Annotated in this window: 57 protein-coding genes (2 of these 57 only partly in view); 28 read left to right on the forward strand and 29 right to left on the reverse strand. The window is 64.4% G+C overall.

The genetic code is table 11. From position 1 onward, the window contains the following. The 10 genes from P0D96_RS22145 to P0D96_RS22190 all read left to right on the forward strand — a co-directional run. Window positions 1–60: the 3' portion of an RNA polymerase sigma factor gene (locus tag P0D96_RS22145; RefSeq protein WP_012432361.1), read on the forward strand. Its footprint begins 504 nt before the window's first position; only the last 60 of its 564 coding nucleotides appear in the window; its start codon lies off the left edge, out of view; it ends in the stop codon at window positions 58–60. After that, window positions 57–485 carry a DUF3619 family protein gene (locus P0D96_RS22150; RefSeq protein WP_132375269.1) on the forward strand — a complete coding sequence of 143 codons (429 nt, stop codon included), beginning with the start codon at window positions 57–59 and terminating at the stop codon, window positions 483–485. The genes P0D96_RS22145 and P0D96_RS22150 overlap by 4 nt, the downstream gene beginning before the upstream one ends. A gap of 16 nt (window positions 486–501) precedes the next feature. Then, complete coding sequence (locus P0D96_RS22155; RefSeq protein WP_408315295.1) at window positions 502–1,260, forward strand: DUF3106 domain-containing protein; 759 nt, start codon at window positions 502–504, stop codon at window positions 1,258–1,260. A 13-nt stretch (window positions 1,261–1,273) separates the two neighbouring features. Then, window positions 1,274–1,795: an RDD family protein gene (locus tag P0D96_RS22160; RefSeq protein ID WP_408315297.1), complete on the forward strand. Its 522-nt coding sequence runs from the start codon at window positions 1,274–1,276 to the stop codon at window positions 1,793–1,795. Between the two features lie 365 nt (window positions 1,796–2,160). Further along, entirely contained in the window at window positions 2,161–3,102 is a 942-nt protein-coding gene (locus tag P0D96_RS22165; protein ID WP_408178037.1) for a UDP-2,3-diacylglucosamine diphosphatase, read from the forward strand. A gap of 30 nt (window positions 3,103–3,132) precedes the next feature. Continuing rightward, entirely contained in the window at window positions 3,133–4,164 is a 1,032-nt protein-coding gene (locus P0D96_RS22170) for a glycosyltransferase family 4 protein (RefSeq protein WP_106306728.1), read from the forward strand. A 20-nt stretch (window positions 4,165–4,184) separates the two neighbouring features. After that, window positions 4,185–4,847 (forward strand): diacylglycerol kinase, encoded by a 663-nt coding sequence (locus P0D96_RS22175; protein ID WP_132375275.1) that lies wholly within the window; start codon window positions 4,185–4,187, stop codon window positions 4,845–4,847. Between the two features lie 344 nt (window positions 4,848–5,191). After that, the gene (locus P0D96_RS22180) at window positions 5,192–5,917 is read left to right on the forward strand and encodes a TetR/AcrR family transcriptional regulator (protein ID WP_132375276.1); all 726 of its coding nucleotides are present in this window, start codon (window positions 5,192–5,194) and stop codon (window positions 5,915–5,917) included. 2 nt (window positions 5,918–5,919) lie between these two features. Next, complete coding sequence (locus P0D96_RS22185) at window positions 5,920–6,504, forward strand: LOG family protein (RefSeq protein ID WP_132375278.1); 585 nt, start codon at window positions 5,920–5,922, stop codon at window positions 6,502–6,504. 24 nt (window positions 6,505–6,528) lie between these two features. Then, entirely contained in the window at window positions 6,529–7,275 is a 747-nt protein-coding gene (locus tag P0D96_RS22190) for an SDR family oxidoreductase (RefSeq protein WP_408315299.1), read from the forward strand. 63 nt (window positions 7,276–7,338) lie between these two features. On the opposite strand, the gene P0D96_RS22195 is transcribed toward P0D96_RS22190, so the two are convergent. The 15 genes from P0D96_RS22195 to P0D96_RS22265 all read right to left on the reverse strand — a co-directional run bounded on the left by P0D96_RS22195 (window position 7,339) and on the right by P0D96_RS22265 (window position 23,307). Further along, window positions 7,339–7,920: a DUF924 family protein gene (locus P0D96_RS22195; RefSeq protein WP_408315301.1), complete on the reverse strand. Its 582-nt coding sequence runs from the start codon at window positions 7,918–7,920 to the stop codon at window positions 7,339–7,341. Between the two features lie 52 nt (window positions 7,921–7,972). Continuing rightward, complete coding sequence (locus P0D96_RS22200; RefSeq protein ID WP_310812467.1) at window positions 7,973–8,386, reverse strand: group II truncated hemoglobin; 414 nt, start codon at window positions 8,384–8,386, stop codon at window positions 7,973–7,975. Between the two features lie 26 nt (window positions 8,387–8,412). After that, entirely contained in the window at window positions 8,413–10,998 is a 2,586-nt protein-coding gene (locus P0D96_RS22205) for an ABC transporter permease (protein WP_408315303.1), read from the reverse strand. Further along, window positions 10,995–11,606, reverse strand: a complete 612-nt coding sequence (locus P0D96_RS22210; RefSeq protein ID WP_007175644.1) for a DUF4126 domain-containing protein — start codon at window positions 11,604–11,606, stop codon at window positions 10,995–10,997. The genes P0D96_RS22205 and P0D96_RS22210 overlap by 4 nt, the downstream gene beginning before the upstream one ends. Window positions 11,607–11,862: 256 nt before the next feature. Next, window positions 11,863–12,183, reverse strand: a complete 321-nt coding sequence (gene sugE, locus P0D96_RS22215) for a quaternary ammonium compound efflux SMR transporter SugE (RefSeq protein WP_132375282.1) — start codon at window positions 12,181–12,183, stop codon at window positions 11,863–11,865. A gap of 153 nt (window positions 12,184–12,336) precedes the next feature. Beyond that, entirely contained in the window at window positions 12,337–13,035 is a 699-nt protein-coding gene (gene kdpE, locus P0D96_RS22220; protein ID WP_132375283.1) for a two-component system response regulator KdpE, read from the reverse strand. Further along, window positions 13,028–15,862, reverse strand: a complete 2,835-nt coding sequence (locus P0D96_RS22225) for a DUF4118 domain-containing protein (RefSeq protein ID WP_408315305.1) — start codon at window positions 15,860–15,862, stop codon at window positions 13,028–13,030. The genes kdpE and P0D96_RS22225 overlap by 8 nt, the downstream gene beginning before the upstream one ends. Before the next feature lie 183 nt (window positions 15,863–16,045). After that, entirely contained in the window at window positions 16,046–16,624 is a 579-nt protein-coding gene (gene kdpC, locus P0D96_RS22230; RefSeq protein WP_132375285.1) for a potassium-transporting ATPase subunit KdpC, read from the reverse strand. A gap of 27 nt (window positions 16,625–16,651) precedes the next feature. Next, on the reverse strand, window positions 16,652–18,736 hold the full coding sequence (gene kdpB / locus P0D96_RS22235; protein ID WP_132375286.1) for a potassium-transporting ATPase subunit KdpB: 2,085 nt from the start codon (window positions 18,734–18,736) through the stop codon (window positions 16,652–16,654). A gap of 56 nt (window positions 18,737–18,792) precedes the next feature. Beyond that, window positions 18,793–20,598 carry a potassium-transporting ATPase subunit KdpA gene (gene kdpA, locus P0D96_RS22240; RefSeq protein ID WP_408315308.1) on the reverse strand — a complete coding sequence of 602 codons (1,806 nt, stop codon included), beginning with the start codon at window positions 20,596–20,598 and terminating at the stop codon, window positions 18,793–18,795. Further along, on the reverse strand, window positions 20,595–20,687 hold the full coding sequence (gene kdpF / locus P0D96_RS22245; protein WP_011487462.1) for a K(+)-transporting ATPase subunit F: 93 nt from the start codon (window positions 20,685–20,687) through the stop codon (window positions 20,595–20,597). The genes kdpA and kdpF overlap by 4 nt, the downstream gene beginning before the upstream one ends. After that, a complete protein-coding gene (locus P0D96_RS22250) occupies window positions 20,684–20,797 on the reverse strand; it encodes a potassium ABC transporter ATPase (RefSeq protein WP_132375289.1) in 114 nt (37 codons plus the stop codon). Before P0D96_RS22250 ends, kdpF begins: the two co-directional genes overlap by 4 nt. A gap of 253 nt (window positions 20,798–21,050) precedes the next feature. After that, window positions 21,051–22,025 (reverse strand): quinone oxidoreductase family protein, encoded by a 975-nt coding sequence (locus P0D96_RS22255; RefSeq protein WP_132375291.1) that lies wholly within the window; start codon window positions 22,023–22,025, stop codon window positions 21,051–21,053. Window positions 22,026–22,074: 49 nt separating this feature from the next. Then, window positions 22,075–22,464 (reverse strand): methylglyoxal synthase, encoded by a 390-nt coding sequence (locus P0D96_RS22260; RefSeq protein ID WP_132375292.1) that lies wholly within the window; start codon window positions 22,462–22,464, stop codon window positions 22,075–22,077. Between the two features lie 63 nt (window positions 22,465–22,527). Beyond that, window positions 22,528–23,307 carry an SDR family oxidoreductase gene (locus P0D96_RS22265; protein WP_132376945.1) on the reverse strand — a complete coding sequence of 260 codons (780 nt, stop codon included), beginning with the start codon at window positions 23,305–23,307 and terminating at the stop codon, window positions 22,528–22,530. Window positions 23,308–23,595: 288 nt separating this feature from the next. Between P0D96_RS22265 and upp the strand changes: the two genes are divergently transcribed. The 11 genes from upp (at window position 23,596) to P0D96_RS22320 (ending at window position 34,873) form a co-directional block, all read left to right on the forward strand. After that, window positions 23,596–24,246 carry a uracil phosphoribosyltransferase gene (upp, locus tag P0D96_RS22270; RefSeq protein ID WP_011487457.1) on the forward strand — a complete coding sequence of 217 codons (651 nt, stop codon included), beginning with the start codon at window positions 23,596–23,598 and terminating at the stop codon, window positions 24,244–24,246. Between the two features lie 464 nt (window positions 24,247–24,710). Then, a complete protein-coding gene (locus P0D96_RS22275) occupies window positions 24,711–25,439 on the forward strand; it encodes a YebC/PmpR family DNA-binding transcriptional regulator (RefSeq protein ID WP_408178029.1) in 729 nt (242 codons plus the stop codon). A 235-nt stretch (window positions 25,440–25,674) separates the two neighbouring features. Next, on the forward strand, window positions 25,675–26,973 hold the full coding sequence (gene purD / locus P0D96_RS22280; RefSeq protein WP_132375294.1) for a phosphoribosylamine--glycine ligase: 1,299 nt from the start codon (window positions 25,675–25,677) through the stop codon (window positions 26,971–26,973). A gap of 274 nt (window positions 26,974–27,247) precedes the next feature. Then, a complete protein-coding gene (gene hemF / locus P0D96_RS22285; protein ID WP_408178027.1) occupies window positions 27,248–28,171 on the forward strand; it encodes an oxygen-dependent coproporphyrinogen oxidase in 924 nt (307 codons plus the stop codon). A gap of 16 nt (window positions 28,172–28,187) precedes the next feature. After that, window positions 28,188–28,937 (forward strand): nicotinate-nucleotide adenylyltransferase, encoded by a 750-nt coding sequence (locus tag P0D96_RS22290; protein ID WP_408315380.1) that lies wholly within the window; start codon window positions 28,188–28,190, stop codon window positions 28,935–28,937. Window positions 28,938–28,941: 4 nt separating this feature from the next. Beyond that, window positions 28,942–29,400, forward strand: a complete 459-nt coding sequence (gene rsfS, locus P0D96_RS22295; RefSeq protein WP_132375298.1) for a ribosome silencing factor — start codon at window positions 28,942–28,944, stop codon at window positions 29,398–29,400. 46 nt (window positions 29,401–29,446) lie between these two features. Beyond that, a complete protein-coding gene (gene rlmH / locus P0D96_RS22300) occupies window positions 29,447–29,917 on the forward strand; it encodes a 23S rRNA (pseudouridine(1915)-N(3))-methyltransferase RlmH (RefSeq protein WP_091795971.1) in 471 nt (156 codons plus the stop codon). A 212-nt stretch (window positions 29,918–30,129) separates the two neighbouring features. Next, on the forward strand, window positions 30,130–30,759 hold the full coding sequence (locus tag P0D96_RS22305; protein WP_408315311.1) for a Maf family protein: 630 nt from the start codon (window positions 30,130–30,132) through the stop codon (window positions 30,757–30,759). A 9-nt stretch (window positions 30,760–30,768) separates the two neighbouring features. After that, window positions 30,769–32,238 carry a ribonuclease G gene (gene rng / locus P0D96_RS22310; RefSeq protein ID WP_012432329.1) on the forward strand — a complete coding sequence of 490 codons (1,470 nt, stop codon included), beginning with the start codon at window positions 30,769–30,771 and terminating at the stop codon, window positions 32,236–32,238. Window positions 32,239–33,259: 1,021 nt separating this feature from the next. Next, a complete protein-coding gene (locus P0D96_RS22315; RefSeq protein WP_408178002.1) occupies window positions 33,260–33,685 on the forward strand; it encodes a ribbon-helix-helix domain-containing protein in 426 nt (141 codons plus the stop codon). Window positions 33,686–33,772: 87 nt separating this feature from the next. Next, window positions 33,773–34,873: an extracellular catalytic domain type 1 short-chain-length polyhydroxyalkanoate depolymerase gene (locus P0D96_RS22320; RefSeq protein WP_408315313.1), complete on the forward strand. Its 1,101-nt coding sequence runs from the start codon at window positions 33,773–33,775 to the stop codon at window positions 34,871–34,873. Window positions 34,874–35,035: 162 nt separating this feature from the next. On the opposite strand, the gene P0D96_RS22325 is transcribed toward P0D96_RS22320, so the two are convergent. After that, on the reverse strand, window positions 35,036–35,845 hold the full coding sequence (locus P0D96_RS22325; protein ID WP_408315315.1) for a mechanosensitive ion channel family protein: 810 nt from the start codon (window positions 35,843–35,845) through the stop codon (window positions 35,036–35,038). Between the two features lie 187 nt (window positions 35,846–36,032). Here P0D96_RS22325 and P0D96_RS22330 point away from each other — a divergent pair, with 187 nt between their 5' ends. Next, window positions 36,033–36,248 carry a hypervirulence associated TUDOR domain-containing protein gene (locus tag P0D96_RS22330; protein WP_408287244.1) on the forward strand — a complete coding sequence of 72 codons (216 nt, stop codon included), beginning with the start codon at window positions 36,033–36,035 and terminating at the stop codon, window positions 36,246–36,248. Window positions 36,249–36,305: 57 nt separating this feature from the next. Here the strand turns inward: P0D96_RS22330 and P0D96_RS22335 are convergent, their stop codons facing one another. The 4 genes from P0D96_RS22335 to P0D96_RS22350 form a co-directional block, all read right to left on the reverse strand. Beyond that, entirely contained in the window at window positions 36,306–38,015 is a 1,710-nt protein-coding gene (locus P0D96_RS22335; protein WP_408315317.1) for a putative bifunctional diguanylate cyclase/phosphodiesterase, read from the reverse strand. 378 nt (window positions 38,016–38,393) lie between these two features. Continuing rightward, on the reverse strand, window positions 38,394–39,134 hold the full coding sequence (locus tag P0D96_RS22340; protein ID WP_408315319.1) for a Rieske 2Fe-2S domain-containing protein: 741 nt from the start codon (window positions 39,132–39,134) through the stop codon (window positions 38,394–38,396). Between the two features lie 161 nt (window positions 39,135–39,295). Continuing rightward, complete coding sequence (gene msrC, locus P0D96_RS22345; protein ID WP_132375312.1) at window positions 39,296–39,796, reverse strand: free L-methionine (R)-S-oxide reductase MsrC; 501 nt, start codon at window positions 39,794–39,796, stop codon at window positions 39,296–39,298. Between the two features lie 192 nt (window positions 39,797–39,988). Further along, the gene (locus P0D96_RS22350; protein WP_408177998.1) at window positions 39,989–40,414 is read right to left on the reverse strand and encodes a TOBE domain-containing protein; all 426 of its coding nucleotides are present in this window, start codon (window positions 40,412–40,414) and stop codon (window positions 39,989–39,991) included. Between the two features lie 264 nt (window positions 40,415–40,678). Between P0D96_RS22350 and P0D96_RS22355 the strand changes: the two genes are divergently transcribed. From P0D96_RS22355 to P0D96_RS22370, 4 genes are all read left to right on the forward strand, one after another. Next, a complete protein-coding gene (locus P0D96_RS22355) occupies window positions 40,679–42,295 on the forward strand; it encodes an SH3 domain-containing protein (protein WP_408315321.1) in 1,617 nt (538 codons plus the stop codon). 153 nt (window positions 42,296–42,448) lie between these two features. Then, on the forward strand, window positions 42,449–42,913 hold the full coding sequence (locus P0D96_RS22360) for a VOC family protein (protein ID WP_132375317.1): 465 nt from the start codon (window positions 42,449–42,451) through the stop codon (window positions 42,911–42,913). 36 nt (window positions 42,914–42,949) lie between these two features. After that, on the forward strand, window positions 42,950–43,423 hold the full coding sequence (locus tag P0D96_RS22365; protein ID WP_408177996.1) for a VOC family protein: 474 nt from the start codon (window positions 42,950–42,952) through the stop codon (window positions 43,421–43,423). Window positions 43,424–43,569: 146 nt separating this feature from the next. After that, a complete protein-coding gene (locus tag P0D96_RS22370) occupies window positions 43,570–44,778 on the forward strand; it encodes an MFS transporter (RefSeq protein ID WP_408315323.1) in 1,209 nt (402 codons plus the stop codon). Between the two features lie 90 nt (window positions 44,779–44,868). Here P0D96_RS22370 and P0D96_RS22375 read toward each other — a convergent pair whose 3' ends face one another. The 4 genes from P0D96_RS22375 to P0D96_RS22390 form a co-directional block, all read right to left on the reverse strand. After that, the gene (locus P0D96_RS22375) at window positions 44,869–45,672 is read right to left on the reverse strand and encodes a transglutaminase-like domain-containing protein (protein ID WP_132375320.1); all 804 of its coding nucleotides are present in this window, start codon (window positions 45,670–45,672) and stop codon (window positions 44,869–44,871) included. A 143-nt stretch (window positions 45,673–45,815) separates the two neighbouring features. Beyond that, window positions 45,816–46,739 carry a transglutaminase family protein gene (locus tag P0D96_RS22380; RefSeq protein ID WP_132375322.1) on the reverse strand — a complete coding sequence of 308 codons (924 nt, stop codon included), beginning with the start codon at window positions 46,737–46,739 and terminating at the stop codon, window positions 45,816–45,818. A 348-nt stretch (window positions 46,740–47,087) separates the two neighbouring features. Then, the gene (locus tag P0D96_RS22385; RefSeq protein WP_408315325.1) at window positions 47,088–48,497 is read right to left on the reverse strand and encodes an HdeD family acid-resistance protein; all 1,410 of its coding nucleotides are present in this window, start codon (window positions 48,495–48,497) and stop codon (window positions 47,088–47,090) included. A 242-nt stretch (window positions 48,498–48,739) separates the two neighbouring features. Continuing rightward, entirely contained in the window at window positions 48,740–49,666 is a 927-nt protein-coding gene (locus P0D96_RS22390) for a recombination-associated protein RdgC (protein WP_132375331.1), read from the reverse strand. Between the two features lie 217 nt (window positions 49,667–49,883). Here P0D96_RS22390 and P0D96_RS22395 point away from each other — a divergent pair, with 217 nt between their 5' ends. Next, a complete protein-coding gene (locus P0D96_RS22395; RefSeq protein ID WP_408315327.1) occupies window positions 49,884–50,432 on the forward strand; it encodes an ester cyclase in 549 nt (182 codons plus the stop codon). 85 nt (window positions 50,433–50,517) lie between these two features. Further along, window positions 50,518–50,838, forward strand: a complete 321-nt coding sequence (locus P0D96_RS22400) for a hypothetical protein (RefSeq protein ID WP_132375335.1) — start codon at window positions 50,518–50,520, stop codon at window positions 50,836–50,838. 26 nt (window positions 50,839–50,864) lie between these two features. On the opposite strand, the gene P0D96_RS22405 is transcribed toward P0D96_RS22400, so the two are convergent. The 5 genes from P0D96_RS22405 to msbA form a co-directional block, all read right to left on the reverse strand. Beyond that, window positions 50,865–52,124, reverse strand: coding sequence for a glycosyltransferase (locus tag P0D96_RS22405; protein ID WP_408287280.1), 1,260 nt, complete (start codon window positions 52,122–52,124; stop codon window positions 50,865–50,867). Between the two features lie 5 nt (window positions 52,125–52,129). After that, window positions 52,130–53,473 carry an O-antigen ligase family protein gene (locus P0D96_RS22410; RefSeq protein ID WP_408315329.1) on the reverse strand — a complete coding sequence of 448 codons (1,344 nt, stop codon included), beginning with the start codon at window positions 53,471–53,473 and terminating at the stop codon, window positions 52,130–52,132. Next, window positions 53,473–54,600, reverse strand: coding sequence for a glycosyltransferase family 9 protein (locus tag P0D96_RS22415; RefSeq protein WP_408178070.1), 1,128 nt, complete (start codon window positions 54,598–54,600; stop codon window positions 53,473–53,475). The genes P0D96_RS22410 and P0D96_RS22415 overlap by 1 nt, the downstream gene beginning before the upstream one ends. A 346-nt stretch (window positions 54,601–54,946) precedes the next feature. Next, complete coding sequence (locus tag P0D96_RS22420) at window positions 54,947–56,023, reverse strand: glycosyltransferase family 4 protein (RefSeq protein WP_408315331.1); 1,077 nt, start codon at window positions 56,021–56,023, stop codon at window positions 54,947–54,949. A 111-nt stretch (window positions 56,024–56,134) separates the two neighbouring features. Then, window positions 56,135–56,293 carry the end of a lipid A export permease/ATP-binding protein MsbA gene (gene msbA, locus P0D96_RS22425; RefSeq protein WP_408315333.1) on the reverse strand. Its footprint extends 1,635 nt past the window's final position, so only the last 159 of its 1,794 coding nucleotides appear in the window; the start codon falls outside the window, past its right edge — the gene reads right to left on this strand; it ends in the stop codon at window positions 56,135–56,137.

Genomic DNA, 56,293 nt, shown 5'->3' on the forward strand with positions numbered 1-56,293 from the left:
TGCTCGCGGGCCACCCACACGCTGGCGCAAGCGCTCAAGGCCAAAGGAATCACGCTATGAGCTCCCTCGAAACTAAAGAACTCGAGTTCGCCCGCCAGGTGCGCCGCGCGCTCGACGAAAACGCCGCCAGCATTGCGCCCGCCACCGTCGACCGACTCGCCGCGGCGCGCCGTGCCGCGCTCGCCCGCAAGAAGCCCGAAACCGTGAGCGCGCCGGTGTTCGTGCCGGCCCTCGCCGGTGCGGGCATGGCCTCCGGCATGCCGCCGGTCGAACTGCCGCAGCGCCGCCGTTCGCCGCTGCGCCGCTTTGCGCTCGCGTGGCCGCTCGCCGCGCTGGTCGTCAGCCTCGTGGGCATTGCCTACTGGGAAGACCAGCAACGCACCGCCGAACTCGCCGATATCGATGCCGCCATGCTAAGCGACGACCTGCCGCTCAATGCCTATCTCGACCACGGTTTCAACGCGTACCTTTCACGCGCCCACTGAGCGGGAGATTCTTCGGGTGAGTTACAAGCGCGGCCTGGCCGTTGTTTTCGGATGCACGATCGCGGCCCTGGTGTCGTTTGCCGCGACTTATCCGCGCTTTTATCCTAGCCCGTCGCCCGTCAGCGCGCCTGTCGCGGGCGCCAACGCGACCGCCAAGGCGCCCGCGCCGACGCTCGCCGTCGAATTGCCCAGCCTGCCCGGCAGCAACAGTCCGATGGCATGGTCGCGCCTGACGTCGGCCGAGCATATCGCGCTCGCGCCGTTTGAAGCCCAATGGGATTCCTTCAGCGACGAACGTAAGCGCAAATGGCTGAAGATCGCGTCGCGTTACCCGAAGATGTCGGCTGATGCGCAAAAACGCCTGCATGAGCGCATGACTGAATGGACCCGTATGACGCCCGATCAGCGGCGCGTCGCGCGTGAAAATTACCAGGTGTCGAAGGAATTGCCGCGCGAAACTCGTCAGAACGCGTGGAAGGCGTATCAGCAGTTGCCCGAAGAACAGAAGGAACGGCTCGCCGCCAGCGAGCGCAAGCGGCGCCCCAGCGTGGTCAGCGCGCCGCCCTCGGGCCGCAGCGAAATCAAGGGGCTCGATCGCCTAGTCAATGCGCGTGAGCATGGCGCAAGCGGCGCTGCAGCGGTGAGCGCGGCAGCCGCGGCGTCGTTGCCGAGCCCGGTCGCAGCGCCGCCGATTCCCGCCGCCGGGAGTTTCGTGCCTGCTACGCCGCTGCCGGTTTCGCCGGCTGAAGCGCCGTCGATCTTCAACGGCTCCTGAGCCCGGCCGCGCCGTGTCCCAACCGCTCGCGTCGTCAGCATTGACCGCCGATACCAACGGCAACGCACCCACCGTCCGGCGGCGCCTCGCGGCGCTGCTCTATGAAGCGGTGATCCTGTTCGGCGTGGTGTTCGTCGCCGGCTACCTGTTCAGCACGCTGACGCAGCAACGCAATGGTCTGACTCATCACAACCTGCTGGCAACATGGATCGGCCTCGTGGTCGGCGTGTATTTCGTCTGGTTCTGGACCCACAGCGGCCAGACCCTGCCGATGAAAACCTGGCGTCTGCGCGTGGTCGCCGCAGACGGCACGCCGCTCTCCACCGGCCGCGCGGTTGCCCGCTACGTGCTCGCGTGGCTATGGTTTCTGCCGCCGCTCGCGCTGCATCCGCTGCTCGGACTCAAGCTGCCGCAGACGCTGCTGATCGCCGGCATCTGGTTCGTGCTGTGGGCGGCCACCGGCCGCTTCGATCCGCAGCGTCAATTCCTGCACGACCGCCTCGCGGGCACGCGGGTCGTCAGCGTCTCGCGCTGATCCGTCTCAAGCTACGCTGTCGATATTTCGCTTATCTGTTGGGCCGCTATCTCCCGGCGCGCGTCATGCCGAGCGCGACCGTGCCGGCCGGACAATTATTTCGCTCTCCTGTCGGGTCGTTACCACACTACGCGAGCCACGCCAGTCGCGGCCGAGCTGACCAGTCCATGACTTCGCGCGCCCGTCGAGCCACCGCGACGCCGCGCGAGCCGCGCCCATCACGGCCGTCTATATTCTGATCCCCCGCCCGTCGCCCCCACCGCCCCACCTCCCGCGCCGCGCAGTAATAAGAACTTCTCATGACTGTCACGGCACAGTCACGCACACTTGGCCCAATACGGGCACCGCAACTCGACGCGTGAGCCATGGACCCCAAAACGTCCGCGACTTCCCTGTTCCGCCAGACCGGCCCGAGCGTCGACCCTGTCGCGTTCCGCCCGGAACCCAACCATAGTCACGGCTTGCCGCTGCCCGTGCCGCCACTGCCGCTCGACGCCAACGCCAGTCATCACGACGACGATCACGCCGAGCCGCACCGTTACCGCACCATCTGGCTGTCCGACATCCATCTCGGTTCGAGCGGCTGCCAGGCGCCCTATCTGCTCGATTTTCTGCGCCACAACGAGTCGGAGTATCTGTACCTCGTGGGCGACATCATCGACGGCTGGCAGTTGAAGAAAGGCTGGTACTGGCCGCAGGCCCACAACGACGTCGTGCAGAAGGTGCTGCGCAAGGCGCGCAAAGGCACGCAAGTGATCTACGTGCCCGGCAATCACGACGAAGCCGCACGCCAGTTCTGCGACCTCGCGTTCGGCGACATCCACGTGCGCGGCGAGGCGTTTCACACCACGCTCGCCGGCAAGCGTCTGTGGATCGTGCACGGCGATCTGTTCGACGGTGTGATCCAGCACGCCAAGTGGCTCGCCTATCTCGGCGACACGCTCTACACCATGATCCTGATCCTGAACCGCTGGTTCAACCGGATCCGCAGCCGGCTCGGTTTTCCGTACTGGTCGCTGTCGCAGTACCTGAAGCATCAGGTGAAGAACGCGGTGAATTTCATCTCCTCGTTCGAACGCGTGATGACCGACGAAGCACGCCGCCGCGGCTGCGACGGCGTGGTCTGCGGGCACATCCACAAAGCCGAGATACGCGATATCGACGGCGTCCTGTATTGCAACGACGGCGACTGGGTGGAAAGCCTGTCGGCACTCGTCGAAACCTATGAAGGCGAACTGAAGGTGATCTACTGGACCGTGATGCGCTCCCCGGAAGTGGGCGTGCAAAAGGCCCGGGCGACCGCGTAGTCCCTCTTAACTTCTATTGGGCCAAAACCGATGAAGATCATGATCGTCACCGACGCATGGGAACCGCAGGTCAACGGCGTCGTGCGCACGCTGAAAAACACCACGCGCGAACTCAGCGCGCTCGGCCATCACGTCGATCTGCTGACGCCGCTCGAATTCAAAACGATCCCTTGCCCGACTTATCCTGAGATCCGCCTCTCGCTGCTGCCGCGCCGCAAGCTGCGCGAGCGTATCGATGCCTTCTCGCCCGACGCGTTGCACATCGCCACCGAAGGTCCGCTCGGCATGGCCGCGCGCGCCTACGCGATCCAGCACAAGCTGCCGTTCACCACCGCTTATCACACGCGTTTTCCGGAGTACGTGCAGGCGCGCTTCGGCATTCCGCTCGCCGCGACCTACAAGTTTCTGCACTGGTTTCACAAGCCGTCGCTGGCTGTGATGGCGCCCACGCCGGTCGTCAAGAGCGACCTCGAAAAATTCGGCTTCACCAACGTCGTGCTGTGGACGCGCGGCGTCGACCTGGACATCTTTCACCAGATGGACTCGAAGGTGCTCAACAGCGCACGGCCGATCTTTCTGTACGTGGGACGTGTGGCAGTCGAGAAGAACGTCGAGGCGTTTCTGAAGCTCGATCTGCCGGGTTCGAAGTGGGTTGCCGGTGAAGGTCCGGCGCTCGCCGAACTGAAGTCGCGCTATCCGCAAGCGAATTACCTGGGCGTGCTGACGCAGGCCGAGCTGGCGAAGGTCTATGCGGCGGCGGACGTCTTCGTGTTCCCGAGCCGCACCGATACGTTCGGGCTCGTGCTGCTCGAAGCGCTCGCCTGCGGCACGCCGGTCGCGGCGTATCCCGTCACCGGTCCGATCGACGTGCTCGGCGACGGCGGCGCGGGTGCGATGCACGAAGACCTGCGCGAAGCCTGCCTTGAAGCGCTGAAGATCGATCGCAACCACGCGCGCGCGTGGGCCGAACGCTTCTCGTGGGCGGCGGCCTCCGAGCAATTCGCCGCGCATCTGAAGCCGCTGCCGCGCGCTTCATATCGCGAGGAAAGCGCCGCCGCGTGACGCGGCGTGCCGAGTTGTCCATGCGAACCAGACCATCCACCGTGGGGCGCGCGCCGAACGGCGCGCTGCGTGCCGTCGATGCCGAGAACGACAACGACAACGACAACGCGAGCATCGAACCCTTCGACGACGTGAGCGAGCCAGGCACGCCGAATCATGCAGATCATGCACATGGTTTGAACGGCATGAACGGAGCGAGTGCCGCGAACGGCACGCGACAGAACGGCACGCAATCCGACACGCAGAACGAACCGCTCAGTCCCGACGATCCACTCGCGCCGCTGCCTTTCAATCCCTACAAAGGCAATCGCGGCCTCACGCGCGCCTGGCACGCGATGAAAAATTCGCTCGCCGGATTTCGCGTGGCGATTCGCGAGGAAAGCGCCTTTCGCCAGGAGCTCACGCTCGCCGCGATCCTGATTCCCTGCGGCGTGCTGGTGCCGGTCGAGCCGGTGTCGCGCGTATTGCTGCTCGGTTCCGTGCTGCTGGTGCTGATCGTCGAGTTGCTGAATTCGAGCGTGGAAGCGGCCATCGACCGGATTTCGCTCGAACGCCATGAACTCTCGCGCCGCGCGAAGGATCTCGGCAGCGCGGCCGTGATGGTCGCGCTCGGCATGTGCCTGATGACGTGGCTGCTGATCGTCGGGCCACTGGTCGTGCATTGGGTCAAGGCATGGCTGTGAAGGCGCGCGTCAGCGCGTTTTAATGCGCTCACGCCGCCGTCGAACGGCGCGCGAAACCGCCTTGAGCAATGAAAACCCTGACTATCCGCTTGGTATAAGAACGCTCGGTTTATAATCGTCCGACAGTCTCACAGGAAAACGCTGGACCGCCCCAAGTTTTCCGCTCCGCAGGAAGTCCCCGTTCCGAAGGAAGTCCCCTTTGGGGCTTGGGGAATTGCCCTCGCGGAGGCCTGTCGAACTGCGACAGGTTGGGGGCGCTCATATACCAACCGCGTCCGGGTGGATCACGCAAAGAGCGGCACGCCGCCGTGTGCCCCAGCCCGGCGTAACCAGGGCCGGACGACATGGAAGCCAAACCTCCCCGCCGCACGCGCGAACGGATTCTCGAACTGTCGTTGAAGCTGTTCAACGAAATCGGCGAGCCGAACGTCACGACGACGACGATCGCCGAGGAAATGGAAATCAGTCCAGGCAACCTGTACTACCACTTCCGCAACAAAGACGACATCATCAACAGCATCTTCAGCCAGTTCGAGCAGGAGATCGAAAAGCGTCTGCGTTTTCCCGACGACCATCGCGCGACCATCGACGAAATGTGGTCGTATCTGCAGTACATGGTCGATTTCACGTGGCGCTATCGTTTCCTGTATCGTGACCTGAACGATCTGCTGGCGCGCAATCGCACGCTCGAAACGCATTTCAAGCAGATCATCAGCCACAAGGTGCGGTTTGCGAGCCAGTTCTGCGAACAGCTCGTCGCCGACGGCGAAATGGTCGTCACGCCGGAAGAGCTGCACGTGATCGCCACCAACGTCGGCGTGATCGGCACGTACTGGCTCTCGTACCAGTTCGTGATGAACCCGCGCAAATACAACGAGCAGGAAGCGATGCGCGCGGAGCTGCATCAGGTGAGCGTACAGATCGTGTCGCTGATGGCGCCTTATCTGCGCGGCCGCTCGCGGCAGATTTTCGACGACCTCGTGTCGGGCAAGCTGCCCAAGCGCGAGTTTTACGACTACCTGCCGCCCAAGGAAGGCGCCGCGCCCCGCAACGAACCGAAGGACGTTTGAGCATGAAGTCGGTGTGTGTGTATTGCGGCTCCTCCAACGGAGCCAAACCGTTGTATGCGGAAGCGGCGCGCGCCTTTGGCCGCGCGCTGGTGCAAGCCGATCTCGCACTGGTGTACGGCGGCGGCAAGGTCGGTCTGATGGGCGTGATCGCCGACACGGTGATGGCCGAAGGCGGCCGCGCGATCGGCGTGATTCCCGAGCTGCTGGTCAACAAGGAAGTCGGCCATAACGGCCTGACTGAACTGCATGTCGTGCCCGATATGCATCATCGCAAGAAGATGATGGCCGACCTGTCCGACGCGTTCGTCGCGATGCCTGGCGGCGCGGGGACGCTCGAAGAGCTGTTCGAGGTCTACACGTGGGCGCAACTCGGCTACCACCAGAAAGCGGTGGCGCTGCTGAATATCGACGGCTTCTACGATCCGTTGATCAATATGCTTCAGCACACGGTCGACGAAGGCTTCATGCGCCAGACCTATTTCGACATCCTGCAGATCGACGCCGATCCCGCCGGGTTGATCGGCAAGCTGCAACGCTACCAGCCGCCCGTCAGCGACAAGTGGGCGATCAAGCGCGACGCGGTCTGAGTTTCCCCTAACGTTGAGGTTGCGATGACGAAAGCCGTTCTGATCACCGGTGGCAGCCGCGGCATTGGCCGCGCGACCGCGCGTTTGCTGGGTGCGCGCGGCTGGTCGGTCGGCGTGAACTACGCGCAAAATCTCGCCGCGGCACAGGACACCGCCGCCGAAGTCGAACGCGCGGGTGGCCGCGCGTTGACGATTGCGGGCGATGTCGCAAACGAAGCCGACGTGCTGGCGATGTTCGACGCGCTTCAACAGAAGTTCGGCCGGCTCGATGCGCTCGTCAATAACGCCGGGATCGTCGCGCCGTCGAGCCAACTCGCCGACATGGACCTCGTGCGCCTGAAGCGCATGTTCGACGTCAACGTGCTGGGCGCGTATCTGTGCGCGCGCGAAGCCGCGCGGCGCATGTCGACCGACAGCGGCGGCGCGGGCGGCGTGATCGTCAACGTGTCGTCGGCGGCGTCGCGTCTTGGTTCGCCGAACGAATATGTCGACTACGCCGGCTCGAAAGGCGCCGTCGATACGATGACGCTCGGCCTCGCCAAGGAACTCGGCCCGCGAGGCGTGCGCGTGAACGCGGTGCGCCCTGGCTTGATCGACACCGAGATCCACGCGAGCGGCGGCAAGCCCGAGCGCGCCGCGCAACTCGGCGCGACCACACCGCTCGGCCGCCCCGGCACGGCCGACGAAGTGGCGGAAACGATCGTCTGGTTGTTGAGCGACGCTGCTTCGTATGTGACGGGTGCGCTGCTCGATGTATCCGGCGGGCGCTAGGTCTCGCTTTCCTGCTCGCTACGCGCCGCGTGCGCGTCAGCCGAGCGGCGAGTGCCTGTGGGCCTAGAACGATGAACCGGGTGTGCGCAGGAAGGCGCTTTCTTCCGCCGTCGATGGACGCCCGAGCGGCGCATTGCGATGCGGAAAGCGTCCGAAACGCTCGATGATTTCCGCGTGCCGCACCGCGGACCGGTAATACGACTTGCCGCCCCGCTCCGCGTTCAACTGCTTGAACAGACGCAGCGACTCGCGCTGACTTGCGAGCGTCTCGTCGTGCTCGAACGGCAGATAGGCGAACGCGCGATGATGCACCGTAGGCAGCCGGCGGTCGGCCCCACTGGCGATCATCTGCTGCGCGGTGAGCAAGGCTTTCTGGTCGGCGGCGAACGCGCGCGCCGTGTTACGGTGACAATTGCGCGAGAACTGATCCAGCACGACGACGAGCGCCAGCGCGCCGAGCGGTGTTTGCGTCCAGTTGTCGAGCGCGGACTCGCGGGCCGCATCGATCAGGGTACCGAAGCGTTCCCGCAGCATCGTGTCGAAAGCGGCATTGCGTGAAAACCAGATTTTGCGCTCCGTGCCGAACTCCGGCGCGCCCGGTACGCCGAACCAGCAGTCTAGGACTTCGCGTGCTTCCTGAGGCATGTCGGCGTAATCCGCAGTTGCCGCCCCGGGTGTCGAGCCCAACCCCAACCCGTTAGCCATTCCGGTTGCGCATCCAGTCAGCCGTTTCGAAGAACGAGCCGAGCAGGCGCTCCCTCAGCGGCTCGGCAAGACCGACGTCTTCCATCGCCCACGCCATGCACCTGAGCCACTGATCGCGCTCGCTGGAGGCGATCGCGAACGGCAAATGCCGCGCGCGCAAACGCGGATGACCGAAGCGGCTGATGTAGTGATCCGGGCCGCCCATCCAGCCGCACAAGAACCAGAAGAACTTGTCGCGCGAACCGTCGAGCGATTCGGGATGCAACGCGCGGATTCCGGCGAAATCCGCTTCGAGATCCATCAGGTCGTAAAAGCGGTCGACCAGTTCACGCACACGCGCTTCGCCGCCCACCAGTTCGAAGGCCGTCGGCTGCGCCGCGGACACTTCGTCGTTCAAATCACTCATACCTGCTCACTAACCGATAAGAAAAATCACGCGTCCCGCAGCGATTGCAACGCCGGCCGCGCCAGCACATGCCGCAAGCTTAGCCAGCCGCCCACGCCGGCACACGCGATGCCGGCGGCGATGCCCGCCGGCAACAACCAGGGATTGAAACTCAGATAGAACTCGAAGACGCGCGTCGCCAGCACGTAGCCGATGGCCTGCGCGCCGGCCGCCGCCATCAGACCCGCCAGCGCGCCGACCGCGACGAACTCGGCGATCTGCACCGCCCGCACCTGTCGATGCGACGCGCCCAGCGCGCGCAGCAGCGCGGATTCTCGCATACGCTCATCGCGCGTGCCGGCAAGAGCCGCGTATAGCACGAGCACGCCCGCCGCGAGCGTGAACGCGAACAGGAACTGCACCGCCCCGATCACCTGCTGCAAGACGCGCTGCACCTGCGCGAGAATCGGCCCGGTGTCGATGGCGGTGAGGTTCGGATAAGTGGAGATCAGGCCGTCGATGGTCGACTGTTTCTCCTGCGGCAAATGGAAGCTCGTGATGAACGTCGCCGGGAAATCCTGCAAAGCCGCGGGCGGCATCAGCACGAAAAAGTTGACCTTGAACGAACCCCAGTCGAGCTTGCGTACACTCGTGACCGGCGCGTCGATCTGCAAGCCGGTCACGTCGAAACGCAGCATGTCGCCGGGTTTCACGTTGATCAGCTTGGCGAGTCCTTGCTCGATCGAAATCTGCGGCGTTTTCGTGTCGCCGTACCATGTGCCGGCGGCGAGACGGTTGTCGTCGGGTAGCTCGGTCGTGTATGACAGATTGAATTCGCGATCCACGAGACGCTTGGCGTCGTCGCCCTTGAACGCGTCCGGATTGACCGGCTTACCGTTGATCGCGGTCAGCCGTCCGCGCACCATCGGCGCGAGCACCGTACCGGGCACGCCATGCGTGCTCAGATATTGCGTGACGGCGTCGCGCTGGTCGGGCTGAATGTCGATGATGAATTCGTTGGGCGCATCGGGCGGCGTCGATTTACGCCAGCCGGCCACGAGGTCGTTGCGCGTCATCGCAATCAGCAACAGACACATCAGGCCGATGCCGAGCGCGGTGATCTGCAATGCGCTCGCGCTGCTGCGCCGTTCGAGCGACGCCAGCGCATAACGCCAGCCGATGCTCGCATTCACGCGCTCGCTGCGCACGACGCGCGCCGCGCCCCACAGCGCGAGCCGCGCGATGCACGCGAACACCAGCATCCCGCCCGCGAAGCCGCCCGCGACGATCCCGCCGAGCTTCAACTCGCCTGCCGCGATGATCAGCAGCGCGGCGAACAGCGCGATGCCTAGCGCGTAGGCCGCCCACGCCGTGCGCCCCGCTTCGCCCCATTCGCGGCGCAGCACGCGCACCGGCGGCACGCGCGTGAGCGGCAACAGCGGCGGCAACGCGAAGCCCAGGAGCAGCACGAGACCGGCCGCGATGCCTTCAAGTGCCGGCCATACCGTCGGGTACGGCAGCGCGACGTCGATCAGACTGCCGAGCCACGTGAGCAGCGCGAGATGCCCGAGGTAACCGAGCGCCACGCCCAGCGCGCCGCCAATCAAACCGAGTCCCACGAATTCAAGCGTGAAGAGCGCACGCAGCGTCGACTGACTGACGCCAAGGCAACGCATCGCCGCGCAGCCGTCCAGATGACGGCGCATATACCGATGCGCGGCCATTGCAATCGCCACGGCCGCCAGCAAGGCCGTGAGCAGCGAGACGAGCGTGAGGAAGTGACTCGCGCGGTCGAGCGTCTGGCGCACTTGCGGCTGCCCGTCCTGCAGCGATTCGAGCGCGACGCCGCGCATCTTGCCGCCGTCCACCCGCTCATGCGCGAACTGCGCGAAACGCGCCACCGATTCGTCCGGGCCCGCGACCAGCAAGCGGTACGTCACACGGCTGCCGTAGGTGACGAGGCCGGTCGACGGCACGTCGTCGGCACGCAGCATCAGGCGCGGCGAGAAGTTGACGAACGAGAAACCGCGGTCGAGTTCGCGCGTGATCACCGCGCCGATCGTGAAGTTGCGACCGCCGACTTTCACCGCGTCGCCGACACGCACCTTCAACGCGTCGAGCAGCGCCTGATCGACCCACACGACGCCCGGCGGCGGAATCGACTGCGCCGGGTGGTCCGCCGCGCCCGGCGCCGACGCGATGCGCAACGCGCCGCGCAGCGGATAACCGGGCGACACGGCTTTGATGGCGGCAAGCCGCGAGACCGGCTGTGCGCCGGTCGAATTGATCATGCTGGGAAAGATCGCCGTACTGGCGGTATTCAGACCGAGCGCTTTGGCTTGCCCGGCGAATTGCGGATCGACCGGATGATCGGCCCGCACGATGAAGTCGGCGGCAATCATGCGCCGCGCGTCGCGTTCGAGCCCTTGGTGCAGACGGTCAGCCAGAAAGCCGACACTCGACAAAGCCGCCACGGCTAGCACCAGCGCCAGCAGCAGCATCGTCAGCTCGCCCGCGCGCCAGTCGCGCGCCGTCATGCGAATGGACTGGCGCACCAGATCCATGCCACCGAACCGGCGCGTCGTCGTCGGTAAAGCCCTGCGCGCCGTGGAACCCCGTACCGTATCGCTCAATCGTGCCTGCTCCTGGCAAAGCGCGACACCATGTGCGTCGCCATGCCGCGAAAACCGCCCTGCACCCCACGCCAGAGCCGCGGCAACGCCCAGCCGGCCAGCATCAGGAAGCCCACCATCAACACCAGAAAGACGAGCGGCACGAACAGCGCGAGCAGCATGCCGCCGAACACGAGTCCGTCTTCAGCGGTCGAGGTCACCACATTCGACACCGGTTCCGGCGACAGATTGATCAACGCGCGCGTGCCCGCTTTAGCAAGGTGCGCCGTGCCCGCCAGCGTGCCGCCCGCGAGCGCGGCCACGGTCAACAGCGCCGGATCGGCATGGCCGAGCGCGCCGGCTGCCAGCACGGCGCCCGCCGGAATGCGGATGAAGGTATGGACCGCGTCCCACAGCGAATCGAACGCGGGGATCTTGTCGGCGAGGAATTCGGTGACGGTCAGCACGCCCGCCACACCGATGACCCACGGCGAGGACAACGCGGACAGCGTATCGGGAAGATGGACGAGGCCGAGACGGGCGAATACGCCGGCCAGCAGGACCGTCAGATAGAGGCGCAGACCGCTGCCCCATGAGAGGCCCGCAGCGAGGGAAAGTGATTCAAGCATGGCCGCCTCCGGGCGCGCTGTGCGTGCCGGGCGCTTCGACGGGCCACGAAAGGGGAGCCGCACTGAAGTCGTCAGACCCGCGCCAAGCCGGCCGCGCCAAATGGGCCGCGGACAATTTCAGGTTGGATTCGATCTCATTATAGCCACGTTAATTCGCAGAACGCAGAGCGGAGAATAAATGGCGAGACTGATTGGGCGCCGGCCGGGCATCGGCGGACTCGGCGAATGGGCCCGGCAGCGGCATGCAATGCGGGGCTCAATGCCCGGAAGATAGCTTCAATCCGATCAGTCCGACCACGATCAGCGCCGCGCTGGCGACCCGCGCGACGGTCAAGGCCTCGCCCATCATCACGATCCCGAAGATGAACGCGCCGACCGCGCCGATCCCGGTCCACACCGCGTACGCCGTGCCGAGCGGCAATTGGCGCATGGCCATGGCGAGCAGCACAAAGCTGCCAAGCGCAGTCACCACCGTGAACACGGACGGCCAGAGCCGGGTAAAACCTTCGGAGGTTTTGAGACCGGCCGCCCACGCGACTTCGAGCAAACCGGCAATCAACAGAAGAATCCAGGACATGAGACAGCTCCATGGTCAGATGGGGCCGTCCCCGTTTGTGAAACCGCAAGGTCGTCCTTACGAACTGTAATTATACCAAAGCCGTTCAGGCGCCGTCGGCAGCGGGCCGCCGCAAGCAAGCGCGCCGCGCCGTCGCAAATTAGCCACACAGCCTCAAACCGCGCCCACCAGCCGGTATCCGACACCCGTTTCCGTAATGATGTGCTCCGGCTGCGCCGGGTCGCGCTCCAGCTTGCCGCGCAGATGCGCCATATAGATGCGCAGGTAGTGATGGCTCTCGACATGCGACGGCCCCCACACGTCGCGCAGCAACTGGCGGTGCGTCAGCACGCGGCCGGCATGGCGCACCAGCGTGGCGAGCAGCCGGTATTCGATCGGCGTCAAATGAACGACAGCGCCGTCGCGGCTCACCTGCCGCAGGGCCAGATCCACTGTCACCGTGCCGAAGCGCACCTGTGGCGATTCGTTGGCGCCGCCTTGATTGCGCCGCCGCATATGCGCGCGGATCCGCGCCAGCAGTTCGGACACGCCGAACGGCTTGGTGAGGTAATCGTCCGCGCCGGCATCGAGCGCGGCGACTTTTTCGCTTTCCTGGGTGCGCGCCGACAACACGATCACCGGCAGCTCGCTCCAGCCGCGCAGTTCGCGAATGACGTCGAGTCCGTCGGTGTCGGGCAGGCCGAGATCGACGATCACCAGATCGGGCTTGCGCGTCGCGGCTTCGACGAGACCCTGCTTGCCGGTTTCGGCATCGTGCACGACGATGCCCTCGCCTTCCAGCGCCGTTCGCACAAAGCGGCGAATCTGCTTTTCGTCTTCGATCAGGACGACGGTGATGCTGGGGTCACTCATGGCTAGGCTTGGAAAGCGGGTTAAGAGTTGAATCGCTGCCGGTATCGACGTGAGTCAAGGAATCGGCGCCCTCGTCTTCCATGGAATCCGGTGCGTCGGGCGGCGTCTCCACCGGCAGCGTGAACCAGAAGCGCGCGCCTTCGACACGGCCGTCCGCCGACACGCGATTGAGCGCGCCGATTGTACCGCCGTGCGCTTCCACGATCGCGCGGCAGATTGCGAGCCCCAGGCCGATGCCCGGCTTGGCCGACTCCTTCTCGCCGCGCGTGAATTTCTCGAACACGCGCGCTTCCATGCCCGCGGGCAGGCCCGGGCCGCTATCGTCGACGGTCACGCGCACGAACGACTTGCCGTCCGCGTCGAGACGCTGCGCGCCGATCGTCAGCGGCGTGGCCGGCGCCGTATATTTGGCGGCGTTTTCGAACAGATTGGAGAAGAGGCGCTCCATCAACACGGCGTCGAGGTGCAAGAGCGGCAGATCGGCGGGCAGTTTCACCTGCACCGGATGATTCGCCAGCACGCGTTTGCACGCGCGCAGCGCGGCGCCCACCGTCTCTTCGAGCAGCGTCCATTGCTGGTTCAGTTGCAGACTGCCTGCCTGCAAGCGCGCCATGTCGAGCAGATTCGTGACGATGCCGGTCATGCGCAGCGCTTCCTCGTGAATCGCTTCGACCAGCTCGCTGTTGGGCTGCGCCTCGGGCGCTTGCGCCAGCATCGACGAGAAGCCGACGATGGTCGTCAACGGCGTGCGCAGATCGTGCGAGATCGCCGACAACAGCGAGTTGCGCAGACGCTCCGACTCCATGTTGACGAGCGCATCGCGCGCGATGTCGACGTAATGCACCCGTTCCAGCGCAAGCGCGATCTGCGCGGCGAACGCGTCGAGCATGCGCTGCTGCTCGGGCACGTCGAGCTCGCCCTCGTCGCGCATCACCACCGCGAGCACGCCGCGCGTGCGCATCGGCGCCTTGAGCGGCAGGTAGAGCGCGGCGGCGGCCGGCAGCGTGTCGGTGCCGTGGCCGGCCGGCTTCTGCTGATCGTAGACCCATTGGCCCACGTCGCTATCGAGCATCTCGCCTTCGAGCGTGATCGCCGCGTCGGGATCCTCGATCTTCTGCTTCACCTGATCGACGCTGTCCGGCAACAGAATCGCGACGCGCGCACCGAACACCTCGCTCACATGACGGCTGCCGATGCCGACGATCTGTTCCGTGGTCAACGCCGCGGCCAGTTCGCGCGCCATGGCGTACATCGCGCCGGTGCGCTGCTCGCGGCGGCGCGCCACGCTCGCCTCGCGGCGCAGGCTCGAAGTCAGATGGCTGATCACCAGCGAGGTCAGCAGCATGCCCAGGAAGGTCAACAGATACTGCGTGTCGGAGACCGACAGCGACATGCGCGGCGGCACGAAGAAGAAATCGAACGCGGCGACGCTCATGAACGACAGCACCACGCCGGGTCCGCGTCCCAGCCTCACCGCGGCGAAGATCACGCCGAGCAGGTACAGCATGACGAGATTGGTCAGATCGATATGGTCGATCAACTGGCTCGACAGCAGCGTAATGGCCGCGCAGATCAACAGCGCGAAGCCGTAGGCGCGCGGCGGCGAGCGGCGTTCGCGCGCCGCGCTCAGCGCCTCGCGCCATGCGTTCGCGGTGGTGTTCAACAGATGGCGATGCTCGCCGCCGTCGCGGTCGGACGAGGCGCGAATCAGCGTGAGATCGAGATCGGCCGTTTTCTCGGCGATACGTTCGCCGAGCGGCCGGCGCAGCCAGCGCTTCACGCCCGTGCGCGCCGAAGCGCCGGCCACCAGCTTCGATACGTTGCGCGCCTGCGCGTAGCCGATCAACGCGACGGCCGCGTCGGCGGCCGCCAGCGTGGCAGTTTCGGCGCCGAGTTCGGCGGCGAGTTTCAACGCGTTCAGCGTGCGTTCGCGGCGCGCGTCCGGCAAACGCTGCAGCGCCGGCGTCTCGACATAGACCGCAATCCAGTCGGCCTTCAGGCTGGCGGCGAGACGCGCCGCCGCGCGCACCAGCATCGGTGCTTCCGGGCCGGGGCCGACGCACACCAGCAAGCGCTCGCGCGCCTGCCAGATACGCTGGATCGAACGGTCGGCGCGATATTCACGCATCTGCGCATCGACGCGATCCGCGGTGCGGCGCAGCGCCAGCTCGCGCAGCGCGATCAGATTGCCTTTGCGAAAGAAGTTGCGCACCGCGCGCTCGGCCTGCTGCGGCATGTACACCTTGCCGTCGCGCATCCGGTCGAGCAGTTCCTCGGCGGGCAAGTCGACCAGCGTGACTTCGTCGGCGCGATCGAACACGCGATCCGGCACCGTCTCCCAGACGCGAATGCCGGTGATCTGGCCGACCACGTCGTTCAGGCTTTCGAGGTGCTGGACGTTGACCGTCGTATAGACGTCGATGCCCGCGTCGAGCAGTTCATACACGTCCTGCCAGCGCTTCAGATGCCGCGCGCCCTGCACGTTCGAGTGCGCGAGTTCGTCGACTAGAATCAGCTGCGGCTTGCGGGCGAGCGCGGCGTCGAGATCGAACTCGCCGAGCTTGCGGCCGCGATATTCGATATGCGCGAGCGGCAGCACGTCGAGACCGTCGAGCAATGCCGCGGTTTCAGTGCGGCCATGCGTTTCGGCGATGCCGACCACCACGTCCGCACCTTCATCGTGACGCCGGCGCGCGGCCTGCAACATCGCATAGGTTTTGCCGACGCCCGCCGACGCGCCGAAAAAAATCTTCAGCCTGCCTCGCTGACGTTTTTCTTCGTCGCGTTGCAGCTTGTCGAGCAACTCATCGGGATCGGGGCGGTTCATGCTCAATGGTTTTCATCGTTGGGCGAGCGGCGGTGTATGCATGGTGGCACGGCGGCGGCCCGGCCGCAAATAGCGGCCACCGTACACCGCGGTCACCGTACATGGCGTTGCGCCGTCAAAAGGCAAAGGCGGAGTCGCGCGGACGCCGCCTTTGCGAAGCGAAGCGCTGCCGCGTTTCGTCGATCAACCGTGCTTCATCTCGTCCAGCGCCAGATTCAGTTCCAGCACGTTCACACGCGGCTCACCCAGAATGCCGAACTGACGGCCGCTCGTATAGCGATCCACCAGCGCCTGCACGTCGTTCGCAGCGAGCTTGCGTGCCTTGGCGACGCGCTCGATCTGATAAGCCGCAGCCGCCGGGCTGATCTCGGGATCGAGACCGCTGCCCGACGACGTCACCAGATCGACCGGCACCGGCTTCGACATATCCGTTCCGGCTGCCTTCAGCGCGTCGATACGGCCTTTGATTTCGTCGAGCAGCGCCGGGTTGGTCGGGCCGAGATTCGAACCGCTCGAACCCTGCGCGTTGTACGGCATCGGGCTGGTGGCCGACAGGCGGCCCCAGAAGTATTGCGGCGCATCGAACTGCTGGCCGATCAGCTTCGAACCGACCACCTTGCCGTCCTGCTCGAGGATGCTGCCGTTGGCCTGATCGTTGAAGGCCGCCTGACCGACGGCAGTCATCACCGCGGGATAGGCAAGTCCGGTGACGGCGGTGAGCACCGCGAAGATCACGATCAACGGACGGAACAGATTTTTCATGATGAATAATTCCTCTTGAACTAGCGCTTAGACCCAACCGAACGCGGCCAGCACCATATCGATCAGCTTGATGCCGATAAACGGCACGATGATCCCGCCCAAACCATAGATCAGCAGATTGCGGCGCAGCAGGATCGCCGCGCCCAGCGCGCGATAGCGCACGCCCTTGAGCGCCAGCGGGATCAGCAGCACGATGATCAGCGCGTTGAAAATCACCGCCGACATGATGGCCGAGGCCGGCGTGGCCAGGTGCATCACGTTCAGCGCATTCAGCGCCGGATAGGTCGTGGCGAATGCAGCCGGAATGATCGCGAAGTACTTGGCGACGTCGTTGGCAATCGAGAACGTGGTGAGCGAACCGCGCGTCATCAGCATCTGCTTGCCGATCTCGACGATCTCGATCAGCTTGGTCGGATTCGAATCGAGGTCGACCATGTTGCCCGCTTCCTTCGCGGCCTGCGTGCCGGTGTTCATCGCCACCGCGACGTCGGCCTGCGCGAGCGCCGGGGCATCGTTGGTGCCGTCGCCGGTCATCGCGACGAGGCGGCCTTCGGCCTGGTGCGCGCGGATCGTGGCGAGCTTCGCTTCCGGCGTGGCTTCGGCGAGGAAATCGTCGACGCCGGCTTCCGCGGCAATCGCCGCCGCAGTCAGGCGGTTATCGCCCGTCACCATGATGGTCTTGATACCCATCTTGCGCAGTTCGGCGAAACGTTCCTTGATGCCGCCCTTCACCACGTCCTTCAACTCGATCACGCCGAGCACGCGCGCGCCCTGCTCGCCTTTCTCGGCGACCACCAGCGGCGTGCTGCCGCGCCGTGCGACTTCGGCCACGGCGTTGCTGACTTCGTTGGGGAAACGGCCGCCGTTGGCTTCGACATAGTTCTTGACCGCATCGGCCGCGCCCTTGCGGATTTCACGGCCCGGCAAATCCACGCCGCTCATGCGCGTTTGCGCGGTGAACGCGAGGAACGTGGCATGCAACGAGGCCATATCGCGTTGGCGGATGTTGAAGCGCTGCTTCGCCAGTACGACGATGCTGCGGCCTTCCGGCGTTTCGTCGGCGAGCGACGACAGTTGCGCGGCATCCGCGAGCGCTTCTTCCGTCACACCCGGCGCCGGCACGAATTGCGAGGCCTGGCGATTGCCGAGCGTGATGGTGCCGGTCTTGTCGAGCAACAGCACGTCGACGTCGCCGGCCGCTTCGACCGCGCGGCCCGATGTGGCGATCACGTTCGCCTGCATCATGCGGCTCATGCCGGCCACGCCGATCGCCGACAACAAACCACCGATGGTGGTCGGAATCAGACACACCAGCAGCGCGACCAACGCGGTGATCGCCACCACGTGGCCGGCCTTCGCGGCTTCCACCGAAAACATCGAGAACGGCAGCAGCGTGGCGGTGGCCAACAGCATCACGATCGTCAACGCGACCAGCAGAATCGTCAGCGCGATTTCATTCGGCGTTTTCTGACGCTTCGCGCCTTCCACCATCGCGATCATGCGGTCGAGGAACGCCTCGCCCGGATTCGCCGTGACGCGCACGACGATCCAGTCCGACAGCACGCGCGTGCCGCCCGTCACCGACGAAAAGTCGCCGCCCGACTCGCGGATCACCGGCGCGGATTCGCCCGTGATCGCCGATTCGTCGACCGACGCGACGCCGTCGATCACTTCGCCGTCCGCCGGGATCACGTCGCCGGTTTCGACCAGCACGACGTCGCCCTTGCGCAGATCGGAAGCCGTCAGAATGCGGATCGGCGACTTCGGATGCGGCTCGTTGAGCTTCTTGGCCATCACGTCTTTCTTCGCGCTGCGCAGCGACGCCGCCTGGGCCTTCGAACGGCCTTCGGCAAGCGCTTCCGCGAAGTTGGCGAACAGCACCGTGAACCACAGCCACAAGGTGACCGCGAGAATGAAGCCCGCGGGCGCCTCGGCCTGGCCGCCGAGCGCGGCGATCCAGAGAATGGTCGTGAGAATGCTACCCACGTACACGCAGAACATCACCGGATTGCGGAACTGCGTGCGTGGCGTGAGCTTCTTGAAGGAGTCCACGATCGCCGGGCGCACTAGCGCCGGGTCGAACATGGACCGGGTTGCATTATGTTCAGTCATTGAATCCTCGAATTTCCCGTTTGCGCCTGTTCAGTCGTTGGATCGCAAGGGTCGCCTCAATGCGCGCCCATCATGATCAGATGTTCGACACCAGGACCGAGCGCGAGCGCAGGCACATAAGTCAGCGCGCCGACCAGCAGCACCGTGCCGAGCAACAGCACGACGAACAGCGGGCCGTGCGTGGGCAGCGTGCCGCCCGTCACGCCGATGCGCTTTTTCGCGGCCAGCGAGCCGGCAATCGCGAGCACCGGAATGATCGTGCCGAAGCGGCCGAACCACATCGCGATCGCCGTGAGCCAGTTGTAGAACGGCGTGCTCACCGTGAGACCCGCGAACGCGCTGCCGTTGTTATTGGCCGCCGAGCTGAACGCGTAGAGGATTTCGGAGAAACCGTGCGCGCCGGGGTTGAGAATGCCGGCCTTGCCCGCGTCGCTCAATACCGCGATCGACGCGCCGACCAGCACCAGCAGCGGCGTGAGCAGCACGACGATCGACACCATCTTCATCTCGTACGCTTCGATCTTCTTGCCGACGTATTCCGGCGTGCGGCCGATCATCAGGCCCGCCACGAACACGGCCAGCATCGCGAACACGAGCATCCCGTACATACCGGAACCCACGCCGCCGAAGATCACTTCACCGAGTTGCATCAGCAGCATCGGATAGAGGCCGCCGATCGGCGTCAGCGAGTCATGCGTGTTGGCAACCGCGCCGCACGAAGCCGCGGTGGTCGCAACCGTGAAGATGCCCGACTGCGCGATGCCGAAGCGCGTTTCCTTGCCTTCCGCATTGCCGCCCGACTGCAGCGCATTGGCCGACTGGTCGACATGCAATGCGGCGATGGCCGGATTGCCGCCCTGCTCCGAGCTGATCTCGCCGAACACGCAGACCGCAAACGCGATCGTCATGGTGGCGAGCACGGCCACGCCCTGCTTGCGGTCGGCGATCATGCGGCCGAACACCAGCGCCAGCGCCGCGGGGATGATCAGGATCGAGAGCAACTGCAGGAAGTTCGAGAACGGGGTCGGGTTTTCATACGGATGCGCCGAGTTGCCGTTAAAGAAGCCGCCACCATTGGTGCCGAGCATCTTGATCGCTTCCTGCGAAGCAACCGGGCCCATCGCGAGGGTTTGCGTTTTCACCGGCGTATCGACGGTCACCGGGTTGCCCTTGGCGTCCTTCACCGGATTGCCTTGCGCGTCGAGTTTCGGCGCGGCATAGGTCGTGGTCTGCAGCGTCGGCACGTCCTGATACGACTTGAAGTTCTGGATCACGCCCTGGCTCATCAGCAGCGCTGCGAGGATCGCCGACATGGGCAGCAACACGTAGAGCGTGACGCGGGTCAAGTCGACCCAGAAGTTGCCGATGGTTTGCGCGGTATGGCGCGCGAAGCCGCGAATCAGCGCGATCACCACCACGATGCCGGTGGCAGCCGAGAAGAAGTTCTGGACGGTGAAGCCGAGCATCTGCGTCAGATAGCCGACGGTTTGTTCAGGCGTGTAATCCTGCCAGTTCGTGTTGGTCACGAAACTGACGGCCGTGTTGAACGCGCCGTCGACCGTCATCGGGCCGAACTGCTGCGGGTTGGCCGGCAGCCAGCCTTGCACGCGCAACAACACATAGAGGAACGCCACGCCGAGCACGTTGAACGCGATCGTGGCGATTGCGTAGTGCTTCCAGCTCATTTCCGTCGACGAATCGACGCCCGCGATGCGATACAGGAAACGTTCGACGGGACCGCCGAAGCGGACCACGCGCGAGCTGCCGTCCATCACGGCGCTCAGATAGCGGGACATCGGCACCGCGGCTGCCAGCAGCACGACGATGAAGAGGCCCGCTTGCAGGACATTGTTCGAGTTCATTCAATGTCCTCCGCGCGCAACAGCGCATAGACCAGGTACACAAACAGCAACGCGGTCGCGGCGCCGGACAACCAGAGAATCCAGTTCATGAGCGCGCTCCCTGCCCACGGCGAAACTGCATCAACTTCTCGCAGCCAATAATCAACGCGAAGGTCAGCGCGGAAAACAGCACCAGCCCCCCGACATACAGCACATCCATTTTTGGTCTCCATTCACGGACTTTGGATAGCCGCAACGTTATGCCGATCCGTGTAAAGGGCTGGTCAAAGATGGGGGGGCGTATATAAAAATCGCGTAAACGGACAAGGCCGCTCCATCCTGCGATGGAACGGCCTTGTGCCGGCTGGGCGTGGTTTTGCGGCATGCCGCGCCGGTTCGGCTCCGGCCCTGGCGCGAGCTCGAATGAGCGCGGTTTTTATACGACGGCTGCCGTCGCGCTCATGTCATGGACGTTACGGCAGCAGCACCGTCGAGCCCGTCGTGCGGCGCCCTTCGAGGTCCGCGTGCGCGCGGCCGACATCCGAGAGCGCATAACGCTGATTGATGCTCGTCTTGACCTTGCCCGACACCAGCACGTCGAACAGTTCGGTGGACATCGCCTCGTAGTCGCTGCGTTTGGCTATATAAGTGAAGAGGGTCGGGCGCGTGAAGAACAGCGAACCGCGTCCGGCGAATTCCGACGAATCGATCGGCGGCAACGGCCCCGACGCATTGCCGAAGCTCACGAACATGCCGAGCGGCGCGAGGCAATCGAGCGAGGCCGTAAACGTGTCTTTACCGATCGAGTCGTACACCACCGGCACGCCCGCGCCGTTGGTAATCTCGCGCACGCGCTTGGTGAAGTTCTCGCGCGTGTAGACGATCGCGTGATCGCAGCCGTGCGCCGTGGCGATCTCCGCTTTTTCATCCGAGCCGACCGTGCCGATCACCGTCACGCCGAGCGCCTTCGCCCACTGGCACACCAGCAGACCCACGCCGCCCGCCGCGGCCTGAATCAGGATCGTGTCGCCGGCTTTCACGGGATACGTGCGGCGCAGCAGATATTGCGCGGTCAGGCCTTGCAGCATCACCGAGGCGGCCTGCTCGTCGCTCAGGGCGTCGGGCACCTTCACGACCTGCGCGGCCGGCAGCACGCGCTCCTGCGCGTACGCACCGGGCGGACGCCCCACGTAGGCGATGCGATCGCCCACCTTCAGACCGGTTACGCCCGAACCGAGCGCCGTCACTTCGCCGGCCGCCTCCATGCCGAGACCGCCCGGCAACGGCAACGGATACAGACCCTTGCGGAAGTACACGTCGATATAGTTCAGCCCGACCGCCGTCTGCCGGACACGGATCTCGCCCGCGCCCGGCTCACCGACTTCGACGTCGACCCACTTCATCACTTCGGGGCCGCCGGTTTTATCGAATCGGATTGCTTTGACCATCATGTCTCCTTGAGGTTGGGTGTCGCTTGATCGGGTCGAGAGTGCGAGCTCAAATCTGTTGCGTGAGACGCAAGGTCAGCGAGTCGAGCACCATGCGCGCCGTCGAAATGTTGGTCGCGCACGGAATGTTGTGCACGTCGCACGCGCGCACCAGCGCGTTGATGTCCGGCTCGTGCGGCTGAGGCGTCATCGGGTCGCGCAGAAAGATCACCATGTCCACGCGTCCTTCCGCGAGTTGCGCGCCGATCTGCAGGTCGCCGCCGTGCGGGCCGGACAACATGCGTTCGACCGAGAGCCCGTGCGCGTCGGCGATACGCCCGCCGGTCGTGCCGGTCGCCACGATGTCGCAGCGGCGCAGCGTGTCGACGTATTCGCCGGCCAGTTTGACGATGTCGTCTTTTTTATGATCGTGCGCGATCAGCGCGATACGGGTGGTCATGACGTAAGACTCCTGAAACCGTTGTGATTGTCGTTGTTGTAGTGATGCTTGAATGCGGGCCGTTCAGAACGTGCCCGGATAGGCGCCGCCGTCGATGAGCAAGTTCTGCCCGGTGATATAGCCGGCATGCACGCTGCACAGGAAGGCGCAGGCGGCGCCGAATTCCTCGCGGGTGCCGAAGCGGCCGGTGGGGATCGTCTTCGTGCGCTGCGCGCGCGCCTCGTCGACGGAAATGTTTTGCGCCTTGGCTTGCGCCTCGAACGTGACGCCGATGCGGTCGGTGTCGAACAGACCCGGCAGCAGGTTGTTGATGGTCACGCCGGTGGGCGCGACCTTGCGCGCGAGTCCCGCGACGAAGCCGGTCAGCCCGGAGCGCGCGCCATTGGACAAACCGAGCACGTCGATCGGCGCCTTCACCGCCGAACTCGTGATGTTGACGATGCGCCCATAACCGTTCGCGCTCATCGAATCGATGGTCGCGCGAATCAGCTCGATCGGCGTGAGCATGTTGCTCTCGAGCGCGCGGATCCAGTCGTCATGCGTGAAGTTGCGGAAGTCGCCCGGCGGCGGGCCGCCCGCGTTGTTGACCAGAATGTCCGGCTGCGGACAGGCGGCGAGCGCCGCGGCGCGGCCTTCCGGCGTGGTGATGTCGCAGGCCACCGTCTTCACTTCCACGCCGCTTTGCTTGCGAATCTCCGCCGCGGTCGCCTCCAGCGTCTCGGCAGTGCGCGCGACGATCGTCAAGTTGACGCCTTCAGCGGCAAGCGCTTCCGCGCAGCCGCGCCCCAAACCCTTGCTGGCCGCGCAGACCAGCGCGGTGCGTCCTGCGATTCCCATGTCCATCAGTGTTCTCCTCGTGAAAGTGTGCCTCGTGAGAAACGCCGGGCCGTCCCAAGTTTTCTGCGCCTGCGCGTCTGGCGCGAAGCGACAGCTCCGGATGCCCTCTCGCGGCAAAGTTTCCCCGATTCTAGAAGAATCGGTGCCGGACTGCGCCGGGCCGCTGCAATCTCCGGTATCTTCGGGCGGCACTCTTTCGGTAAACTTGCGCCGTGGCGCGTCCGCCAGCCAGCCGGATCACCGGCCGTGCGGCGCGCCGAACCGATCCCTCTAGCCGCCCCGTGCGCACCCGCCATGACCCAGGACAGCCGTTTTCCCAATCTCTTCATCCTCGATCACCCGCTGATCCAGCACAAGCTGTCGCATATGCGCGACCGGGATACCTCGACTCGCACGTTCCGCGAACTGCTGCGCGAAATCACGTTGCTGATGGGCTACGAAATCACCCGCAATCTGCCCATGACCACGCGCCGCCTGACCACGCCGCTCGTCGAGATCGACGCGCCGGTGATCGCCGGCAAGAAGCTGGCGATCGTGCCGGTGCTGCGGGCCGGCATCGGCATGTCGGACGGCCTGCTGGAGCTGGTGCCGTCGGCGCGGGTGGGCCACATCGGCGTGTATCGCGCCGAGGACCATCGGCCGGTCGAATATCTGGTGCGCCTGCCCGACCTCGAAGACCGCGTGTTCATTCTGTGCGATCCGATGGTCGCGACCGGCTACTCCGCCGTGCACGCGGTCGACGTGCTCAAGCGCCGCAACGTGGCCGGCGAGAACATCCTGTTCCTCGCGCTGGTCGCCGCGCCCGAAGGCGTGCAGGTGTTTCAGGACGCCCATCCGGACGTCAAGCTGTATGTCGCCTCGCTCGATTCGCATCTGAACGAGCACGCGTACATCGTGCCGGGTCTCGGCGACGCCGGCGACCGCCTGTTCGGCACGAAAAATTGAAAGCGGCCTGAAAACTGCGTGACGGCGAGCATCAGACGCCGCTGTTGCGCACTTTTCGCAGCGTTTGCCACTATCTCGCCCTCTGCCGCACCCCTGCGGCGTGATAAAATTCGAATCCGCTCAAAGAGCGGCTCAACTCGCACCACCGCCTGGCGCACCGCGCCTTTCGCGGGGCCTGGCAGGCCGGCGCGGCGTTTGCCGCGTGCCAGCCGCACCGCCCCGTCCCAATCGCGCTGCCAACCCGCGGGCCCGCTAGCCGGGCCCGGTTGGGCGTGATCAGGCTTGAAAGGCCTGGTTGCGGAGGGCTAGTCACAGGCGGTAGCCACGAACGGTTGAGCCGGACAGTCAGGCAGCGGACGGTTTGACATCGAGGCGCAAAACACGCAAACACGCGCAAGCGCCCGGCATCGCAACGACAATTGCACAATGCGTGCGCCCCACTGGCGCGCGCGATGGAGAAAGGTATGGCGGGTCATTCGAAATGGGCCAACATCAAGCATAAGAAAGCAGCGGCCGACGCCAAGCGCGGCAAGGTCTGGACGCGGCTCATCAAGGAAATCCAGGTCGCGGCTCGCATGGGCGGCGGCGACATCGACTCGAACCCGCGCCTGCGGCTCGCCGTCGAAAAGGCGTACGACGCCAACATGCCGAAAGATAACGTCAACCGCGCGATCCAGCGTGGCGTGGGCGGTGTTGATGGCGCAAGCTACGAAGAAATCCGCTACGAAGGCTACGGCATCGGCGGCGCGGCGGTGATCGTCGACACCATGACCGACAACCGCACGCGTACGGTGGCGGAAGTGCGTCACGCGTTCTCGAAGAACGGCGGCAACATGGGCACGGACGGCTCGGTGTCCTTCATGTTCGATCACGTCGGCCAGTTCCTGTTCGCGCCCGGCACGCCGGAAGACAAGCTGATGGAAGCCGCGCTCGAAGCCGGCGCCGACGACGTCGTCACGAACGAAGACGGCAGTATCGAAGTGCTGTGCCCGCCGAACGATTTCCCGAAGGTGAAGTCCGCGCTGGAAGCCGCGGGCTTCAAGGCCGAGCTGGCCGAGGTGACGATGAAACCTCAGACGGAAGTCGAGTTCACCGGCGACGACGCGGTGAAAATGCAGAAGCTGCTCGACGCGCTGGAGAATCTGGACGACGTGCAGGAAGTCTATACAAACGCCGCGATCGCCGACGAATGAGCGCGCCCCGGCGGCGCGTGGCGCGCGGGCTCGTGTCGAGCCGCGCCACCCTCTGCCGGTTGACCCTCGCGTCGTTGCTGAGCGGACGTGCGTGTGGTTTTGCACCGCGCTTCCACCCGGGTTCGCACTATGCCCTGCGCCACCACCGGCTGCGGGCCCAATGCGACCTCGTTGTTATTCCACGGCTGAGCGTGCTGCGTCAGCCGTTTATGGTTTTTAAGTCTCGGGGATTCACATGAAGTTACTCGTCGTCGGTTCCGGCGGTCGCGAACATGCGCTCGCATGGAAGCTCGCGCAATCGCCGCGGGTTCAGCTCGTCTACGTGGCTCCTGGCAACGGCGGCACCGCCCAGGACGAGCGTCTGCGCAACGTCGACATCACCGAGCCGGCTGCGCTCGCCGATTTCGTCGAAAGAGAACAGATCGCCTTCACGCTGGTCGGGCCGGAAGCGCCGCTGGCGGCCGGCATCGTCAATCTGTTCCGCTCGCGCGGCCTGAAGATTTTCGGGCCGACCAAAGAAGCCGCTCAGCTCGAAAGCTCGAAAGACTTCGCCAAGGCGTTCATGAAGCGCCACGCGATCCCGACGGCCGAATACGAAACCTTCGCCGACGTCGCCGCCGCGCACGCGTATCTCGACGCCAAGGGCGCGCCGATCGTCATCAAGGCCGACGGCCTCGCCGCGGGCAAGGGCGTGGTGGTCGCGCAAACGCTGGAAGAAGCTCACGCCGCGGTCGACATGATGCTGTCGGACAACAAGCTCGGCGATGCCGGCGCGCGTGTCGTGATCGAGGAATTCCTCGCCGGCGAGGAAGCGAGCTTCATCGTGATGGTCGACGGCAAGCATGTGCTGCCGCTCGCTTCGAGCCAGGATCACAAGCGCCTGCTCGACAGCGACCAGGGGCCGAACACGGGCGGCATGGGCGCCTATTCGCCCGCGCCGATCGTCACGCCGCAACTGCATGCCCGCGTGATGCGCGAAATCATCCTGCCGACGGTGCGCGGCATGGAGAAGGAAGGCATCCGCTACACCGGCTTCCTGTACGCTGGTCTGATGATCGACGCGCAAGGCAACCCGAAAACGCTCGAATTCAACTGCCGCATGGGCGACCCGGAAACGCAGCCGATCATGGCGCGTCTGAAGGGCGACTATTCGAAGGTGGTCGAGCAGGCCATCGCCGGTACGCTCGACACGGTGGAACTGGAGTGGGATCGCCGCACCGCGCTCGGTGTCGTGCTCGCCGCGTACAACTATCCGGACACGCCGCGCAAGGGCGACCGCATCAACGACATTCCGGCTGAAACCGCGGATTCGGTCACGTTTCACGCCGGCACCACGTTGGCGGACGGCAAGCTGACCACCTCGGGCGGCCGCGTGCTGTGCGTGGTCGGTCTGGCGGATTCGGTGCGCAGCGCGCAGTCGGTCGCGTACGAAACGATCAACCAGATCTCGTTCGACGGCATGCAGTATCGTCGCGACATCGGCTACCGTGCGTTGAACCGCAAGCACGACGCCAAGACCGAAGGCAAGCATTAAGCCATGACCCCACTCGCCCGCGTGCGGCGCCAACGGCGCTACACTGCGGGTTTTCGGCCGGTTTTTGACCCCGGTCACCGCGCGCACCGCAGCATGTGGGCCGATATGGGCCGATGCAGGCCCGACGTGGCCTGACCAGGGCGGCAGTATCCCGCCCGGCGCGAAAAACTGAATGGCCGCGCCTTCGCAGGTTCCACCCTGACGCGGGCCCGGCCGTCGCCCTTCACGAAGAACCCGCGGCACGACGAGCGTGCCGCCCTCAGCATCTGCATTCATGACCGATTCGAGCTACGACGCACAGGCCGTGCGCAGCTGGCTGCAAGGCCTGCAAACGCATATCGCGGACACGCTCGGCGCGTTCGACGGCACGCCGTTCGCAACCGACGCATGGCAGCGCGTCCCCGGCGAGAAGCTGCGCGGCGGCGGCTGCACGCGGATTCTGGAAGGCGGCAATTTTTTCGAGCGGGCCGGCATCGGTTTCTCGGATGTCGCGGGCGACGCCTTGCCGGGTTCGGCGAGCGCGGCGCGGCCGCAACTGGCCGGGCGGGGTTTCGAAGCGATGGGCGTGTCGCTCGTGCTGCACCCGCACAATCCGCACTGTCCGACCGTGCATATGAACGTGCGTCTGCTGATCGCGACCAAGGCCGGCGAAGAGCCGGTGTTCTGGTTCGGCGGCGGCATGGACCTCACGCCGTACTACGGCTACGAGGAAGACGCGCAGCATTTCCACCGCACCTGCCGCGACGCGCTGCTGCCTTATGGCGAGGACCTGTACCCGAGTTTCAAGCGCTGGTGCGACGAATATTTCTTCCTCAAGCACCGCAACGAAGCGCGCGGCATCGGCGGGATTTTCTTCGACGATTTCTCGGCGCCGGGCTTCGACCAATCGTTCGCGATGCTCAAGAGTGTCGGCGACGCGTTCCTCAAAGCGTACCTGCCGATCATCGAAAAGCGCCGCAACATTCCGTACGGTCAAGCCGAGCGCGATTTCCAGGCTTACCGGCGCGGGCGCTACGTCGAGTTCAATCTGGTCTTCGACCGTGGCACACTGTTTGGGCTGCAGAGCGGCGGACGCACCGAATCGATCCTGATGTCGATGCCGCCTGTGGTGAACTGGCGCTACAACTGGCAGCCCGAACCGGGCACGCCGGAAGCGCGTCTTTATAGCGATTTTCTCGTGCCGCGCGAGTGGCTGTGACGGGCCGCGCCCGCGCATCACTCGAATCGTCACGACAAAGGATCTTCACCTGAAGCCGAACGCTCATCCTGTTGCCCTGCCTCGCCGGATCGGACTGCTCGGCGGCACTTTCGATCCGATCCACGACGGCCACCTCGCGCTCGCGCGGCGTTTCGCGCATGTGCTGAAACTGACCGAACTCGTGCTGCTGCCGGCCGGCCAGCCCTGGCAAAAATCGGACGTTTCGCCGGCCGTGCATCGCCTTGCCATGACGCGCGCGGCGGCGAGCGAACTGGTGCTGCCGGGCGCGACCGTGCGTGTCGCGACTGACGAAATCGATCACGAAGGCCCGACTTACACGCTCGACACGCTGCAACGCTGGCGTGAACGCGAAGGTGAGGACGCCTCGATTGCGCTCCTGATCGGCGCGGATCAACTGGTGCATCTCGACACATGGCGCGACTGGCGGCGCCTGTTCGAGTTCGCCCATATCTGCGCGGCCACCCGGCCCGGTTTCGACCTCGCGTCGATTCCGCCGGCGGTCGCTCAAGAAATCGACGCGCGCCGTGCCCGCGCCGACGTTCTGCAAGCCACGCCCTGCGGCCACTTGCTGATCGATACGACGCTTGCGTTCAACGTTTCGGCCACCGACATTCGCGCGCATCTGCGCGAGCAGGTGAACCGGCGGCTTGCCCTCGCGGGCGGCGAACAGCAAGACCAGGCGGCGAGCCATGTCCCCACCGCGGTGTGGGACTATATTCTTCAACATCATCTGTACCACCGGTAACCTCATGGATATTCGCAAACTGCAACGCGTGATCGTCGACGCTCTCGAAGACGTCAAGGCGCAAGACATCAAGGTGTTCAACACCAGCCACCTGACCGCGCTGTTCGATCGCGTGATCGTCGCGAGCGGCACCTCGAACCGGCAAACCAAGGCGCTCGCTTCGAGCGTGCGCGAGAGCGTCAAGGAGGCCGGCGGCGACATCATCAGCACCGAGGGCGAGGACATCGGCGAATGGGTGCTGGTGGATTGCGGCGACGCCATCGTGCACATCCTGCAGCCGGCCCTGCGCCAGTACTACAACCTCGAAGAAATCTGGGGCGACAAGCCGGTGCGCATCAAGCTGTCCACGCCGGACCCGTTCGGTGGCGCGCGCTCGAGTGAGCCCGATGAAGACGAGGACGAAGACGAAGCAGCGCCGGCCGTGAAGAAGCCCGCGCGCAAGACGGCCGTACGCCGCAAGTAAGCGGGCTTTGGCCGGCTTACGGTAATCGTCCGCGATTCTCTTCGTCATGAAACTGCATATCCTCGCCGTCGGCCACAAGATGCCGGACTGGATCGCCACAGGCTTCGACGAATACGCGAAGCGCATGCCGCCCGAGCTGCGCATCGAACTGCGCGAAATCAAACCCGAGCAGCGTTCGTCGGGACGGCCGGCGGAAAGCGTGATGGCCGCCGAGCGGCTCAAGATCGAAGCCGCGTTGCCGAAGAACGCGCGGATCGTCGCGCTCGACGAACGCGGCAAGGACTGGACCACCATGCAGCTCGCCGGCGCCCTGCCCGGCTGGCAGCAGGACGGCCGCGACGTGGCGTTCCTGATCGGCGGTGCCGACGGGCTCGATCCCGATCTGAAAGCGCGCGCCGATATGCTGCTGCGCGTCTCCAGCTTGACTTTGCCGCACGCGATGGTCCGCGTGCTGCTTGCCGAACAGCTTTACCGCGCGTGGACCATCACGCAAAATCACCCCTATCATCGCGTGTGAGCGAACGAGGCGGCGTGTGTAGCACGCGGCTTTGTCGCGTGTTGCCGCGCGCGCTTTCCGGGCGCTTTCCGCCGCATTGCCTGCGCTGAGTGAATCGCATGTCGACGCACGTGTTTTTGTGCGCGCGGCGATAGCGTTCACGACACGCTGATCGACGCTCGACCGGCACGCTCGCCGAACCCTCATACAATCCGCTTCATCGAGACCTGTTCATGTCCACGTCCGCCGCTTCGCTGCATCCGTTCGTCTATCTCGCTTCGCAGAGTCCGCGCCGCCAGGAGCTGTTGCAACAGCTCGGCGTGCGTTTCGAACTGCTGCTGCCGCGTCCCGATGAAGACGCGGAAGCGCTCGAAGCCGAGCTGCCCGGCGAGCGCGCGCACGACTATGTGCAGCGGGTGTGCGTCGCCAAGGCGCATGCGGCACGCGCGCGCCTCGTGGCCGGCGGCCATGCGGCGCGGCCGATTCTGGTTGCGGATACAACCGTCACGATCGACGACGCGATTCTCGGCAAGCCCGTCGATGCCGACGACGCCGTCGCGATGCTCAAGCGCCTCGCCGGCCGCGACCACGAAGTGCTGACGGCCGTGGCCGTTGTCGATGCCGAGGGCGCATTGCTGCCGGCCGCGCTATCCGTGTCGAAGGTGCGTTTTGCTGCACTGCACGCAGACGCGATTCGCCGCTATGCGGCGAGCGGCGAGCCGCTCGGCAAGGCGGGCGCGTATGGTGTGCAGGGGCGCGCCGCGGAGTTTATCGAGCATATCGACGGGTCCTATTCAGGTATCATGGGTTTGCCGCTTTTTGAATGTGCTGCCCTCCTGCGTGCAGCGCGCATCGACTTCTAAAATAACACCATGAATGAAGAAATCCTGATCAATGTCACGCCGCAGGAAACGCGCGTCGCGCTGGTCCAACAAGGCGCCGTCCAGGAACTTCACGTCGAGCGAACTCTGTCGCGTGGCCGCGTCGGCAACGTCTATCTCGGCAAGGTCGTACGCGTGTTGCCGGGCATGCAATCCGCCTTCATCGACATCGGTCTCGAACGCGCCGCGTTCCTTCACGTCGCCGACATCTGGCATCCGCGCATCGCCGGCGAACCGCAGCATCAGACGCCGCATCAACCGATCGAGAAAATCGTCTTCGAAGGGCAGACGCTGATGGTGCAGGTCGTGAAGGATCCGATCGGCACCAAGGGCGCGCGCCTGTCCACGCAAGTGAGCATTGCCGGGCGCACGCTCGTGTATCTGCCGCAGGAGCCGCATATCGGCATTTCGCAGAAGATCGAGAGCGAAGCCGAACGTGAAGCCGTGCGTGCGCGTCTGACCGCCGTGCTGCCCGCCGACGAGAAAGGCGGCTACATCGTGCGCACCATCGCGGAAGATGCGACCAGCGAAGAGCTGGCCGGCGACGTCGCGTATCTTCGCAAGACGTGGGCGACGATTCTGTCTCAAGGGCAGCGCATGCCGCCGACGAGCCTGCTGTATCAGGATCTGAATCTCGCGCAACGCGTGCTGCGCGATTTCGTCAACGACGAATCGTCGCGCATTCAGGTGGACTCGCGCGAGACGTATCAGATGCTGGCCGATTTCGCGGCCGAGTTCACACCGGCGGTGTCGTCGAAGCTGCACCACTACACCGGCGAGCGGCCGCTCTTCGATCTGTACAACATCGAGGCGGAAATCCAGCGCGCGTTGTCGCGCCGGGTGGATCTGAAGTCAGGCGGTTATCTCGTGATCGACCAGACTGAAGCGATGACGACCATCGACGTGAACACCGGCGGCTATGTCGGCGCGCGCAACTTCGACGATACGATATTCAAGACCAACCTCGAAGCCGCGCACACCATTGCGCGGCAATTACGTCTGCGCAATCTGGGTGGCGTGATCATCATCGACTTCATCGATATGGAGAATGTCGAGCATCGTGATCAGGTGCTGGGCGAATTGAAGAAGGCGTTGTCGCGCGATCGCACGCGTGTGACGGTGAATGGGTTCTCGCAGCTCGGGCTTGTCGAGATGACGCGCAAGCGTACGCGTGAATCTCTCGCGCATGTGTTGTGTGAGCCTTGTCCGGTTTGCCAGGGGAAGGGGCAGGTCAAGACGCCGCGTACGGTGTGTTACGACGTGCTGCGCGAGATTCTGCGTGAGTCGCGCCAGTTCAATCCGCGCGAGTTCCGCGTGGTGGCGTCGCAGCAGGTGATCGATCTGTTTCTCGAGGAAGAGTCGCAGCATCTGGCGATGCTGATTGATTTTATTGGGAAGCCGGTGTCGCTGCAGGTGGAGTCGAATTTGAGTCAGGAGCAGTACGATATTGTGCTGATGTAGGTTGGTTGCCGTCGCGCAATGGTCGGCTTTTTATTGATGTCGCCCAAGTATCGTGCGCGGCTGGCGGTGCGATTGGTTTGTGCTAGGAGAAACAACATAAAGCAGTTTTTCGAGACGCGGTTACCGATTAGGATGGCTTTCCCGATATGACGGAAACGAGAGAACGGCCACTAATCGGAACTCGAAAATTGCCCGGCAATAACAAACATGTCGACCGCTGATTACGAAAAATCCCGTATTACAGAATCAAGAAGATTCTATGGCGCTGGAGCCGGTGTGACGCTGAGAACGGGTGCCTTCCCGTCCCAGATCTGATTATCTCGATGAACAAAGCTCCGCCGGGCTTATCGATTCCGCCCGCACCCGAGCCTTACCAGCAGCGACGGACGCAATGAGCGGGCCAAACTGATTGCAATGACTTCGGTCAAACGAACCATTGTCGGTGTCTGCGTTGTGGCGGCATTCGTTTCCGCTTGGAGCTATTGGGACGGCGCGAGACTACGTTCGATCGTTAAGCCTATAGACTGCGACGATGCGCAATCGGCCGATGGCCGCTATACGGCACGCGTCTGTTACCTTGGATCGCAAATTGTCTTGCGGCTCTATAAGCAGCCAAGCCAGCAACTTCTGGCTGAGAGAACATATAGAAGCTACACCGACGACCCCGCCAGGCTTTATTGGGAACGCGATGCACCGCGTTACGAGGGCGGAGACGAGAGCGGTGCCGACTTGGGAACGATTCGTCTGCCGTCATCGCTATACGACCGGCTGCTAGCCAGACTGCCCTAGCCGACGTCCCGCGCCAGCCATCCCGTCGCGGGGTCCGCAAAGCTCACCGGGAGTAATCCGGTGACCAAACCCAAACCAGCATTGAAGCGATAGGCCTCGCCGCCGAGCCTAGCGCCCACACCCACTCCCGAACGAACCCCCAATTTCCTCATTGACCGCACCCTATCGATAGGCGTATAACCATCCCACTGGATGTTAATTGGATGGTATCGAGATGCCTCCCGGAGTGCAAATGCCCAAACTCAACCTCATCAACACCTCGCGCCCCAAAGGCGGCGAGACCGAAAAAATCACCATCAACCTGGGCCCGATCGACCTCGGCCAGATCGATCTATTGGTCGAAGAAGGCTTTTACTCGAACCGCACCGACCTGATCCGCACCGCGATCCGCAACCAGCTCGCGGTGCACGCCCAGGTCGTCACGGAAACGGTGACCCGGCGTGCCATGGTGCTCGGCCTGCAGCACTTCTCGCGACAGGATCTCGAAGCCGCTCAGGCCGCGCACGAACAACTCGACATTCACGTGCTCGGCCTCGCCAGCATCGCAGCCGATGTGCCGCCGGAACTCGCGGCGGCCACGATTGCATCGGTGGTGGTGCTCGGTGCCTTTCATGCGTCGCCCGCGGTCAAGGCGGCGCTCGCCGGCCGCATCAGCTAGGCGCGACGCTCGACTCATTACCGTGGCTGAACGGGCGACCCATCAGTCGACTCTCAACCACGCCCCACACAGGCAATACAAACCATCATGAAAATGAACGAAGACTTCCTGAAATCGATGAAAGACGCCTTCGAGCTATTGCGCACGAAGGGTCCCAAAGAAGCGACGGCGGCGGTTCAGCGCGCGCTCTCGGGCCACAACGCGAACAATGTCCACGTGGACCCGGTGCAAACACCGCACACGCCTTCGAATGCCAGCGAATGGGCGCAAGCGTGGACGCAGCCGCAAACGCCAGCGAGCCCCGCTCCGCACGCCCCTGCCGCGCCGACTTTCGACGCCGACACACCGGGCACCTTCAGCACGCACACGTTCAGCAACGCAGCCGGACAACGCCAGTACAAGCTCTACGTGCCCGCTGTCTACAAGACCGAACCATTGCCGCTGATCGTGATGCTGCACGGCTGCACGCAGAACGCCGACGACTTCGCCGCCGGCACGCGCATGAACGAAATGGCCGAGCGTCACGGCTTCATCGTCGTGTATCCGAATCAGGCGCAAGCGGCCAATCATTCGAAGTGCTGGAATTGGTTCAAACCTGCCGATCAGCTACGCGATCAAGGCGAACCGTCCTTGATCGCCGGCATTACGCGCGAGGTGATGGCGCGCTATCGCGTCGATCCGGCGCGCGTGTATGTGGCGGGTCTGTCGGCGGGCGGTGCGATGGCGGACGTCATGCTGAAAACGTCGCCCGATCTTTATGCGGCAGCGGGTGTGCACTCTGGCCTCGCCTATGGATGCGCAAAAGGCCTGCCTTCGGCGCTCGCCGCGATGAAAGGCGGCAAGGCGCCACGCAATCGCACACATGCCGCGCCGCAACGTCCGCTGATCGTGTTTCATGGCGACGCTGACACGACAGTCCATCCGTCGAGCGCGGCGCAGATCGTTGCGCCCTTCGACGCCAGCACCACCACCGTCAGCACGCAATCCGGCGCTGCAAGCGGCCGGCGCTCCTATACACAGCAACGGCACGTGGCGGCCAACGGCGTCGAAGCGGAGTCCTGGTCGATTCACGGCGCGGGTCACGCGTGGTCCGGCGGCAGTCAGCACGGTTCGTACACCGACCCGTCCGGTCCCGACGCCGCCGCGGAAATGGTGCGATTCTTCCTCGCCCATCCGCGCCTGCACTGAGTCGGCATATCGGCGCCGGGCCAGGCAAGTCCGGTTGAATATGAATGACCGGACTGCGGGTTATACAGCCGCTTGGGCGAGACGCGTTTTGCACGAGGCGCCTCGTGCGCTATAGCAGCGCGGGCGAACGATAAAAGGCCCCGGTAAATGCCGCGCGGCGGCCTACGCCGCGACCGGGCAGCCCGCCTGTTCAAGCGCGGCCTGCGCGTGCTCGTGCAGGTCTCCGCTGGCGAGCGACGCGTCCGGTGTGCGCACCCACGCCGCAATGCGCAGCGTCGCGCCGCCATCGTCCGGATAGTCCGCCACCGTGACGATCGGTGCGAGCGTGGCGCCGCTCAGCACGCGCGGTTCGTCGGCGACCAGCTTCTTCAATTCGCCGATCGCGGCGTCGACGTCCTTGCGCTGCGCGAGACCCACTTCGACCTCAATGCGCTGCGTGCCGCCGCTGCTGTAGTTGATCACCGGATTGCTCCAGATCTGGCTATTCGGCACGAACACGGCGTTGCCGTCGCCGCGCTCAATGCGCGTGGTGAAGAGTCCCACTTCGCGCACGATGCCGGCCGCCGCGCCGCTGCCTTCGATCACATCGCCGACGCGAAACGGCCGCAACATCAACAGCATCATGCCGGCCGCGATATTCTGCAGCGTGCCTTGCAACGCGAGTCCGATCGCGAGGCCGGCGGCGCCGAGCACCGCCAGCACGCTCGCGGTCGCGATGCCGACTTCGCTGAGCGCCGCGATGAACACGAGCACTCGCACGGCCCAGGTGCTCATCGCCGCCAGCATCGGCGCGAGCGTCGGATCCGCGTGCGTGCGCGCGAGCGCGCGGGCGACCATCGCGCCGACGCGATTCGAGAGCCACCAGCCAATCACTAGGATCAGCACGGCCAGCACGATATGAAGGGCGTCGTGCGTCAGCGTGACGAGCAACGACGGCTGGAAGTGAAAGAGTCGCGCGAGGAGATCGTTCATCTTGAGTCTTCGTTCCGTTACGGTATAGGAGTCTTGACGCAACGAAGCAGGATACGTTCCCGCCCTTTACATTTCATGCACAGAGGCACGCTGCTTGCTCGAACATGCGAACAGGGGCAGTGCAATCATGCAAAGCCTTACAGCAAGGGAGTTTACGCTGTCGTTAGCACGGGCAAAGGAGCACCACATGTCCCAACATTTGAAGACTGGCGACCGTGTCAGTTGGAACACGCCGCAAGGCGTCACGCACGGCAAGATCGTGCGTGTCATTTCTACCCATACGACTATGGACGGCAGAACGGTCGATGCGTCGACATCTGACCCACATTACGAAGTACAAAGCGAGAAGAGTGGCAAGCATGCCGTTCATCGCGGCGATGCATTGCATCGGGTCAAGAATTGATAGGGATGGCTAAGCATGCGTGTGAGCATGCATCCATGCCGCCGGCAAACCTACGCGTCAAAGAGTGCCCAACGGCCTCAGCAAATTACGCAGTGCCGCGACGGTGATCGGACGCGAGAACCAGAAGCCTTGCGCTTCGTCGCAGCCGAGCGCTTCCAGTTGCGCGGCCTGCTCGGCCGTTTCGACGCCTTCGGCCGTCACGCGCAGGTTGAGCGCATGCGCCATCGCGATGATGGCGCCGACCAGCGCCGCGCATTGCGGATCGGTGCTCATGCGCATCACAAACGAGCGGTCGATTTTCAGGCGATTCAGCGGAAAGCGCGTCAGATACGCAAGGCTCGAATAGCCGGTGCCGAAGTCGTCCACCGCGACTTCCACGCCCAGATCGCGCAACGCAAAAAGTGTCTGCACAGCCTGTTCGGTGTCGCCGAGCAAAACGCCCTCGGTGATTTCCACCTCGAGGTATGAAGGGTCGAGCGCGGCATCTTCCAACGCCTCGCGAATCGTCTCGAACAGATTCTGTCGCTGGAACTGTTGCGGTGACACGTTCACCGCGAAGCGCGGCAACGTGCCGGTCAGCCTCAATAATTTGCCTGCATCGCGGCACGCGGTCCGAATCACCCATTCGCCGATCTGCTCGATCAACCCCGCCTCCTCCGCGACCGGCACGAATTCGACGGGACTGATCAAGCCACGCTGCGGATGGTTCCAGCGCAGCAGCGTCTCCACTTGCGCGATGCGGCCATTGGAGAGCGTCACCTGCGGTTGATACACGAGATGCAATTGCTGACGCTCGATCGCATCGCGCAGCATGGTTTGCAGTTCGAAGCGGCGCGCCGCCTGACCTTCCAGCGCGGTGGAAAACCGCCGCACCGCATTGCCGTTCACCGCCGAAGCAGCCGACAACGCCACGCCCGCGCGACGCATCAGCGTAGGCGCATCGCCGCCGTCGGCCGGATAAGCCACGATGCCGATGCTGGCGGTAATGTTCAAGGCAGTGCCGGCGTAGTCGATCGGCTCGGCGATGCGGCCCAGCGCTTCGGCGGCGAAGGCATCGGCGGCCGCGCCGGTTTCGTTGACCAGCAAGGCGAACTGCGTGCCGCCGATCGAGGCGATCGTGCCGTCGTTCGGAAAGAGACCGCGCAAGCGTTCACCGACGATCTGCAGCACGAGTTCGGCCGCATGCAACCCGAGCGCATCACGCAGTTTGCGCAGATGATCGAGCTCGGCGATCAGCACGGTAAAACCGCTGCCGCTACGCTGGCAACGCGCGATCGTCAGTTCCAGGCGCTCAGTAAATAGCGTTTGGTTGGGCAGACGGGTCACGCCGTCGTGATGCGCGACGTACCAGAGGCGCGCTTCCGATTGCGCGTAACGCGTCATGTCGATGGCGATGCCCACGTAGCGCGCCGGGCTGCTGGCGAGGCCACCCAGATGCGCGGGCTCGGCGATGAGCGGCGCCAACGCCAGCACCACGCGAACCGGCGTGCCGTTGCGCCGCAAAAAACTCCATTCGGCTTCATAGCGCGAAGTCACCGTGGCAAGCGGCGACAGCTCGGCGCGACGCTTGGCGAGTTCGGCGGGATCGAACAATGATTCGAAAGTCCGCCGGCCAATCAGTTCTTCCGCTGCAAATCCAGTCAGCTTTTCGAAAGCGGCGTTGACGGTCTCGAACGTGCCGTCCGCGGTGCAGATGAACATGCCGTAAGGCGCCGAGGCAAGCGCGGCATCGCGCGTACGCATGTCGGCGTAGAGGGGGACTTGCATCGCGCCGGCCTTTTGTTTTTTCCTGAATAGTGAAAGCGATCGGACGTATTCTTGCGCGCGGGCGCAAATAGCGAAACCCCGAGATCCGGTCCGATGTTTCGGGCAACCGTGCGTATGATAACGGGCTTTCGTGCCCTCGCCGAATTCGCGAGCCCCCATTCATCGCGCCAATCGTTTCCCTTGGTGTAATCCCCAATCCTCCCGACCGGCTCGCTCGCGCTTGCGTGCGTCATACGAGGCTCGCTATTGCCAGGATATTCGATCCTTCATGAGCGTCGCCAAATATCTGGCTTCCTAAGCAAACTTTTCCAGCCTACGCCGTACTATCCTTGTCGGCAAAAAAAGCAGCAAGCGAGAGAGCTTGCGGCGCGAATGCAATCATCGGATACCTTCGAGGTGACCGGCCCCTTTCAGACACCGAGCGATCACAAAGTGAGGTCGGTCAGACGGAAGATTGTTATGGGTTAGTTCACGCCTCCCACGGCCATACTGCGGCACCACCGGGTTGTGCCGGTCGGCGAAACTGTCGTGGTGAATCCACGCAAAATGCGCGACGTCGATGAAGCCTTCGGTCTGCCGTCCCGCCGATGCGTTGATGTCGATCGAAGGCGGCAGGATCTGCTGGAAGTCGGGATCATTCCAGTGCGGAAATGCGGGCAAGGCTTCCGTGCCGCCACCCAGCGACACCCACACGAGTCCGTACGCTTCCTGCGTCGCATAAGTGACGAGATGCAGGCGCTCGGGAATCGGGCCGTCCGTTTGCGATGGAATGTGCTTGCACTTGCCTTCGCTATTATAGGCAAGACCGTGGTACGGGCACACGATGTTGCCGTTATCGACCCATCCCTGGCTGAGCGGCGCGCCGCGATGCGGACAGATATCGCGCGCGCTCACCAGTTGGCCGTTCGAGCGGAACACCACGAGCGGCTCGTCGAGCAGCGTCACGCTGATGGGTTTGTCGGTGACTTCGGCGGCGAACGCCACCGGATGCCAGTAGCGGCTGAGAATCTCCCAATCGTGGCTATCGAACGTGCAATTGCGGGGTAACGCGGGGGAACGTTGAAATGTCAGCGGACTGGTGGTGGCCGAAGCGTTGGCAAAAGCAGTGGCGGAACTCATGCGTGTCTCCAAAACCTGGTGGGGGTTCGTCGCGCTCATGAGCTGTCTCGAGCGCGTTGGAGAGAACGATAGCGGGATGAGGTCCGCCGACCCATCCCCTGAACTGCATTGACTCTATGTATGGAAAAGCATAGCGTGCCGTCGCACCGCTACCGTGCTTTTTACGCGGCGCGCGGCAACGCCGCTTCGATGAACACCGCGCACAGCGCTTCCATGCCCTTCGCGTCTTCTTCGTCGAAGCGCGCGACGATCGGGCTGTCCACATCCCACACGCCGATCAGCGTGCCGTCCGGCGCGACGAGCGGCACGACGACTTCCGATTGCGACGCCGAATCGCAGGCGATATGGCCGGGAAACTCGTGCACGTCGCGCACCACTTGCGTCTGCCGAGTTTGCGCGGCCGTGCCGCAGACGCCCTTGCCGAGCGCGATGCGCACACAAGCGGGCTTGCCCTGGAACGGTCCGACGACCAGTTCGCGGCCGTCGTGGAAATAGAAGCCGGCCCAGTTCAGATCACTGAGGGAATGAAACACGAAGGCGGAAAAATTCGCGGCGTTGGCGATCCAGTCGGTTTCGTCGGCGAGCAGCGAGCGCGCCTGGGCGACCAGCTCTTCGTAGTGCGCGGCTTTGGGCAGATGCGAGGCGGAGGAGACTTCGAACATGACGGCGTCCGTGATGAAAGCGGAAAGAGGAACAGCGAGTCGTGCAGTTTAAAGCAAGCCGCGGTTTCCTTCACGGCGCGCGCCGGCGCCGCGGCGCAAGGTGCACGAAGCAAAGCCCTCTTTCCTTGCAGTTCCGTCAGACCCGTCGGCGTCCACGCGGACATGAAGCCAACGGGCAAAACCACACGACGATTACTGATCGACGCCGATGATCACACTCGATGCCTTGAAAATCGCCGTCGCCGCTTTGCCGTTTGCGAGGCCGAGGCGATCGACGCTCTCATTGGTGATGATCGCCGCAATCTGCGCGCCGCCGGCGCTGATCAACACTTCGGAATTCACCGCGCCCTTCGTGACGGCCGACACCGTACCGGCGATGCAATTGCGCGCCGACACCTGGTCCTTCGTGATGTCGACCATCAGGATCACCGACGACGCCTTGACCAGCGCAAAGGCTTTCTTGCCCACCGCGAGGCCGAGCGACGTCGCGCTGCCGTGGGTGATGATCGACACGATCTCGAGACCTTCCTGGGTGCGCAGCGTGACTTCGTCGTTGACGGCGCCATGTTTGAGTTCGGTGACTTCGCCGGCGAATTGATTGCGTGCGCTGGTTTGCATGTTGTTCTCCTTGGTTGGGCGGCCTCGAGCGAGCGTTCTTTCGAGGCCATGCGTTGGGGTTAAGCAGTGAGCGTGGTGGAACGCTCGCCGGCTGCGGCAGCCTGCGCGTGAAGCGCGGTATCGCGCAGCCGCTATGGACGACGCGAACCCCAATGAAACCACATAAGCGTTGTGTTTGGGAGTGCAAACGCGGCGCCGGTACGACATGCTGCACAATGCGCCGACACCGTATCATCGTGCCCTGGACCTTCTTCGCCGAACCTCATGCCCGTTGCCGTTCTATCCCGCCTCGCCGCCTGGCCGAACGCCTGCCGCGCCGCCGCGTTGTGTGCCGCGCTCGCGGCGATCACTGCCTGCAGCAATCCGTCGCCGACGCACGACGCGCACGCGCCGGTCGACACCGTCACGCTCTTCCCCATCGCACATTACGATCAGGACGTCGATCACTGGCTCGAACCGGACAGCCCCGGCTACGACCAGCCGTTCCTGAGTCCCGCGGACCAGCAGGCGCACTTCAAGGCCCTGTACGCGCGCTACTTCGGCACTGGCACCGCGGCGCCCTCGCCGTGGAATGTCAACTTCGTGACAATGCTGGTGTATCGCCAGCAAGGCGCGGACATTGCGGCACTGCAGCAGCGGCGCATCGGCAAGTTCGACAATACCGGCAAGAGCGGCGCGGACATCGGTTACGGCGAAAATTTCCGACCGCACGACAAGGCATGGATCGACGCCATCGCGCAAAACATGAACGTCGCGCAGTTCACGCAGATCGCCGTTTATCAGCCGCAGCGCCGCGCAATCGCGACCGGCAACCTGATGGTGCGCGAGTTGCCGACCACCGACCCATCGTTCTACGACCATCATCTGGCCGGCGAAGGCTATCCGTTCGACAACCTGCAGATCTCGGCCGTGCGGCCCGGCACGCCGCTGTACGTGCTCGGCAGCAGCCTCGACGGCGCGTGGCATTACGTGCAGACGCCCGACGTGCAGGGCTGGGTGCGCAGCGACGGTGTCGGCATGGCCGACGACCGCTTCGTCGATACATGGCGCGCCGCGGCGGGCAAATCGCTCGGTGCGGTGATCGTGGCGTCGGCGCCGGTGCGCGACAGCCGCGGCGTGTTCCGCTTCGACGCGCCGGCCGGCACGCTGCTGCCGATCGTCCCTGCCAGCGCCGCGCGGCCGGCGCAAGCAAAACCCGTGGCGAGCGACCCCGGCAACACCGGCAACACAGCCGAGCCGGCCGTTGCGCGTCAAGTGCTCGTCCCGGCGCGCGACGCCGACGGCCAGGCACTGATCCGCACCGCCGCCCTGAGCGACGCGCAAATCGCGCCGACGCCGCTCGCCGCGACGCCGCGCCATCTGGCGATGCTGATGAAAACACTGATCGGCCGCCCCTACGGCTGGGGCAATAGCGGCCTCTACAACGATTGTTCGTCGGAACTGCAAAGCATCTTCGCCGCGTTCGGCGTCTGGCTGCCGCGCCATTCGTCCACGCAGATGAACGCCGGCCGCATGATCGACCTGTCGTCGTCCGCGCCCGCCCAGCGGCTCGACTATCTGGCGCAGCACGGCGAGCCGTTGCGCACGCTGGTCTACATCGGCGGCCATGTGATGCTGTATATCGGCAACACCACCCGCAACGGCAGCGCGGTGCCGGTCGTCTATCAGGACGTATGGGGCTTGCGGCCCGCCGACGATAGCCGGCGCGCGGTGATCGGCGGCTCGGTGATTCTGCCGCTGTTCGAACACATTCCCGAAGACGCCACGCTGCAATCGCTCGTGGCGACGCCGACGTTCCAGATCAGCATTCTCGGCGCGCCGCGTGGCGGCACCCCGGCGCCGTCCGCCGCGCCGCCGGACGAGGACAATCCGGCTGGTTGAAACAGGCGCCCGGGCGCGCGCCGTACGCCCGGACCAAAAATATTTTTTCCGGAGTGTCGATTCAACGGTCATGTACTCGTCGTAACGTTGAAGACCTGACTCGACGAGTCGGTCTTTCACCTCACGAACCTGTTACCTCAAGGAGTCGCCGTCATGTCCAGCAACGCTGTCAAACCGATCCCGGACGGGATGCACTCGCTCACCCCGTATCTGATCTGCGCCAACGCCGCGGACGCCATCGCGTTCTACACCAAGGCCTTCAACGCCGTCGAACAGGTCCGCCTGCCTGGCCCCGGCGGCAAGGTCATGCACGCCACGCTGAAGATCGGCGATTCCATGCTGATGCTGACCGACGAATGGCCCGAGCACCAGTCGTTCGGCCCGAATTCGCTGAAAGGCACGCCGGTCACGATTCACTACTATGTGGAAGATGTCGACGCCAGCTTCAAGCAGGCCGTCGACGCCGGCGCGACCGTCGTGATGCCCGTCACCGACATGTTCTGGGGCGATCGCTACGGTCAGGTGAAAGACCCGTTCGGCCATAGCTGGTCGTTGGCCACGCACAAGCGCGACCTGAGCCCGGAAGAAATCCAGAAAGCCATGGACTGCATGAAGTAAGGCGCGGTCCGTCCGGTGAGAAGGAGGAGAAACGTCATGCAAAAGATTGCGCCGTGCCTGTGGTTCGACGGCAATGCGGAAGATGCGGCCCGCTTCTACACGTCCGTGTTTTCCGATTCCCGCATCGCCACCACGATGCATTACACGGACGCCGGACCCGGGCCGAAGGGCGGCGTGCTGGCCATCACGTTCGAGATCGAAGGCCAGGAGTTCATGGCGCTGAACGGCGGCCCACAGTTCCCCTTCACGCCGGCCATTTCGCTGTTCGTGCACTGCAAGTCGCAGGAGGAAATCGACCGTTACTGGACGAAACTTCTCGACGGCGGCAAGGAGTGGCAATGCGGCTGGCTTCAGGACCGGTTCGGCGTCTCGTGGCAGATCGCGCCGGACGTGCTCGGCGACATGCTGCGCGACCCGGACGAGGCCAAGGCGAGCCGCGTGATGAAGGCCATGATGAATATGGTCAAGCTGGAAATCGCGCCGCTCGAAGCGGCTTATCGCGGCGATTGAAGTGCAACCCTGAACGCGCGCTGCCGTCGGCGCGCGGCCTGCTTGCCGTTGCATTGAGAATTCACGGCGCGGCAAGCAGGCCAGGGGCGCGAGCGCGCTATCTTTGATAGGATCGGTCTCGACCCATAATCGGCGGGACATGAACGGTGCGCGTCAATCATCAGGCTTTCTTCTGCTCGCTGTTTGTCGCGCGTCTCGCCGATCAGGTCCTGCTGTTTCTCGTGCCGCTCGTCGTCTTTCAGACCACGCACCAGGTGTCGTGGTCGGGGCTCGCGTTCTTTATCGAAACGCTGCCCCGCTATCTGGTGTTTCCCTTCTTCGGCGCGTTGTGCGACCGCATTTCGCCGCTCAGATTGATGCGCGTGAGCCAGACCGTGCGGGCGCTAGCGTGTTTCGGCGGCGTAATCGCTTACGCGCTATTTGGCGGCATCGGCTGGTTGATCGCACTCTCGGCTGTGTGCGGCGTGTTGACGAGCCAGGGTCTCGTCGCGCGTGAAGTCATGCTGCCGCAAATCTTCAGCACGCAGCAGTTTCAGCGCGTGCTCGCCTACTCGCAATTGGCCGATCAGTTGGGGTTCGTGCTCGGTCCGATGCTCGCCGCGCTGCTGCTCGGCCTGTGGCGTTGGGAATGGGTTGTCGGTGCAACCGGCGTGCTGTTTCTCCTCGCCGATGGCGCGCTGCTGCTGTGGCAACGCGCGAGCGGTTTTCGCGCCGCCGAGCCGCCGGCCTTGGCTCCGGCTCACTGGACGCTGCCGCTGCGCATCGCGCTGCGTCATGTGCTGGTGCTGCCTGGCCTGAAGAAAGTCGTGCTGCTCGCTGCCGCCGAAAATCTGGTGATCGGCGTGACGCTCGCCACGTCCGCCGCCATGGTGACCGGCCTTCACGCGCAATCGAATCACTACTATGCCGGACTGCAAACCGCCGGCGCCGTGGCCACGGTGCTGATTCTGTTGACGATCGCACGCGCCGCATGGCCGGCGCGCACCCTGGGCCTGGTCGCCTTCGTCTCGATCTGCGCGGGCGGCGTGATCGCCGGCGCGAGCGCGGCGCCTTGGGGCTATGCGCTCGGCTTCCTGCTGATCGTCGGCTTCGACAAAATGTTCAACGTCTACATCCGCAGCGCGCGGCAGCAAATCATTCCGCCGCAGGACTACGGCAAGACGACCGGCGTGGTGATCCTTCTCAACAACATGACACAGCCGCTCGCCGGCCTGCTGGTCAGCGTGTTCTCGGCGCGCACGCAAACCGGCCCGCTGATCGTGACCCTGTCGCTGACGATGGGTGGCATCGGCGCGGCCGTGTCGATCAGCGCGGCGCTGGTGCGAAGGAAGCGCGCGCTGGCGCTCGGGGAATGACGCCGCACCGGCATGCCTGAATGCCGTTGTTAATATCGAGTGCGGGTTGCGCAGCGCTCGGGCAGCTTTAGGTCTTTATCCGCAACGCAGCTAGACAGCCTCGCACACCACCGCGAACTTTAGCAACTGCGTCGGCCCGAACGCGTTACTGAGCGCCACGTCAGCCGCGTCGCGCCCGCGCGCCATCAGCACGCGCCCCGTGCGCGGCGCGTTGTTGCGCGGGTCGAACGTCTGCCAGCATCCGCCGATATACGCCTCGAACCACGCGGCGAAGTCCATCGCCGCGTACGGCGGCGGCAAGCCGACATCGCTGATATAGCCTGTGCAATATCGCGCCGGAATATTCATGGCCCGGCATAGCGCCACCGCCAGATGCGCGAAGTCCCGGCACACGCCTTTGCGTTCTTGCCAGGCCTGCCATGCGGTCTTGGTCGGACGCGCAAAGTCGTAACCGAACACGATGTGGTTGTGCACGTAATTGCAGATCGCATCCACGCGCCCACGGCCGAGCGGCAGCTTGCCGAAGGTCTGCCACGCGAATTCGGAGAGCAGATCGGTTTCGCAATAGCGGCTGCCGAGCAGAAACACCAGCGTATCGTCAGGCAGCATTTCCACCGGATGCTGTTCGGTGTAGGGCGGGCGCATCTCCGGCTCGGACGACACCTCCAGCACCGCGCTCGTCGAAAAGGCAATTTTTCCCGGCGGCGCTACGAGCCGGCTGCACAGATTGCCGAACGAATCGCGATACTGGCTGATCGGCACCGGCGGATCGACCACCAGCAAATCGGGATTCAGCACCTCTTTCGCATGCGAATAGTGGGTGTTCAACATCAGCATCATCGGCGTCGGTTGCACGCACTCATAGACCAGCTCGTAGCCAACGCGCAATTTCATCGCAACGCCCTCTTCCAGTTGAAACGTTCAGTTGACGCGCACGGCGAGCCGCCCGAAACGGCACTCCCCGCATACGCGTTTTAATTCGACACGCCGCGACCTTCGGCGTGCGTTCATTCGTTCTTATCCGCCTTGCTTCGCCGTCATTCGCCTTCTGTCACGCTCACGTCCACCTGCAAGCCGCGAAACGAATGCGGCGCGCCGTGCCACGTGCCCCACAACGGCAGCGCCTGATAGGCGTTCCACGCCACCGCCACGCGAATCAGATGGCGGTTGCCGACGATGCTGTTGGTCGGATCGAAATCGACCCAGCCGGCGCCCGGCAAATAGATCTGCAACCATGCGTGCGTCGCGCCGCCGCCTTGGGTGGCGTCATGCTCGGGCACGAATATATAGCCGCTCACGAAGCGCGCCGCGAGGCCGAGCGAGCGCACCGCGTCCATCATCAGCACGGCAAAATCTCGGCAACTGCCGCTGCGGCTGCGCAAGGTGTCGCCGGGACGGTTCACGCCTTTTTCCGTGCGGCGCACATAGAAAAACGAGCTCTTGATTTCGAGCGTCATGGCGCGCAGGAGCGCCATCGTGCCGCTGCCCGTGCCGCCGCTTTTGCCGTTTTTTCCGCCTTCGCCGCTCTTTGCAGCGACACCCGATGTCGGCACGAAACGGCGCGCCCACTCGTCCACGTCGCTGTCCGGATACTGGCGGCTGCGCGCGTTCACGAGATCGGAAGCCTCCTCGTTGGTGTACGCGAACGGCCAGTTCACCGCGTACGGTTCGAGCGCGTAGTCGGGCATGGGCGCTTCGAAGTGCTCGAGCGTCACTTCGCTGTCGAAGCGCAATTCGCTCGCCTTCTCCGCGAAACTCGCGACCGCCACCGAGTTGTCGAACACGTCGTGCAGCCAATGCAGCCGCGACGGCGCGGGCGTGATCACCAGCTTGTTCGTGACGAGCCGCAAATCGTGGCTCGCGCGTGGCCTGAACATCATGCGATGTTCGCCGAAGCGCACGGGTTCCGAGTAGCGGTAGACACTGACGTGGCGCACCGTGAAGCGCTGCGGCTCATTCATCCGACCGCCCGATGGATGCCGCCGGGTTCATCCTGTCCATCGCGTTCACGCTTTTAAAAAGCCGCGGCCGCCGCAGGCGAAAAGCGCGCGGCGCGGTTTTGATCCTAATGAGCCACGGCCGGCTTGCGGTGTGGTCGAGTGCTCTGCACGACAAACTGACGGGTTCAGCATACACCCGCCATATTGGTTGAAAGCACTCATTTGGCCGCGGCGTCGCGCGGGAGAAGTTATCAACAGATTCTGTTCGCAAATCTGTGCATAACTATCCGGCAAAAACCGCAAGCTGTTGATGCGATTGCCATTTTTACCGTGATGCCGAAGTTGGGCAGCGCTCGCGCCGAGCGCGCGTCATTCGCGCACCGTGCCGCGCGCCGCGTCGTCGGCAACGTGCGCGTGACGGGCTTCTTCGCGCCATTGCTGACGTGAGCGAACCATTCTGCGCACCGCGAGGCGCGCCATCTTGACCCACCCCGAAGGCCGCGGGTCGGCCAGCATGCTGAGAGCGCGCGCGTAGTCGAGCGTGAGGCCGGGTGTCCACGCCATCGTCGCGGCTCGCTTGCGCACTTGCGCGGCGACCCACAGTTCGGGTGTCGAGATCACGCGCAGAAACGGCTGCCAGCCGCCGAGGTCGCCCCACACACGCGACGAGGCACCTTCGATCGCCGCCTCCAGGGCGCGCGAGACACTGCTCGAACAGTTGCGATGCGTGAGGTTGTACGTCGTGTCCTGTCGATACGTGTCCCAGAAGCGGCGCAAGCGCACCGGATCGTAGTTGCGGATGCGCACCTGAACCGTCGACGGACACCACGCTTTCGATTCGGTCGGGTAATCGGGCTGGAATAGCCCCGGCACGTCGTTCTCGCGCGTGGCGCGCAGCAGCCGCGCGAAGTCGTCGGGCGAACGATCGATCTCGACACCCGGATACAGGCTAATGTAGACGCCCTCGGGCGATTCGAGCGCGGCATGGCCGGTCGATATCACGCCGTTGCGATCCACCGCCGCGATATAGCGATCCACGATCAATTGCCGACGTGCTTCGCCCTTGGCCGAACCGACCGGCGTCCACACGTGCACGGTCAAAGCGGCTTCGTCGGCGGCGGGCGGGCCGTCCCATTCATGTGCAATCAGACGGCTCGCGGCGAGCGCGCTCGCCGCGGCAATGCCGGCATCCGCCGCGGAATTACTCGCGACCACCGCGGGGTTCGTCGCGAGCCGCCGCACCCGCGCGCTCAGCAGGATCATGTTCCATCCGCCAAAGATCAGGCCGAGTCCGACACAGTACGGCACCGTGCCGACGTAGTGAGTCGGATAGGGTTGATAGAAGAAGATTGCCAGCGCGATTTCGACGGCGCCGCCGATCATCGCGAGCCGCCACGTGCGAAAGCGAACCACTTTGGCCGAGACGATCTGCAGGAGGCCATCGGCGAGAAAGAGCGTGCCGAAGATCATCGACAGAATGAAGTTGCCGTGCTGGTGGCCGACCAGAATCAGCGCGGCCGCGCTGGTGAACCCGATGCCCTTCACATAGCGCAGCGTGCGTTGCCCGCCCATGCCGGTCCAGGCGACGGCCAGCGTGGCGAGGCCTTCGAGCAACAGCAACGAGACGAACGGGGTGATGGGAAAATAGAGCGCGCCATCGAGCGCGTCGCTGAACACGAAGACGCCGAACAGCACACTGATGCAACCGACGATCCGCAACGATCGCCAGCGCGTGCGCAGATAATCGACGCCCAACAGAATCATGACCAGACGAACCATTGCGAGTCCTCCGTGACTGATGCGTTCTGCTGATCGCCATCTTAACCATTTTCGCGGCGTGGACGCGCAACGGTCCCCCGTGAACCACGAAGCGAAAGCGCACATTCGCCGTGCCTCGCTCAAGCGTCTTTGTGCCGCTCATGCCGATGCGCTTTCGCGATCAATCGATCAGGCATGAAAAAGGCCGGCGCGGATAGACTTCAACGCGCCGGCCTGCAACGAACCAGAAAACCAGAAGCTGCTTACGCCGCCCTGGCTTGCGGCATCGCTTCGCCGCCCTGCTCGCCGCCCAATGCGTCGAGCAGATCGCTCAACATGCGGTCGAGCTCGGCGGTCATCAACGTGACGTCCGAGTCGAAGCGTTCGTCGTCGTTTTGCGCGGTGGGGTCGCTCGCTTCCTTCAGCACGTCGAGCGGCGCGATGCGCTTGATCGTCAGCGACGGTGTCAGCACGAACGACACGCGATCGTTCCACGTCATCGCGAGCCGCATGCATTGCTTGCCGGCTTCGATATGACGGCGCATATCTTCGGCATCCAAAGTATGTCCCACATAACGCACGGTCGCGTTGCCTTCCGTGGGCGAGCGCAATTCGGTGTCCTGGTCGAGCGTGAAGCCGGCGGGACCAACGCCTGAGAGCAGCCATTCGGTCATGGCCGCGACCGGCGAGTGCGTGACGCGCACCGTGCCGAGCGGCAATTGATCGATCGACTTGACCAGCAGGCCGCGCACTTCATCGGCGACCGCTTGCGAAGCGGCGTCGATCACGAGCCAGCCGTTCTTGCAATCGATCCACACGCGCGTGTCGCGGCGAATGCTGAAGGCGCGCGGCAACAGTTCGTCGGTGACCTGTTCCTTGAGTTCGCGCATTTGCTTGCGGCCGGGTTTGAAGCCTTGCTGATCCTCGAGTTCGAGCGCGCGTTCCTTGGTCACTTGCGTGACGACCGACGCCGGCAGCAGTTTCTTTTCGGCGCGAAACACCAGCAACATCTGGCCATTGAGCGAGTACACCAGCGAGTCGTTATCGCGCGGCGATGCCCAGCCATGGCTTTGCATCTCGACGCTGTTGCCGGGCGCGAACGCGTGCGGCGCGAGCCACTTCTGCATCTGTTCTGGGGTGACGGACCACGGAGCGGGAAGACGGTGAAGCTGAAGGTTTTTGAACCACATGGGCAGAGTCGTGTACGGGCAAAGCGCACCATTCTATCTGACGATAGACGTCGCGCGGTCGGCCCGACGGACTCTGTTACTTCGTTCGCGCACTCAGCACCGAACGGCTGATTTTCAAATATGGATAGCAAATCCTTTAAGCGACAGACCGATTATCAAACACGGCCTTACGCTGGAGAATGCGCTTCATCCACTTCAACGCTCTCTGGAACGCGCCATGTCCACCTCTTCCCTGTCCCGAATCGCCCGTCATCTGCTGCTCGCCGCGAGCCTCGCCGGCGCCTTGAGCGCCCACGCCGCAAGCGACGCGGACCTGCCCGTGCCACACCACGTCGCGGTTGCGTCGAACTCGGCGCAAAGCGCTGAAGTCGTGCGGACCGCGCGCCGCTACGCCGCCTTCTGGAACACCGGCGACGAAGCCTACGCGAAGCTCGCGCTGTCGCCCGTCTTTGTCGACCGCACCTTGCCGGATGGACGCCCGCAAGGCCCTGAAGGTCCGCTGCAAGCGTCGAAGGGTTTTCGCGCGGCGGTGCCCGACCTGCACGCGGAAATCGACGACCTCGTGGTGGCCGGCGACCGCGCCTCGGTTCACCTGCATTTCCGTGGTCACTTCACCGGGCAGTTCCAGAACCTCAAAGGCACCGGCCAGACCGTCGACTTCCAGGCCTTCGACCTGTATCGCGTGAAGGACGGCCGCATCGTCGAAAACTGGCATCTCGAAGACAATCTGACGCTGCTCAAACAGCTCGGCGCCATCAAGCAGTAATGGTTTAGCCGTATCCGTTTTGAACGCGCTTTACGTTGAAATCACCTAGACTTTTTGACAAGCACGTGACTAGACGGAGGCGGCCATGGCCGATGAAACCGCACCCTGGCAAATGGTGGAATACGAGGGTTTCGAGATTCACGTAGCGCCGTTTCTGAAAAACCCGCCCAAGGAAGGGCACACGCCGACCGCGGCGAATAAACGCTACACGTATATCGGCTACGTTTGCCATCCGGGCGCGGATCCGGCCATTCCCGGCCACGCGGTGCCATTTCACCCCGACGGCGAAGAGAGCTTCGCCGGCGAAGACGAAGCCCTCTATGAAGGCATACACGTGGGACGCAGCATCGTGGAAGGCACGCATCCAGACCTGACGGTGTTGCCGCTGGTGACCGGCGGCGTGTGAATCTCTGGCTTGCGCTGATTTGCGCTTCAGTGAGCTGTTTGCACGCCCGACGGCGAGTCGTGCTTCGCCAGCAGGCGCAACGCCAACTCCAGCATCCGCTGATTGGCGCGTGGGGGCGTGAACGTCTCGACCTTTTGCAGCGCGGCTTGCGCGAGACTCCGGCGCAGCTCGGTGTCCGTCAGCAGGCGCTCGATGGCAAGCGCCATCGCGTCCACGTCGCCGACCGGCACCAGCAGGCCGGCCTTGCCACCTTCCAGCATATCTCGCGGACCGGTCGGGCAATCCGCCGACAGCACCGGCGTGCCGAGCGCCATCGCCTCGCCGAGCACCACGGCGCAACCCTCGTAGCGGCTGCTCAAGACGAGCATTTCTGCCTGCCGGATATAGGGCAGCGGATTGGCACAGAAGCCAAGAAACTGCACCGATGCACCGATCCCCAGTGCGTCGGCGAGTTGCTCGAGCTCGCGCCGGTCCCGCCCCTCGCCGATCAGGACGAGCGCCGCCTCGCAGCGGCCGCGCTCTCGTAACTGGGCGTAGGCTCGCAGCAAGGTCTTGTGGTCCTTCTGACCTTCGTCCAGACGCGCCACGGAAACGATGAATGATTCAGCCGGACGCTTGATCTCCGCGCGCGCTGCGTGCCGCAGCGCGTCGACGTCGATCACATTCGGCAATTCGACAATGTCCATGTCCTGGCCGGCCGTCGAAAAGAGTTCGCGCGCCTCGTCCAGCATGGCAGGGATCAGCACGGTGATCGCCGAGTAACGCGCATAGTGCCTCACACGCCGGGCGATGTACCGCTCGCTCTTGCCGCCGAGCCGAGCCGCGAGGCTGAAATGGTTCACACCGAACCAGGGCACATTGCAACTGCCCGCCATATGACGCAGCGAAAAATCGAAATCGCAGACCAGATCGTGCTGCTTCGCGAGGCGCCGCATACGCAGCGCCGCCAGCGGCCGGATCACGCCGTAGGTCAACAGCTTGTGCAACAACTTCTCGCCGGCCCCCAGCTTGCGCCCGCGCGCCGCCTGATGCAGCGCGTACATCCACTTCGACGAGGCGAGCACGTGGACGGGCACGTCATCGGGAATCGACTGCGCGCGCCAGAACGCCAGGTCGTCGGTCGGATACGCCACCGACAGGCTCGGCGCGAACAGCCGCCGGTCGAGCGTCTTCAACCACGATAGCAACGCGGTCTCGGTGCCGCCTTTGCCGAAATCGTTGATATGAAACAGGATGCGCAGCGGGGTGCGGTCAGCTTCAATAGAGTGAGGGTTCACGTTCGTCATCAAGGTTATTCGCCCAACTCTGCTGTCGGCGCTTCGCGCCGCTGTTCACTGCGTGCCACCGTGGATTGCCCACGTGCAGTCTCGGTCGACGTTCCGCCTGGCGCGCGAGCCTGCTCCGCGCAGCCCAGCAGCAGGCCCGCGAAAGCCCAGAACGCGAGCATGGTGGTCTGCCACATGAAATCGTCCGTCGTATTTTTCGCGATCATGCCGGCCACTAGCGCAATGCCCGCGGCGCACAGCCAGGGCTTGACCCGCCGCAGCCGCCAGAAACGCGCGACGAGGCACAGCAACAGCACGGTCTGCAGCACCACGCCAATGAATCCCGTCTGCAGCCATGTGTTGATGAACAGGTTGTGCGCGTGCGTTAGCGCTTGCGGTTCGACCGCCAGCAAACTGGCCGGCATTTCGCTGCGATAGACGATACCCGGCAGCGGCTTGCCGAAGCCCACGCCGACCCACGCATGACGCTCGGCCTCGCCGATATAAAACGCCCACAGCTTCGGACGCGTGTCGGCCGATACCGTGTCGCCGATCGCGGACAGCGAGCCTGGCACATAGACCTGATGACCCTCGATCGCCAGATCGTGTAACTGCGTGGCAGGGGGCAGAGCCGCCGTGCGCAAGCGGGAACTGAGTTCGAGCGTGCCGACACCGGCCGCGCCCACCACGGCGATGACCAGCAACGCCAGCGGCAGGCGACGCCGGTACAGCGGGAACAGCGCGACCAGCAACGTCGCGGCGGCCGCCGGCCAGAAGAACCGGTTGAGCGTTGCCAGTCCGATGAACAGGCACAGCACGATGCCGCTCGCGCCGATCACGCGCCAACGCGGCCGCAGCAAGAAGCCCGCGAAGAGCGCCATCGCAAATACCGCGAGCGTACTGGTGTGGCCGACGCGGTTATAGAAGTGCATTGGGAAGGTATTGGCGGTGGGCGGCTGCAGATGCCCCCAATTGAGCGCGCTGATCAAGGCGACCGCCACGCAGGCGATCCAGTTGACGGCCACCACGGGCTCGGGCCGCCGCAGTTGGGTGCCGAATAGCCAGAAGCCCCAGAACGACACCAGCGGATAGAGCACTTCGTCGCACCACGCGTGCAGACTGATCATCGGATACATGGACCACGCGACCGAGGCGAGGCTCCACGCGGCCCAGCCCGCGATAGGCAGCGCCAGTGGCCAGTGCCATAGCGAGGGCCGGTCCGGCGACCAGGCCGCCGCCACCACGCCGAGCGCCATCAGGGCGAGCGCATTGAAGACGATCGCCGTCATGTGGCCGAACATCACCACAAACAGAATGACCGGACAGGCAACCCAGAACACGCGCTCCACTCGCGCAGCCGTGTGAGTCATTACACTTTCACCAGAACATTTTGCAATGCGTTGTATACCGACTCGACCGACAGCCGGCCCATACAGTCGGCATGGTCACCGCGCCACGCGACGCAGGTCGTCTCGTTGCGATCACAGCGGCGCACCCATGCTACCTCGCGGCGGAAAATAAATGGCTGATCGCGACACGGCATATCGGCGATCGTAATCGGCACGAAGGGCACCTCGCGCCAATAGCGGCCCGCGCCGTGAATCAGCGCGTTGCCCGGCCCGAACAGCGCGAGGGTCGGCACCCCAATCAGACGCCCCAGATGCGCGACGCCGGTATCGGGACAAACCACGGCTTGCGCGCCGGCAAACAGATGCCATAACTCGCCGAGCCCGAGCCGCGCCGCCAGATTCGGATGATGCGGGTCCGGGTCGATCGCGCGAATCAGTTCCGCTTCGCCCGGACCGCCGGTCCATACCGGCAGATAGCCGAGCGCTTCCACGCGTTGCGCAAGCTCGCGCCAGCGCGCGTTGGGCCAGCGTTTGACGCTGGTGCTCGCGCCCGGGTGCAGCACGACGTAAGGCTTCGTCAGCAGCGACGGTTCGGGCAGCGCCGCGTGTTGCGGCGCGCTCCAGTCGCTCGGCCGGTAGGCGCGCGGCGGCGGCCCGTCGATCAGTTCCGCGGCGAGGTCGGCCCAGGCCGCCGCCGTGTCGGGATACGGCACGCCACGGTTGAGTGGCCAGTTCTTCCAGGCCGGCCGATCGCCTGCATGTCCGACGATCCAGCGGCAGCCCGCGCCCAACGCAAGCCAGCTATGACGATTGTCGCCGAGCACCATGCCGAGGTCGTAAGGTCCGGAAAGCAAAACGTCGCGCACCGACTTCACATCACGCGGATCGAACGGCAAGGCAGTGACGTCGAAAGGCCGCCCGGCATACAGCGGAACGATCGCCTTCGGACAGGCGAGAACGATTTGCGCTTGCGGATGTTGCGCGCGCAACTTGGCGAGCAGCGGCGTGAGCAGCAGCGTGTCGCCCAGCAATAGATGATGCGCAATCAGGATACGGCGCGGGTGCCGTGGCTCGCGGCGCAATGGCTTGATCAGCAGTCGCGGGATGGCCCGCGCAAAAATACGAAGACGCCCGGCAAGCCGACTCATAGGCTCATCGGCGCGTGGGTTCCCGCCGCGATCTTGCTGTACGCCGATACCCGGCGCGAGGTCGCGTTCGCCATGCACAATCTCCAGCGGTATTCTTCCCGAAGGCCTCCAGTGCAGCGGCGACGGCCCCGTCGCGGCGGGCTGGCGCGGCTCGGGACGCGCCGCCTTTTGCCCACCGCCTGTCCAGGCCGGCATGGAAAGCTCGATGAAATAAGTGGGTGTTCGGCTCGAGTTGAGTTCGAGCGTTGATAGCTTGAAATTATAACATGCGCCCCTGCCGCGGAAACGACGTAAAACCGCGCCAGGCGGCCCGCCCGCCCCTTCTGTGACAAGGGCGTGGCGGTCTCTAACGCGCGGCGTCGATCTGCCGAGCCAGCGTCAACAGCGCGCTCACGTGAGCGGTCACGCTTGCGTCATAAAGCACCGCGTCGCGGGCGAGTTCCGGCGACGCGCGACGCGTGCCGTCGCGATGCGCGCGCACTGCCCGTTCGAGAGTGGCGCGCAGGTCGGCCAGGGCGTTCGGCGCGAACACGAATTTCGCATGCGGGGCGATCGCATCGCAGCAGCCAATGCTCGACGGGAAAATGACCGGCGTGCCGCACATCACTGATTCGATACCGACCAGCCCAAACGGCTCATACGTGGATGCGAGGATCGTGAAGTCCGCAGCCTGGTAACACTCCGCGAGTTCTTTCACATAGCCGATATAGCGCAGCCGCTCGGATGTGCGCGCGGGCGGCCGCCCGGCCACGGCCACCACCACGGGCAGCGACGTGTCGCGCAATGCGGCTTCGATGAGCGGCAGCCCCTTGCGCTCGTGGCTGCTCGACGGGAACAGTAGGACGATCTCGTTGTCGGCGAAACCATATTTGTGACGCAAGGTGGAGCGCGTCGCGGCATCGGTCGGCGCGAAGCGCGTGCCGTCCACGGGCGGATACAGCACACGGATCTTCGCCTCGTCGACACCGTACAGTTCGCGCAGTTCGTCGTGCATCAACTGCGAATGCGCCACGACGACCTTCGAGCGTTCGTACTGGCGGCGCTCGAGCGCAATCTGCAAGCGGTCCGAACGCTTCTGCGCGCGCCCCGTCGCCCGCAAGAACCCGAGGTGCGTGCCGCCGCAGATCGCCACCTCGGACGAGTCGACGCGGTTGCAGCCAATAAGCACATCGACGTGCGCCGCGCGCCGCGCCGCGCGCAAGCGCCACGAAAACCAGCGGTCGCGCAGCTTGCCCGGCAGGAACGAGACGTTGATGCGATGCGGCTCGACCAACTTGCATTCCGGCAGCGACGCGTCGAACCGACGCGCGAAGAAAGCCGGCTCCACGCCGAGCGCGGCGAGGCCGCGCACCAGATCCATGGCGTAGCGCTCGAGGCCGCCGCTGTGCCGCAAGGCGTTACTGGAGAGTCCAAGTTTCTTCATTCAGACAGCGCGCGCCTGCGCCTCGTCAAATGTTAAGGGGGTCGGTCACGCGCGGTCCGGCTAGCGGACCGCGTGAAGGGAGAGCCGAATGGCGGATTGACGTGTCGTGCTTCAGGCCGCGGTCTGCTGGAACTGGATGCGGTGCAGATGCGCATACAGTCCGTCTTGCGCCAGCAGTTCGCGATGGCTACCGCTCTCGACGATCCGCCCCGCTTCCATCACCAGGATGCGGTTGGCGCGCTCGATGGTCGACAGACGGTGCGCGATGAC

It is taken from the genome of Paraburkholderia sp. RL17-347-BIC-D, assembly GCF_046027915.1.
Taxonomy (GTDB): domain Bacteria; phylum Pseudomonadota; class Gammaproteobacteria; order Burkholderiales; family Burkholderiaceae; genus Paraburkholderia.

What these genes read in the sequence shown, in the direction of transcription:
- purD (WP_132375294.1), top strand. Translation starts at nt 25,675, where the DNA reads ATGAAGTTACTCGTCGTCGGTTCCGGCGGTCGCGAACATGCGCTCGCA.
- P0D96_RS22330 (WP_408287244.1), top strand. Translation starts at nt 36,033, where the DNA reads ATGTCCCAACATTTGAAGACTGGCGACCGTGTCAGTTGGAACACGCCG.
- kdpB (WP_132375286.1), bottom strand. Translation starts at nt 18,736, where the DNA reads ATGACTGAACATAATGCAACCCGGTCCATGTTCGACCCGGCGCTAGTG.
- P0D96_RS22335 (WP_408315317.1), bottom strand. Translation starts at nt 38,015, where the DNA reads ATGCAAGTCCCCCTCTACGCCGACATGCGTACGCGCGATGCCGCGCTT.
- P0D96_RS22150 (WP_132375269.1), top strand. Translation starts at nt 57, where the DNA reads ATGAGCTCCCTCGAAACTAAAGAACTCGAGTTCGCCCGCCAGGTGCGC.
- P0D96_RS22275 (WP_408178029.1), top strand. Translation starts at nt 24,711, where the DNA reads ATGGCGGGTCATTCGAAATGGGCCAACATCAAGCATAAGAAAGCAGCG.
- P0D96_RS22365 (WP_408177996.1), top strand. Translation starts at nt 42,950, where the DNA reads ATGCAAAAGATTGCGCCGTGCCTGTGGTTCGACGGCAATGCGGAAGAT.
- rsfS (WP_132375298.1), top strand. Translation starts at nt 28,942, where the DNA reads ATGGATATTCGCAAACTGCAACGCGTGATCGTCGACGCTCTCGAAGAC.
- P0D96_RS22255 (WP_132375291.1), bottom strand. Translation starts at nt 22,025, where the DNA reads ATGGTCAAAGCAATCCGATTCGATAAAACCGGCGGCCCCGAAGTGATG.
- P0D96_RS22390 (WP_132375331.1), bottom strand. Translation starts at nt 49,666, where the DNA reads ATGTGGTTCAAAAACCTTCAGCTTCACCGTCTTCCCGCTCCGTGGTCC.
- P0D96_RS22355 (WP_408315321.1), top strand. Translation starts at nt 40,679, where the DNA reads ATGCCCGTTGCCGTTCTATCCCGCCTCGCCGCCTGGCCGAACGCCTGC.
- P0D96_RS22405 (WP_408287280.1), bottom strand. Translation starts at nt 52,124, where the DNA reads ATGACGAACGTGAACCCTCACTCTATTGAAGCTGACCGCACCCCGCTG.
- msrC (WP_132375312.1), bottom strand. Translation starts at nt 39,796, where the DNA reads ATGTTCGAAGTCTCCTCCGCCTCGCATCTGCCCAAAGCCGCGCACTAC.
- P0D96_RS22400 (WP_132375335.1), top strand. Translation starts at nt 50,518, where the DNA reads ATGGCCGATGAAACCGCACCCTGGCAAATGGTGGAATACGAGGGTTTC.
- P0D96_RS22415 (WP_408178070.1), bottom strand. Translation starts at nt 54,600, where the DNA reads ATGAGTCGGCTTGCCGGGCGTCTTCGTATTTTTGCGCGGGCCATCCCG.
- P0D96_RS22265 (WP_132376945.1), bottom strand. Translation starts at nt 23,307, where the DNA reads ATGGACATGGGAATCGCAGGACGCACCGCGCTGGTCTGCGCGGCCAGC.
- P0D96_RS22360 (WP_132375317.1), top strand. Translation starts at nt 42,449, where the DNA reads ATGTCCAGCAACGCTGTCAAACCGATCCCGGACGGGATGCACTCGCTC.
- P0D96_RS22410 (WP_408315329.1), bottom strand. Translation starts at nt 53,473, where the DNA reads ATGACTCACACGGCTGCGCGAGTGGAGCGCGTGTTCTGGGTTGCCTGT.
- P0D96_RS22385 (WP_408315325.1), bottom strand. Translation starts at nt 48,497, where the DNA reads ATGGTTCGTCTGGTCATGATTCTGTTGGGCGTCGATTATCTGCGCACG.
- P0D96_RS22375 (WP_132375320.1), bottom strand. Translation starts at nt 45,672, where the DNA reads ATGAAATTGCGCGTTGGCTACGAGCTGGTCTATGAGTGCGTGCAACCG.
- P0D96_RS22340 (WP_408315319.1), bottom strand. Translation starts at nt 39,134, where the DNA reads ATGAGTTCCGCCACTGCTTTTGCCAACGCTTCGGCCACCACCAGTCCG.
- P0D96_RS22420 (WP_408315331.1), bottom strand. Translation starts at nt 56,023, where the DNA reads ATGAAGAAACTTGGACTCTCCAGTAACGCCTTGCGGCACAGCGGCGGC.
- P0D96_RS22185 (WP_132375278.1), top strand. Translation starts at nt 5,920, where the DNA reads ATGAAGTCGGTGTGTGTGTATTGCGGCTCCTCCAACGGAGCCAAACCG.
- P0D96_RS22165 (WP_408178037.1), top strand. Translation starts at nt 2,161, where the DNA reads ATGGACCCCAAAACGTCCGCGACTTCCCTGTTCCGCCAGACCGGCCCG.
- P0D96_RS22210 (WP_007175644.1), bottom strand. Translation starts at nt 11,606, where the DNA reads ATGCTTGAATCACTTTCCCTCGCTGCGGGCCTCTCATGGGGCAGCGGT.
- P0D96_RS22195 (WP_408315301.1), bottom strand. Translation starts at nt 7,920, where the DNA reads ATGCCTCAGGAAGCACGCGAAGTCCTAGACTGCTGGTTCGGCGTACCG.
- P0D96_RS22170 (WP_106306728.1), top strand. Translation starts at nt 3,133, where the DNA reads ATGAAGATCATGATCGTCACCGACGCATGGGAACCGCAGGTCAACGGC.
- P0D96_RS22180 (WP_132375276.1), top strand. Translation starts at nt 5,192, where the DNA reads ATGGAAGCCAAACCTCCCCGCCGCACGCGCGAACGGATTCTCGAACTG.
- P0D96_RS22225 (WP_408315305.1), bottom strand. Translation starts at nt 15,862, where the DNA reads ATGAACCGCCCCGATCCCGATGAGTTGCTCGACAAGCTGCAACGCGAC.
- P0D96_RS22350 (WP_408177998.1), bottom strand. Translation starts at nt 40,414, where the DNA reads ATGCAAACCAGCGCACGCAATCAATTCGCCGGCGAAGTCACCGAACTC.
- kdpC (WP_132375285.1), bottom strand. Translation starts at nt 16,624, where the DNA reads ATGAAAAATCTGTTCCGTCCGTTGATCGTGATCTTCGCGGTGCTCACC.
- P0D96_RS22320 (WP_408315313.1), top strand. Translation starts at nt 33,773, where the DNA reads ATGAAAATGAACGAAGACTTCCTGAAATCGATGAAAGACGCCTTCGAG.
- rng (WP_012432329.1), top strand. Translation starts at nt 30,769, where the DNA reads ATGAATGAAGAAATCCTGATCAATGTCACGCCGCAGGAAACGCGCGTC.
- P0D96_RS22325 (WP_408315315.1), bottom strand. Translation starts at nt 35,845, where the DNA reads ATGAACGATCTCCTCGCGCGACTCTTTCACTTCCAGCCGTCGTTGCTC.
- P0D96_RS22305 (WP_408315311.1), top strand. Translation starts at nt 30,130, where the DNA reads ATGTCCACGTCCGCCGCTTCGCTGCATCCGTTCGTCTATCTCGCTTCG.
- kdpE (WP_132375283.1), bottom strand. Translation starts at nt 13,035, where the DNA reads ATGAGTGACCCCAGCATCACCGTCGTCCTGATCGAAGACGAAAAGCAG.
- P0D96_RS22260 (WP_132375292.1), bottom strand. Translation starts at nt 22,464, where the DNA reads ATGACCACCCGTATCGCGCTGATCGCGCACGATCATAAAAAAGACGAC.
- P0D96_RS22175 (WP_132375275.1), top strand. Translation starts at nt 4,185, where the DNA reads ATGCGAACCAGACCATCCACCGTGGGGCGCGCGCCGAACGGCGCGCTG.
- rlmH (WP_091795971.1), top strand. Translation starts at nt 29,447, where the DNA reads ATGAAACTGCATATCCTCGCCGTCGGCCACAAGATGCCGGACTGGATC.
- kdpF (WP_011487462.1), bottom strand. Translation starts at nt 20,687, where the DNA reads ATGAACTGGATTCTCTGGTTGTCCGGCGCCGCGACCGCGTTGCTGTTT.
- P0D96_RS22190 (WP_408315299.1), top strand. Translation starts at nt 6,529, where the DNA reads ATGACGAAAGCCGTTCTGATCACCGGTGGCAGCCGCGGCATTGGCCGC.
- sugE (WP_132375282.1), bottom strand. Translation starts at nt 12,183, where the DNA reads ATGTCCTGGATTCTTCTGTTGATTGCCGGTTTGCTCGAAGTCGCGTGG.
- hemF (WP_408178027.1), top strand. Translation starts at nt 27,248, where the DNA reads ATGACCGATTCGAGCTACGACGCACAGGCCGTGCGCAGCTGGCTGCAA.
- P0D96_RS22395 (WP_408315327.1), top strand. Translation starts at nt 49,884, where the DNA reads ATGTCCACCTCTTCCCTGTCCCGAATCGCCCGTCATCTGCTGCTCGCC.
- P0D96_RS22200 (WP_310812467.1), bottom strand. Translation starts at nt 8,386, where the DNA reads ATGAGTGATTTGAACGACGAAGTGTCCGCGGCGCAGCCGACGGCCTTC.
- upp (WP_011487457.1), top strand. Translation starts at nt 23,596, where the DNA reads ATGACCCAGGACAGCCGTTTTCCCAATCTCTTCATCCTCGATCACCCG.
- P0D96_RS22315 (WP_408178002.1), top strand. Translation starts at nt 33,260, where the DNA reads ATGCCCAAACTCAACCTCATCAACACCTCGCGCCCCAAAGGCGGCGAG.
- kdpA (WP_408315308.1), bottom strand. Translation starts at nt 20,598, where the DNA reads ATGAACTCGAACAATGTCCTGCAAGCGGGCCTCTTCATCGTCGTGCTG.
- P0D96_RS22380 (WP_132375322.1), bottom strand. Translation starts at nt 46,739, where the DNA reads ATGAATGAGCCGCAGCGCTTCACGGTGCGCCACGTCAGTGTCTACCGC.
- P0D96_RS22250 (WP_132375289.1), bottom strand. Translation starts at nt 20,797, where the DNA reads ATGGATGTGCTGTATGTCGGGGGGCTGGTGCTGTTTTCCGCGCTGACC.